This window comes from Tenacibaculum geojense (assembly GCF_042676005.1).
GTDB classification, from domain to species: domain Bacteria; phylum Bacteroidota; class Bacteroidia; order Flavobacteriales; family Flavobacteriaceae; genus Polaribacter; species Polaribacter geojense.
The window spans coordinates 1-57,671 of sequence record NZ_JBHTJR010000020.1 but is presented as its reverse complement, the minus strand read 5'-3'; the positions used below and the strand labels follow the sequence as shown (position 1 = coordinate 57,671).

Genomic DNA, 57,671 nt, shown 5'->3' with positions numbered 1-57,671 from the left:
CAAACTTTATTTAGGAAGTGCCATAATGTTTGAGCATGAATATGCTAAAATTGACAATCCTACAAACCATAATGACTTTAGAAATAGCTCTTATTTTTCATGCAGTTTATTTCCTAAAGAAAATGTTTCTTTGGTAAGTACCACCTACTTTCAACCTAGGTTAGATAAATTTTCAGATTTTAGAATTTCTAGCCAAACCTCTATTGCAGTAGAAGTGTTTAAAAACCTCTCATTTACTACAACATTTTCTTATCAGTATGACCAATTTCCTGTAATTGGTATTACCAATGAGCAGTATGTATTAAGTAATGGTTTAATGTATTCTTTTGATTAAAATTGATTGAAGTAACACGCGCCACCTACAGATCCTTTTTTTCTACTATTTCCGCCAAAACCTTTAACCTTTAAAGCAAAAACAATACCTAAGGTAACTTGTATATGTGATCGCATACTTTCATAAGATTCTAAAGAGTGTTTGTAGTACACTTGAGTATTAATACCAATAGCGTTAGTTACCCAATAGTTAGCACCAGCACCAATATTCATGGTTGGAGTCATTTTTCTTTCAGAATCTACTAAACTACCTCCAACAAAAGCATAGGGTAAAAAATCTTGAGTTACTCCTCTAAATACATACCTCAGCGAGCCATCCATAGAAAAATATTTGGCAGAATTACTAATAAAACCAACATCAAAAGTATTAAATGAAAGTGCACCATCTAAAATAAGTTTATCGGTTAACGGAGCAGAAACGTTTAATCTAGGTATTTGAAACATGTATTGATCACCAATATAGCTGGCATCTGCTTCGGGAAATTTTACTACACTTCCACTAATACCAAGTTGCCACTCGTTGTTTTTTGTTTGAGCTAAAGTACTTAAAGATAGTACTATAAAAGCAAAAAAAAGTTTTGTTTTTAAAAGCATAATGGGGGGGATATTTATGTTTGTATTAACTTAATTTTTGCAATTTTAGTATGTAAACACAGTTTTTAAACTGCGTTTACTTTTTTAATTGCATCAGTAAAGCTATCTAAATCATTATCATTCATAATCAAATGAATAGCTTCGTCACATACTTTTTCAGCATTATCTACTGGAAAGTTTAGAGCGATAGAAATTTTACGCATAAGCGCCATTTCTTCTTTACTCACATTGTTATCAGCTAAAATCATTTTTGCTAATCTGTATAAACGCTCAATACGCTCGTCATAACTAACAGGAGCATTTACCGGATACTTGTCTGGATTTTTTAAAATAGCTTTGTATTCTTCTTCGCCTATCTCAAGTATTTTAGCGGTTTTATCTAATAATTTTTGCTCACCTTCCTCTATAATACCATCCGTAATGGCAATTTTAACAACGCTTGCAAAATGACCAACGGCTTGTTTGTGTTGACCACTTGAGTATAAATCTGATATTGACATAGTTCTTTGTTTTTAGTTATAAATTTAAGATTTTTCTATGTATTTAGATGAAAATTTATGTAAAAAGTCACTTTTTAAAGTACATAGTTTTATTAAAATTAGTGATAAGATCATCCATAGTTCCAATGTCAGTTCGCGTGAATTTGTCAAATGAAAATGAGAGAAATTCGTATCGAGAACTAATACTTGGTACTTATCCACATCTCGATACAAAATTACGTTTCACTTCGTTGCTCGTAATTTCACTCGATGTGACAATTATGTTACTACTTAGATGTCATTCCCGCACAGGTGGGAATCTCACGTTAATATTAACAAAACAACTACCCTATTCTTTTTTCCATTGATGAAAAAAGAAACAAAAAAATCTAGTCTTCATAGTTTTTCACTCAAAAAATCACATCCTCGAAACGGAATGAAAAGAATTCATCCTCCTTACGTCAGATTCAAACAGCTTTTCATTCTTATTGTTTCTTGCTGTGGATTTTATGGCTAAATCTATAGATGACCTAATAAAAAAATATTTGTTTTTCTTTATAGTTCCAATGTCAGTTCGAGTAAATTTCACGAATGTAAATGAGAGAAATTTGTATCGAGAACTAATTCTTGGTACTTATCCACATCTCGATACAAAATTACGTTTCACGATGCTTCATATAATTTCACTCGATGTGACAATTATGTTACTACTTAGATGTCATTCCCGCGCAGGTGGGAATCTCACGTTAATATTAACAAAACAACTACCCTATTCTTTTTTCCATTGATGAAAAAAGAAGCAAAAAAATCTAGTCTTCATAGCTTTTCACTCAAAAAATCACATCCTCGAAACGGAACGAAAAGAACTCATCCTCCTTACGTCAGATTCAAACAGCTTTTCATTCTTATCGTTTCTTGTGGTGGATTTTATGGTTTAATCTATAGATGACCTAATAAAAAAATATTTATGTTTCTTTATAGTTCCAATGTCAGTTCGAGTGAATTTGTCGAATGAAAATGAGAGAAATTCGTATCGAGAACTAATACTTGGTACTTATCCACATTTCGATACAAAATTACGTTTCACTTCGTTGCTCGTAATTTCACTCGATGTGACAATTATGTTACTACTTAGATGTCATTCCCGCGCAGGTGGGAATCTCTCGTAAATATTAACAAAACAACTCTCCTATTCTTTTTTCCATTGATGAAAAAAGAAGCAAAAAAATCTAGTCTTCATAGCTTTTCACTCAAAAAATCACATCCTCGAAACGGAACGAAAAGAACTCATCCTCCTTACGTCAGATTCAAACAGTTTTCATTCTTATCGTTTCTTGCGGTGGATTTTATGGTTTAATCTATAGATGACGGTTATAAAACAACAGGGAAAATAAATGTTATTGCTTCATCCCGAAACTTCGGGATGAAGCAATCCGTTTTTTAAAGAACAGATTACTTCGTCATTCTTCTTCGTAATGACGAGTAAAACGAATACCGTCATTGCGAAAGAAATGCAATGCAGTGAAGCAATCTGCATTACTTTTTCATTCTATCTCGATATGACCACAATTTTAAATAGGAGTAATCCGACATCACCATAAAAATTTTGAAAATCTAGGCAGCAGTGTTGGACTAAAGATGAAAAGCTGTTTGAGCGTAGCGAGTTCTTTTCATCTGTGGAGGATGGTGCCGTAGTATTTTCTTATGTTTTTATGTGCAGTCTTGATCTTTGCTTCTTTGTATCAAGACAAAGAAAGAACATTACCCCACTATTGCACTGACACAAAATATTTTGTATGTTTAGAATCGAAAAAAGATAAAGAAATAGACCAGACCCCCTGTTCCTTTTTATTTTTCTCATGAAATTTTTTAACGAGAAGTGAGATATACATACAATATATTTAAGAATGAGATTTGTGTATATAGCTGTTGTTACCAATTCAAGAAGCGATAATCAAACATTTAAATCCTATATTTGCTGAGTGGGAAAAGGACCAAGAAATTATAGCCAACTGACAATTAAAAGACTTTATAGTTTATCAGGAAATCAATGCGCATTTCCAGGTTGTCCAACTACTTTTACAAATCCTAAAAATGATACAAACTTATCAAATATTTGTCATATTGCAGGAGCCGAAAAAGGAGGAGAAAGATATGACTCTAACATGACAGATAAGGAAAGAGCAAGTTACGACAATTTAATCTTGTTATGTGCAAATCATCATATCGAAACTAATGATATTTCAAAATATACAGTTTCATCTCTGAAACTAATGAAACAAAATCATGAAAAGGATATTTTAAAAAAAATTGGAACAACTGATATTTTAAATAAATACCCTTCTTCATTAGCGGTTGTGATTAATCATATCAGTTCAATAAGTCTAGAGAATGTTGAAATATTAACTTCAACAAAAACTTATAGTCCTGATAAAAAAATTGAATATAACAAAATTATAGTTTACAAGCCCATTCTTGAACAATATAAAGTTTATCATGGAAAATTGAATAAAATATATTCTGAAATAGAGAAACAAGGTTCTTTTAAGAAAGAATTACTTTTACAAAATATTAATAAACTTTATTTAAAAGCTAAGGGAGAAATTCTTGGAGAAGATTTAACTATTGAAAAAATTAGAGAGAATGCAGACAATTTAATTGAGCTTGTTGAAAACTATTTATGGGAACTATACGAGAAAAGTCCAAATGCAAAAGAAAATATTCCTTTTGAAGCTGTAAATATTGGAATGAAGATTATAATTGTTGATGCATTTGTTCGTTGTAAAATTTTAGAAGAGCCTAAATGATTTTAAATAAAGACATAAACCCTGAACATTCTTTATATTTTATAGGTTCATTAATACTTAATGAACTAATAAGTTCAAGGAATGAAAAATTTGATTATCTAGAGTTATATCGTGGAATTCAAAATAACCACGTGGTTTCAATGAATATATTTACTCTTAGTTTAGACTGGTTGTATTTAAATGGTGTTGTTGACATCGACAAAGGAAAAATTAAAAAATGTTTCTAAAACTTCTAAAAATAGAAAATGACAAAAACGTCATCAGAGAAATTCCTTTTCATAAAGGAATTAATTTAATAGTTGATGAAACTAATGCTGATAATGAGCAAGAATCTGGTAACAATGTTGGAAAAACAACTGCAATTCGTTTAATAGATTTTTGTTTAGGTGGTAAAGGAAAAAATATATATCAAGACCAAGAATTTAAAAATAAAGGAAATAATCTAATTGAAAGTTTTCTTAAAAACAATAATATAATTATTACCCTAATTCTAAAAGAAGATTTAGATGTTGTAAATTCAAGGGAAATTATTATACGTAGAAACTTTTTGAGTAGAAAAGATAAAATTCAAGAAATAAATGGAGAACAGTTTAATGATGAAAATTTTAAAATAAAGTTAAAAGAATTAATTTTTCACTCTGATAAGCTTAAGCCAACTTTTAGACAACTTATAGCAAAGAATATTAGAGATGAGAAAAATAGATTAGTAAATGCTGTAAAAGTTCTACATTTTAATACTACTGCAGATGAGTATGAACCTCTTTATCTTTTTTGGTTAGGTATAGACTTAGATGATGCTGACAAAAAACAGCGATTACTGACTCAAAAAAAGATTGAAGAAAATTTACAAAAAAGACTGAGAAAAGAAAGTAATCTTTCTCAAATTGAACAGTCTTTAACTGTAATAAATCGCACTATATCGGATTTAGAAATTACAAAAGAAAATTTCAATATTAATGAAAATTACGATGATGATTTGTCTTCTTTAAATTCAATTAAATCCAAAATCAATAAAATTTCTACCGAAATAAGCCAAATCGAAATACGAAAGGAACTTATTGAAGAAAGTAAAGTTGAACTTGAAAAAGAATACTCAAATATTGATGTATCTCAAATTCAACATTTATATAAAGAAGCAAAAATTCTAAATCCATCTATTCAAAAATCATTTGAAGAAACATTAAACTTTCATAATTCAATGCTTTCAGAAAAAATTAACTTTATAACAGAAGAACTACCTGTTTTAAATGACTCAATTATATTAAAAAGGAGAGAACTTAAAGAGCTATTGATTAATGAGGAAAAATTCACCACAAAATTGAAAAAATCTGGTGCTGTTTCAGAACTTCAAAAAATAATTACAAATCTGAATATTGCATATGAGAAAAAAGGAAATTTTGAAGAGTTGAAAAGGCTTTGGGAAAAATCTATGAATAAGTTAAATGATATTTCCAGAGATTTAAATGAAATTAATAAGTCGATAAATGATAAAGACAGTTTAATAAAAAGTAGGATAGAAGATTTTAATAGGTATTTTTCTTCAATTTCAAGTAAGTTATATGGGGAACAATTTGTTATGAGTTCTGAAAAATCAGAAAAAGGCTATGAACTAAATATTTCTAGCATAAGTGGAAATTTAGGGACTGGGAAAAAGAAAGGGCAGATTGCAGCCTTTGATTTAGCATATATTCAATTTGCCGATTCTTTAGACATTGAATCGTTACATTTCATCATTCATGACCAAATTGAGACAGTGCATGGTAACCAAATTTTAAATTTAATGACTACTATCATTAATGAAATAAACTGTCAATATATAGCACCTGTTCTTCGTGACAAACTTCCAACTGATATAGATACCAGTATTTATGAAGTATTGAAATTATCACAAGAAAGTAAATTATTTAAAATATAGAAAAACAGTGGGTTTGGTTGTAAAATAAAATTAAAAATAACAAAGAAAACTCAAAATTTAAATAAAAAGTTAGCGTGATAAATACGCTACTTTTCAAATACTGAAAAGTTAACAATAAGAAATCCCAAACCTACAATTTCCCCACAAAATATAATCCCCGTATCTTTGCAAAAATTTAGTACCGTTGAGTAAGCAAACTATTGTAAACTACTACCAAAACGCTTCAAAAGTAGCTTTGGTACAACAAGCGCTACAACAAGAGAAACACCATTTTCAACTTTCGAATTTGGTGGGGTCTTCGTTGTCTTTTGTCATATCTGAAACTTTTAAAACTGCCGATAAACCCTACTTGTTTATTTGTAATGATAAAGAAGAAGCGGCCTATTATTTAAACGATTTAGAGCAATTACTAGGTGAGAAAAACGTATTGTTTTATCCTGGTTCGTATCGTCGTCCGTATCAAATAGAAGAAACCGACAACGCCAATGTGTTGTTGCGTTCAGAAGTACTCAACCGTATTAACTCACGTAAAAAACCTGCGGTAATTGTTACCTACCCAACGGCACTTTTTGAAAAAGTAGTGACGAAAAAAGAGCTGGAAAAAAACACATTGAAGGTAACACGTGGTGAAAACCTATCACTCGATTTTATTAACGAAGTACTGTTTGAATATCATTTTAAACGTGTTGACTTTGTTACGGAGCCTGGAGAATTTTCGGTACGTGGAGGAATTGTAGATGTGTTTTCATTTTCTAACGATGAACCTTACCGAATTGAGTTTTTTGGTGATGAGGTAGATAGTATCCGAACCTTTGATGTAGAAACCCAACTTTCTAATGATAAACTTAAGAAAGTGAGCATTATGCCCAATGTAGAAAACAAAACCTTGCAAGAATCACGCGAGAGTTTTTTAAAATACATAGCGGCAAATACGGTGATGTTTGTTAAAAATAAAGATTTACTTACCGGAAATCTTGATAAGTTTTTTAGAAAAGCACAAGTAGAATTTGAAAAGTTATCTAAAGACGTTCAACACGCAAAACCAGAAGAATTATTTTGTAACGGCGCTGCTATCGAGAGTCAGTTAGCAGATTTTACCATTGGTTTTTTTGATAAAACAGCCTGCGATCAAAAAATTGAATTTTCAGTTCGCTCCCAACCTTCTTTTAACAAGCAATTTGATTTGTTAATTGAAGATTTAAACGTGCATCACAGCAAAGGATACACCAACTATATTTTCTGCGCCAACGAAAAACAAGCACAACGTTTCCACGATATTTTTGATGATGCCGATGAAGAAGTGCATTATGAAACGGTAGTTTTTCCAATTTACCAAGGTTTTATAGATGAAGATCAGAAAATTGTATGTTATACCGATCATCAAATTTTTGAACGTTATCATAAATTCAGATTAAAAAATGGATACGCCAAAAAGCAATCTATAACCCTTAAAGAATTAACCAATTTAGAAAAAGGAGATTATGTTACCCACATAGATCATGGTATTGGTCGTTTTGGAGGTTTGCAAAAAATAGATGTTGAAGGTAAAAAACAAGAAGCCATTAAATTAATATATGGCGATCGTGATATTTTGTATGTAAGTATTCACTCTTTACACAAAATATCCAAGTTTAACGGGAAAGATGGCAAACCACCCAAAATTTTTAAACTTGGTTCACAAGCTTGGAAAAAATTAAAGCAAAAAACCAAAACTCGAGTTAAAGAAATTGCTTTTAATTTAATTCAGTTGTATGCTAAAAGACGTGTTGAAAAAGGTTTTGCCTTTGGTCCAGATACACACATGCAACATGAGTTAGAAGCAAGTTTTTTATATGAAGATACTCCGGATCAGTTTACGGCAACGCAAGAGGTAAAAACCGACATGGAAAAAGATCAACCAATGGACAGATTGGTATGTGGTGATGTTGGTTTTGGTAAAACAGAAGTAGCTATTCGTGCCGCATTTAAAGCCGTAGATAACGGTAAACAAGTTGCTGTATTGGTACCAACAACTATTTTAGCTTTTCAGCATTTTAAAACGTTTTCTGAGCGTTTAAAAGATTTTCCGGTACAAATAGATTATTTAAACCGTTTTAGAACCGCAAAACAACGAAAAGGTGTATTAGAAGGCGTAGCAAATGGTAGTGTAGATATTGTAATTGGTACGCACCAATTAACAAACAAAGCAGTACAGTTTAAAGATTTAGGATTATTAATTATTGATGAAGAACAAAAGTTTGGAGTTGCTGTAAAAGATAAACTTAAAACTATTAAAGAAAACGTAGATACGTTAACGCTAACTGCAACACCAATACCACGTACGCTTCAGTTTAGTTTAATGGCAGCCAGAGATTTATCAGTTATAAAAACACCGCCACCAAACCGTCATCCTGTAGAAACAAATGTTATTCGTTTGTCTGAAGAAACCATACGTGATGCTATTTCTTATGAAATTTCTAGAGGCGGACAAGTATTTTTTATTCATAACAGAATAGAAAATATAAAAGAAGTTGCAGGAATGTTGCAACGCTTGGTTCCGTCTGCAAAAATTGGTATTGGTCACGGACAAATGGAAGGTAAAAAGCTAGAAGATTTAATGCTCGGTTTTATGAATGGTGATTTTGATGTATTGGTATCTACCACTATTATTGAAAGTGGTTTAGATGTACCAAATGCCAATACTATTTTTATAAACAATGCTAATAACTTCGGATTATCAGATTTACACCAAATGCGTGGACGTGTAGGTAGATCTAACAAAAAAGCGTTTTGTTATTTTATAACTCCACCTTATCATCACATGACAGAAGAAGCACGTAAACGTATTCAGGCGTTAGAAATGTTTTCTGATTTGGGTAGTGGTTTAAATATTGCCATGAAAGATCTAGAAATTCGTGGTGCTGGAGATTTATTAGGAGGCGAACAAAGCGGTTTTATAAATGATATTGGTTTTGATACGTATCAAAAAATATTACAAGAAGCTATTGAAGAGCTAAAAGAAAATGAGTTTAAAGATTTATATGCTGATGAACCTAATAAAAAGCCAAAAGAATACGTAAAAGACGTTCAAATTGATACGGATTTTGAAATATTATTTCCAGATGACTACATTAATTCAATAACAGAAAGACTTAGTCTTTATAAAGATTTATCTGAATTATCTTCAGAAGAAGAGTTACAACAATTTGAGAAAAATTTAGTAGATAGATTTGGTGAATTACCAGCTCAGGCTCAAGATTTATTAGATAGCGTAAGAATTAAAAAGCTTGCTAAAGATTTAGGGTTAGAAAAAATCATTTTAAAACAAAAAAGAATGATTGGTTACTTTGTTTCTGACCAACAAAGTGATTATTACCAAACCGAAGCGTTTACCAAAATGCTGCGTTTTGTACAGCAAAATCCAAAGCGTTGCGTAATGAAAGAAAAGCAAACCAAAAAGGGATTACGCTTGTTAATTACCTTTATAAAAATAGATACAGTTGGTAAAGCTTTAGAGGTTTTACAACAAATTTAAGTAAGGCATATACCACTTTTCAGACTTTATCGTTATAAAACCGTACATTTAAATGGTTAAAACAGAAAAGATAAAGAAATGAAAAAGTGGTTTTTTTGCTTATTACTACTTCAAGTATCATTAATTAACAGTCAAAAATTACAATTTAATATTGCTAATGATACTATTAACAACAAGTTACTAATTACCTCTGTAAATGATGAGGTTTTAGAAACAATAGTAATTAAAGAAGATAAATTTGAGGTAACTAGTTTAAACTTAGAATCTGGTTATTACTTGCTTAAAAAAAATGACAATCCTGTTGTTTTATATCTTAAAAAAGATGATGATTTAACTATTAGTTACGATGCAAGTAACTTTTACAAAAGCATCATTTTTACCGGAAAAGGTTCGGATAGAAACTCATATTTACTAAGTAAACAAACAGATTTACTAGACAGTAAAGGTAGGTTAACACATTTTTACAAGAAAAAATTTTATTCAGGTTCAGAACAAGATTATGTGAAACGTTTGGATGCTTATTACAAAGATCGTTTTGGGAGTTTATTTTCGAGCAGATTAGGTAAAGATTTTGAAAATGAAGAAATGAAAGACCTGCAATATGCTTACTCTTTAGATTTATTAAAATTTGCCGATGCAAAGAAAAAATATGATTTTTTAGATAGTGTAACACCCTCACGCTCATTAACAGAACCTTTAACCTATATTCATTTTGATAATCAACAATTGTATGACAAATACCCATCATACAAAGCTTTGAGTATTTTAAAATGGAAAAAAGACATAGAGAAAGAAGAATCTTACCTAATGATGGAAGATATTTTTGGAGGTATTAGAAATAAAAACTTGCAACAAGCTGTATTAGAAAGTTTATATGAATCATTATCGAAAGAAGATTTACAACAATCTAAAAAATACTACAAGCTTATAAAAAATAATGCTTCAACGTTAACACTACTGTCAAAAGCAAAAGCAAAATATGATGTAATTAGACAGGTAGAAGCTGAGAAAAACCTATCTAACTTTAAATACACAGATACAGATGGTTTATCAGTACAACTTTCTGAATATACAGGAAAGTATATTGTAGTTAACGTTTGGTCTACGATTTGTAAAAACTGTTCAAAAGACTTTGAAAAAATAGCAAAGTACAAAGACAAATACAAAGACTATAATATTGAATTTGTTAGTATTGCATTGGATAAAAAAGATAAATTTGATACTTGGTTATCTATTTTAAAAGAAAATAATATTGAAGAAAATCAATTGTTTTTTGATGGTTCTAAATCAAAATTCATCAATGCTTACGATGTAAAATCTATTCCCAGTTTTTTACTTATTTCTTTAAAGGGTGAGGTTATTAATGATGAAAAAACAAGATCATCTTTAAAGAAAACCATGAAGGTTTTAGACGGAATTATTAATGCTCTTTAAATCTTTTTCAGATCGTTGTTGAAGGTTTATAATACGTTTTGTACTAACATCTTCATAATTTCTTCTTACAAAAGTTAGGGTGTAATCTAGTATTTCACCCATAGTTTTACAATCTTTAAAGTTAATATCTTTGGTAAAATCGAAGATTTCTTTTTGCAAACGATCAATTTTTTCAGGTGTAGAAATATGATCATGTTTCATACATTTTAATAAATGCACTAAACGTTTTCTTGAACTTAAAATACGTTTTGCAATAATAGATCGCTCTTCAACTTTATATTGCTCAATAGAAGAGTCATTTAAACGTTCTCCTACCAATTTAACCATTGGGAAGTTTTCTTTAAAAAACTGAGGATAATATACCTTAAAACGCCCCTCATAGCATTGTTGATCAAAGTCAATAGGTCTAATTCGATAAATAACGTTTTCAAAATCATGTACAGGAACAATAACGTAGTTGTAAGAGCGCATATCACCTAACAAACGAATTAAACATCGTTCATTAAATTTTACAAATTCTTTAGCTATTTGTGATTTTTCTGATTTTGTACATTTTTCTAGGCGTTCTTTAATAAAAACATCTCCCGGAACACCTGCAATATGCTCTTCAATTAACGTGTCTTCATACACTAAGTAGTTTAGGTTATAGGGAGATAACATGTCTTCTAATTCTAAACCATAAATACGAGAAGCATCTGTTTTTTTTACATAAAAATAGGTGTAATTATCATTTAAAATATTTCTAACTTTAATTCTGAATGGTTTTGAATTACCAAATGTACAGAAGTCAATAGCATCAATATTTAAGTATTTTAAATTATCTTCTTGTCCGTTAGAAAGTAAAATATTATACACCTTTTTTAAGCTAGTATCTATTTCTTCACGTTCAAATTCAGAATAAAAAACACGAATCCACAAGGTATCATTATCATTTTTGTCATACACAGAAATTGCTCCTTGAAAACGCAACAAATCATCATAAAAAATAGGAATTTGTATCGTCCTTCCGTGTTTTTTTAAGTACCTATACAATACTTGATTAACTGGAAAAGCGGGTTTCTTTTTAGAAATTAATTTCTCTTTAGACATACATTGAAGATTATTTCTTCAAAAATACGGATTACACTTCAAACATTTTGCCTGGTAAGGGTTTTATAACGTTTTTTAATTCCATTTGTAATAATATTGATGATAGTTGATATACTGGAATTTCACACTCAAAAGCAATTACATCTAATAATTGTTTGCCATTTTTAAGCAAGTAATCATAAATTTTTTGTTCTTGATTATTAAGATTAACAAACAAGGCAGTTTGATGAGGTTTCGCATTTTTTTGATGTTCCCATTGCAGTAGGTTTATAATATCTTCGGCATTGGTAACCACATGTGCCTGATGATTTTTTAGTAAATTATTACAACCTGTACTGTATACATCTGTTGCTCTTCCGGGCAAAGCAAAAACATCTCTGTTGTAAGAATTGGCAATATCGGCGGTTACTAATGAGCCTCCTTTTTCTGCAGATTCTACAATTATTGTTGCTTTTGATATGCCAGCCACTACCCTATTTCTTTTTAAAAAGTTTTCACGTAAGGGTGTTTCATCATGCCAAAACTCCGTAATGAATCCTCCATTTTTAACAACATCTTTTATATACTTTTTATGTGTTTTAGGGTAAATTTGATCCAAACCATGTGCTAAACAAGCAATGGTTTGTAAGTTGTTTTCTATGGCAGCTTTGTGCGCACAAATATCTACTCCGTATGCAAAGCCACTAACAATTACAGGATTGTAAATTGCTAAATCTTTTATTAATTCTTTACAAAAATCTCTTCCGTAGTTGGTGATATTACGAGTTCCTACAACAGAAATTATTTTCTGATTTTCTAGGTTAATAGCACCATCATAAAAAAGAAATATGGGTGCATCTACGCAATTTTTAAGGTTTTGAGGATAATTTTTATCTAAAAAATATGCATATTTTGTATGAGTGTTCTCTATGTATTCAAACTCTTTAATTGCTTTTTCTTTGGTTGTATCATCACATAAGTTTTTAGCAAGTTGTAAGCCTATTCCGTCTATTTTTTGAAGCGATTTTAAATTTTCATTAAACACCTGCGCAGCACTTCCAGTAGTTTGAATTAATTTTTTAGCAATTATATCACCAACTTTATCGGTAGCCTGCAAACGTAGTACTGCAAGCAACTCTTCTTTTTCCATAGCAAACAATTTGAAAATCAATATACAAAAATATTTGTTGATAACTAATGCCGCCGTTATCTTGATTTAATGAACAAAAAAACTACTTTTGTTAGTATGAACGTAGCCAGTTATATTAACGATTTATTGTATAGATACGATTGTGTAATTGTACCTAATTTTGGAGGTTTTGTTACCAACAAAATTAGTGCTAGAGTGAATAATTTTACCCATACTTTTAATCCTCCAGCAAAACAAATTACATTCAATTCGCATTTAAAACATAATGACGGTTTACTGGCTAATTATATTGCCTCTTCTGAAAATATAACTTTTGAAGCTGCTGTGAAAAAAATAGAAGAAGCTGTTTTTTTATGGCAAGAAAGTTTACAAACTAATGCAGTAACGATAGATGCTGTTGGTACTTTAGCATTAAATGAAGAAAAGCAATTGGTTTTTGAGCCTAATAAAGCAACAAATTACTTAACAGAAGCTTTTGGCTTAAGTACCGTACAATCATCTGCAATAGAGCGTTATAAGCAAGAGGTTAAACCGCTTCCTGTAACTAATGATGAGGTTGTTACAAGTCCATCATCAGAAAAAAGAATTATTCCTGCTTTCATTAAATATGCAGCATCAGCTGCAATATTAGTTATATTAGGAACTGCTGGTTATAAAATGCACGTAACAAGTCAAGAAAAAGAAGCGTATTCTAAGCAGTTAGAAAAGGTAGATGAAAAAATACAATCTGCAACTTTTGTAATAGATCAACCGTTACCAGCAATTAATTTAACAGTTGAAAAGGCAATTACTAAAGAATTCCACTTAATAGCTGGTTCTTTCCAAAAAGCAGAAAATGCTGATAAAAAGTTACAACAATTAATTAATCAAGGTTATAATGCACGTATTTTAGGTGTAAATAAATGGGGATTAATTCAGGTTGCTTTTGATAGTTATGAAACTAAAGAAGAAGCAAAAAAAGAGTTGTACACGATTCAAAATCAAGTAAACCCAGATGCTTGGTTATTGGTTAAGAAATTCGATTAAATCCTAGTATTTTACTAACAAAGACTATCTGCTATTACTGGTGGATTGCCTATCTTTGCTCAAAATTTATTTGATGAGAGCAAAAACACCTAAAGAATCATTAACTGTTTTAACAGACTTAGTTTTACCAGGTGAAACCAATTATTTAGACAATCTTTTTGGAGGAGAACTTTTAGCAAGAATGGACAGAGCTTGTAGTATAGCTGCTCGTCGTCATTCTAGAAGAATAGTAGTAACAGCTTCTGTAAACCATGTAGCGTTTAGTAAATCTGTTCCTGTTGGTAGTGTAGTTACACTAGAAGCAAAGGTTTCAAGAGCATTTAAATCTTCTATGGAAGTTTTTGTTGACGTTTGGATAGAAGACCGTCAATCAGGTGAAAAAACAAAAGTTAACGAAGGTATTTACACTTTTGTAGCAGTGGATGAAATAGGTAAACCAACACCAATTCCTGCTATTGAGCCTGAAACAGAATTAGAAAAGGTTCGTTTTGATGGTGCTTTACGAAGAAAACAATTAAGTTTAGTATTAGCAGGTAAAATGAAAGCTTCAGAAGCTACTGAGCTTAAAGCTTTATTTACAGACTAATTTCTTTTTTTGGTGATATCTTCTACATCACCATTTTCAGATAACATAATAGCGATAGGTCGTGTTTTTTCAAACTGAGAAAACACGATTATCATTATTACTGTAATTGGTACCGATAAAATCATACCAGTTATTCCCCATATTTTTCCCCAAATAGCTAGTGCTAAAATTGTTACTAACGGACTTAAGTTTAATGATTTTCCAAAAACTTTTGGTTCTACAATATTTCCTACAACTACCTGTATAGCACCTACAGCAATTAAAACCACTAAAAAAGGAGTGTATTCACCAAACTGAATTAAACTAAAAATAGCAGGGAAAACGGTTCCTACTAAAGAGCCAATGGTTGGAATATAGTTTAATAAGAAGATTAAAAAGGCCCAAAATGGCGCACTATCTATTCCTACCATAATTAATATAATATAGCTTAAAACCCCTGTTAAAAGGCTTACGTAGGTTTTTAAACGAAGGTAATTAGTGATAGAAAACTCAATTTTTGATGTTAAATCTTGAATTTGATCGTATTTATCGGAATTTGCGAATATTTTATCAATCTTTTTCACAAAGCTACTTTCTTCAAGAAAAATAAAAAGTGCATAAATTACAATCATAAAGGTATCACCAAGCATCCCGCTTAAACCATTGGCAATATCACCTAAAACAGAGCCGTAATCAAAATCACCAATAACAGATTTCATAGATTTAATAACATCTACATGTAAATAATTATTTAAACCTTTTATAATTTTATCTACATTAGGTTCATATTGATCATAAGATGAGGTAACTTCGGTAATACTAACAGTTATAATCTCCGATATAAAACCAAAGGTTAATATTATTAACGTGAATACAAAAACATTACTTAACCAATTTGGAATAAACCTCTTAGCAAACGGTATTCTGTATATACTTTTTCTAATTTCCCTAGTTAAAAACCAAAAAATAAATGCAAAAACAAAAGGAATTAAGATACCTTTTCCTACTACTAACAACGTAATAATAGCAACTGTTACAATAATAAATTGTGTTGTGTTTTTCATTATTTATTTTCTATCCAGTGAGATGGGTTTAAACGTTTTATATTTTTAAATAACACAAAACCTAGATCCGTTTTTCCAGTAACTTTATCTGTAAAAATAGAACCTAACGCTTTTCCAGTAGTTATCTTCTGCCCTACTTTTACATATACATCTTTTAGGTTGTTGTAAGCCGTAATATAATCTCCATGTTGTATCATTACAGCTTTTCTACCTTTAGATAAGGTTTGAATAGATAATACCTTACCATTAAATACACTTTTTGCTTTATCTCCAGCTTTGGCTCTAATATGTAAACCAGTACTGTTTATAGTGATACCTTTAAATGTTGGATGTGGTTGCACACCAAAACGTCTGGTAATTACACCGTCTACTGGCCAAGGTAAGTTCCCTTTATTTTGTTCAAAACTGGCCTTGAGGGTTTTTTCTTCTGCAGAAAGAAGTAGCTCATTTTTCTTAGATTCTTTTTTACCACGGTTAGCTTTAGCAATAGCATCTTTAATTAATTTATCTATTTTTTTAGCTAAAGTTTTTTCTTCTTTTATTTTACGCTGTAACTCTCTTTTGTATTTTCCTTCTTGGTTTTTAATTTTACTAACAATGGTTTCTTGCTCTTTTTTATCTTCTTCAATAGCTTTTTTTTGTTTTTCTTCTGAAGAAATTAAAAGTTCTTTTGCCTTTTTTTGTTTTTTTAATGAATCGTTTACTGCAACAATATTATTAGAGGTTTCAGCAATAACAGCAGCTTGTTTTTTTCTGTAATCTTTATATTGTTCCATGTATTTTAATCGCTTGTAAGCTTGGTAAAAACTTTTTGACGATAGTAAAAACATGGTTTTACTTTGTTGTGATTTGCTTTTGTAAGATTTTACCACCATATCGGCGTAATCTTTTTTAAGCGTTGCTAATTCTGAGTTTAGTTGAGATAGTTTTTTTTCGTTTTCTGCAATTTCTTTTCCTAGTTCCTGAGTTTCTAGTTCAATTGTCTCAATTAAACGTTCTCGAACGGTTATTTTTTGATTAATATCTTTTAAATCATCCAAAGCACTTGTTTTTTCTTTTTTAGTTTTAAAAAGAAGGTTGTTAACTTTGGCAATCTCTTTATTTAGCTTTTTTCTACGGTTTTCTAGCTCTTTTCTAGATTGTGCTTGCAAAAGCATACAAGAAAAAAGAAGGCTTAAAAATGATATGTAAAAAAGCTTTTTGTTCATTATAGTTTAATTTCTTTATATCCTTTCGGAATTTTAAAAGACATGGCAACATTGGTATTTATCGCTACAGAACGTAAATCCATTTTTATTTGTGTTGTTTTACTGTTTTCTTTTGCTGAAATAAGTAGCTCTTTTGGTAAAAGCGTTCCTTTTTTACTTACGTAATTTTTGTAATTAACATCCAATCGTTGATTTTTTTCAATACTAACTAAAGATTGTTTGTTAAGCTTAAAATTTGTAGGATTTATCCAGTAAAAAATATCAAACAGCTCTGGTTGTTTTTTAGGTGATAATTGGTATGATTTATTAGCAATTATCATTTCTTGCTTACTTTTTTTAACATCTTCTATAGATTGACCTAATAACATGTTTTGCAATTGGTAAAAGTTAACTTCAGTACCTAATAATTCTTTTAGCATACTAAAATCACCTTCAAAATAATTCTTTTTGTAAGGTGAATAAAAACTAACTTTTGTTGGTGTTATTTTGGCTTTAAAAACAGTAATTAATTTGGTGCCTTTTATCCAAATTACTTCATCTTTTTTAAGACTCATTTTAACGCTAAAACCTATTGATTCATCATTGTCTTTGTAGGTAACTTTGTATTTAGCATCAATAGTTTTTTTATTAAAATTAGCTGCTACGTGTTTTTTTGCAACTTTTCTGGCAGACATTGATTTAATACCAGAAGCATCGGTAATATTTTTACTCGATTTACAGGAAATAAAAACAGCCAAGAGGCCTAAAAAAAGATAGTTTAAAAACTTCATAAAATTACTTTAGTTTTTTTTGATATTTAGTTGCGTTTTTAGTGTCACCCAATGCTTTGTAAGCTTTTACAAGTTGTGTGTAAAAACGGTTTTCTAATCGTTTATCATCTATAACAAAATCAATACCATTTTGTAAAGTTTCTACTGCTTTTTTATAAGCTTTCTTCTTTATAAATGCTTTTCCGTTCATTAAGTACACAAAAGGTTGTGCTGGATATAAAGCAATACCTTTTTCACTATACGTTAACAATTCAGGATTATTATCTTTATCTAGTTTATTTAACAGTTTTGTAAGAGTTTTATAAGAGTTTGTTTGGTTAAATGCTTCTTTTAAGTCTCCTTTTATTTCTTTTTTGGTAGTATTTTTAACTACTTTAGAAGGCTTTTTTTTGTCCAAGCGCTCTTTAATTTTACGTAATCTTGGACTTAACAACTTAGCATCTGCCAGCTCATTTAATACTGTTATGGCTTTTTTAGGTTTTCCGTTTAAAAGATGCAAATACACTAATTGCCTTTTTTTCTTCGGATATTTTTTAGCTATTAACAATTGGGTATCAATTGCATTATCAAAGTCTCGTCCTCTTTTGTATACAGCAACTAAGTGTTCAAGCAACCATAAGTTTTCGGGTTCTTGTTTTAATGCTTGTGAAACATATTCAATAGCTTCTGGAATTCTATTTAGAGCGAAATAATTTTTAGATAATTCAAATAATACAGACTTGTTATTTGGAATAAGCTCATTACAGGTTTCTAAATTTTCAATGGCTCTTTGCGGGTTATTTATAGCCTTTTCTGTAATAGCTTGAAAGAAATTTTCTTGAAATTCTATTAGTTTTTGCTCATCAATATCTGCATGCATAGGAATACTATCTTGTGCATGTGCAGATAAAGAGAAAAGAATCAAGAACAAGCAATTAAATGCAAATCTTGATTCTTTTATTTTTATAACGTTACGTATTTTATGTAAGTTCTGTATAATCACCTATGCTTACTGATGTAAAATTACCATCAAATTTAGCAAAATTACCAATCATTGCTTCATTTAAGGTTGCATTGGTAATAGTTACATTATTTTGAATTAAAGAGTTTTCTATGGTAGAATTTTCAACCACACTATTATGACCTATAGAAACATATGGTCCAATAGTGGTGTTTTTTAAAACCACGTTATTACCAACATAACAAGGTTGAATAATTTTAGCATTCTCTAATATCACATCATCGGCAACTAAATTATTACCATCTTGCTGTTCAAAAGTTAATGTTTGCTTGTTGGTATCTACTGTTGGGTTTTTCTTTCCACAATCCATCCAAGCATCTACAGTACCTGGAATAAATTTAGCTCCTTGCTCTTTTAATGATTCTAATACATTAGTTAATTGATATTCACCTCTTTCCTTAATATCATTATCAATTAAATATTGAATTTCGTTTTTAAGTTTGTCACCATCTTTAAAATAATAAATACCAATAATGGCTAAATCAGAAACAAAATGATCTGGTTTTTCAACAAAATCTGTTATATAGCCGTCTTTTAATTTAACTACTCCAAAAGCACTTGGGTCTTCTACCCTTTTTACCCAAATTGCTCCGTCTGCATTAGCATCTAATTTAAATTCTGCTTTAAAAAGAGTATCAGCAAACGCCACAACACAAGGTCCAGATAATGAGTTTTTTGCACAATAGATGGCATGTGCCGTTCCTAATGCTTCCTCTTGAACATATACAGAGCCTTTTGCACCTAAGCTTTCGGCTATACTTATTAATTTTTGAGAAGTATCGGCAGGAAAACCTTTAGCAGCAGGGCCAATAATAAATGCAATTTCTTCTATTTGCTCATTAACCACTTTGCTTATATCTTCAACTAATCTTTGTACAATGGTTTTACCAGCTATAACTGTTAATGGTTTAGGAGTGGTTAACGTATGCGGACGCAAGCGTGAACCTATTCCTGCCATGGGTACAATAATCTTCATAATTTTTACTTTTACGTTGCAATATAATACTAATTAAACGTTTGAAAAAGCTAAATACCCTTAGGGATAGCATTTATTAACGTTTTTGTATAGTTTGAATTAGGTTTTTGATAAATATCATCGGCATCACCAAGTTCTTCAATACGTCCTTTATTCATTACAACTAATTGATCTGCCATATATTTCACTACAGATAAATCATGAGAAATGAAAATGTAAGTAAAATTAAAGTCAATTTTTAAACTATTTAGCAAATTTAAAACTTGTGCTTGAACAGAAACATCTAAAGCAGATACAGATTCATCACAAATTATTAATTTTGGTTGTAAAGCAATGGTTCTGGCAATACCTATTCTTTGACGTTGACCTCCAGAAAATTCATGCGGGTATCTATCAAAATGTTCCGGCTCTAACCCTACTTTTTGTAGTAAACTAATTACAAACTCCTTTCGTTCTTTGTATGAGTTTAAAATCCTATGAACTTTCATTGGTTCTATAATTGCCTTACCTACGGTAATTCTTGGGTTTAAAGATGAAAACGGATCTTGAAAAATAATTTGAATGTCTTTTCTTAATCTCTTTAGTGTTTTAGAGTTTACTTTCGTAATGTCTTGATCTTTGTAGTAAATTTGTCCGGAAGTAGCCTTTTCTAACTGTAAAATTGTTCTACCTAGCGTAGTTTTTCCGCAACCAGATTCCCCTACTAAACCTAAGGTTTCTCCTTCATAAATTTTAAAAGAAACATCATTTACAGCTTTAACTATGTTGTTTTTTTGAAACCATCCACCTTCAGAAATAAATTCTTTGCTAAGGTTTTGAATTGTAAGTAATGGCGGTTTACTGTATATTTTTTGATGAAACTTTTTTCGTTCTTCTTTGGTATAAACACTTGTATCAACAGAATTATTTATAAAATTGGTAACTGTTGGTAATTTGTTTAAGCGAACCTCTAAGCTAGGTTTAGAGTTAATAAGTGCTTTTGTATAGTTTTTTTTAGGGTTTTTAAAAACTTCATTAGCAGTTCCTTGTTCTACAACTTTACCTTTGTAAAGAACTAAAACATCGTCAGCAATTTCGGAAACTAAACTTAAGTCATGGGTGATAAAAAGAATACTCATGTTCGTTTCTTGCTGAAGTTCTTTAAGTAATAAAATTATTTCTTTTTGTACGGTTACATCTAAAGCAGTAGTTGGTTCGTCAGCAATTAAAACTTTTGGTTTGCAGGCAATTGCCATTGCAATCATTACCCGTTGTTTTTGTCCGCCACTAATTTCATGAGGATATGCATTGTATATACTTGTAGCTCTTGGTAATTTTACTTTTTCAAATAATGAAATTACTTCTTCTTTAATTTCATTAGTAGTGAGATTTGTGTGTTGTTGAAGAATTTCTGCAACTTGAAATCCGCAAGTTAAACTTGGGTTTAAAGAGCTCATAGGTTCTTGAAAAATCATGGCAATTTCTTTTCCACGAATATTTCTAAAGTTCTTTTCTGATGTTTTAAGTAAATCTTGGTTATCAAAAATAATTTCCCCTGAAGTTTTAGCAGAATCAGAAAGTAAACCCATTAAGGCTAAAGAGGTTAATGATTTTCCACTTCCACTTTCACCAACAATTCCAAGAATTTTATTGGTTTCAATAGAAAAAGACACCTTATTCACTACGGTGTTTTCATGAAATTGGATAGATAAGTTTTTAACTGTAATCATAAGTTAGCTTCAAAAGTAATCAATATTTAATTCTAATAATAGTTGCGATTTTTTTAAAACTTAACTTTAAAAGTTAAAAAATTGTTAATCAATATTTTATATTTGTAATGGAATTAACAAAAAATTAAGATTTTTGATGAATATAACACTATTCATTCACCCCCGAAATTGTTAATCCAACAAGTAATTAGTAGTAACCTTAAATTTTTGTCAAATGAAAAAACAATTACGCAATGGTTTTTTCTTAAGTCTTATGCTATCAGTGGCAGTAACAACTGTAGCTCAAGATAAAAAGAAAGCACCTAAAATGGTAACTTTCCAAAAGTCTGAAAAAGTATCTAGTACTTCACAAGCTTTTCAGCGATTAGGTCTAAAATCCAATGATGAATTACGATTAAAAAGAACTAAAACAGATAAGTTAGGCTTTACACATCAAGAGTTTGAACAGTTTTACAAAGGAGTTAAAGTTGAATTTGCAACTTATAAAGCGCATAGTAAAAACGGAGAAATTACTTCAATGAATGGTGATTTTTTTAAACTGAATAATATTGCTACCAAAGCATCTTTATCAAAAGAGGTAGCCTTACAAAAAGCGTTATTAGATATTGGAGCATCAGAGTATTTATGGGATTATCCAGAACAAGCTAAAATTATGGATAATTATCAAAAACCAGCAGGTGAATTGGTGATACTTCCAGCTGATATTTCTAAAAAAGATAAGCCAGCATTAGCTTACAAGTTTGATATCTATGCAACCAAACCATTAAGTAGAAATCATGTTTATGTAGATGCTAAATCAGGTGAAATTTTATTTAAAAATCCTATAATTAAACACCTTGGTGAACATAGCCATGGAGCCAAAAGACATAAAGAAGTTGTAGATAAATTAGAAGATTACTTCATAACTGGTACGGCAGCAACAAGATATAGTGGAACTCGATCTATAGAAACCACACAAAGTGGTGGAAATTATATTCTAAGAGATAATACACGTGGAAACGGCGTAGAAACTTACGACATGAATATGGGTATAAGTTATAATAATGCTGTAGATTTTACTGACAATGATAACAACTGGACAGCAGCAGAGCATAATAACGCTCAAAAAGATAATGCTGCTCTAGATGCACATTGGGGAGCAGAAATGACTTATGATTATTTTTTACAAACCTACAATAGAAATAGCTTTAATGGTAATGGAGCGGTGATAAAAAGTTATGTTCATTTTGATTTGGTTGAGTACGGATATCCTAGTCAGGATAATGCTTTTTGGAATGGAAGTGTAATGACCTATGGTGATGGTACAAGTTTTTCTCCATTAACCTCTATAGATGTTACAGCTCATGAAATTGGACATGCAGTTTGTACTTATACAGCAAATCTTGTTTATTCATATGAATCTGGAGCCATGAATGAAGGTTTTTCAGATATATGGGCGGCAGCGGTAGAACATTTTGCAAAAGGAAATGGAAGTGAAACGGCACCTGATAATGCAATTTGGTTAATTGGAGATGAAATTGGAGGGCCTATAAGATCTATGTCTAACCCAAATGCACATGGTCAACCAGATACTTATCAAGGAACAAATTGGTATACAGGTTCTGGGGATAATGGAGGGGTTCATTATAATTCAGGAGTATTGAATCATTGGTTTTACTTATTAACTGTAGGTAAAACAGGAACGAATGATAATGGGGATTCTTATGATGTTTCAGGAATAGGTATTACAAAAGCAGCAGCTATAGCTTATAGAACTGAGAGTGTATATTTATCATCAAATTCACAATATGCAGATGCAAGAACAGCGGCAATTCAAGCGGCGGAAGATTTATATGGAGCAGATAGTCCAGAAGTAGAAGCTACTACCAATGCTTGGCATGCAGTTGGTGTTGGCGCGCCATTTAATGGTGGTGGAGGTAATCCAGATGTTTGCCAAGTCGGTTCAGTAGATTTATCAATTACTTTTGATAATTATCCAGAAGAAACTTCTTGGACTTTAAAAGATGCATCAGGAACAACTATAGAATCTGCAAGTTATTCAAGCTCAAATCCAGATGGGTCAACAGTTACTGTAAGTTTTGATAACTTATCAGAGGGCGAATATACTTTCACAATTAATGATTCTTACGGAGACGGAATTTGTTGTTCTTATGGTAATGGATCTTATACTTTATCAGGTTCTGAAGGGGTGATTGCAAATGGAGGTAATTTTGGATCATCTCAAAGTACTGTATTTTGTATTGAAGGAAGTTCAGGGCCAGATACAGAAGCACCATCTGCACCTTTAAATCTTCAAGCATCATCCATTTCTCAATCAGGAGCAACTCTTAACTGGGACGCTTCTACTGACAATATTGCTGTAGTAGGATATAATGTTTATCAAGGTACATCTTTAGTAGCCAATGTTTCTAATACATCATTTTCTATTTCAGGACTATCAGTTAATACTTCTTATACTTATAACGTGTCAGCTATAGACGCTGCAGGTAACGAATCAAACACAAGTTCAGTTTCTTTTACAACATTGGGTGGTTCTGTATCATATTGTAGTTCAAATGGAAATAATTCATCTTATGAATGGATAGATTATGTAGCTTTTGGAGGAATGACAAATAGTTCTGGTAATGATGGTGGTTATGCTGATTATACAAGTAGTGTAGCTACAGTAGCCGTAGGAAGTACTAATCAAATTACAATTAGTGCTGGCTTTAGAAGTTCTTCGTATACAGAATTTTGGGCAATTTGGATTGATTTTAATCAAGATGGAACTTTTGATGATACCGAAAAGGTGGTTTCAGGCTCGTCATCAAGTGCTAATAACTTAACAGCAAATTTAAACGTACCTTCAACAGCAACTGTAGGAAGTACCAGAATGCGTGTTTCTATGAAATATAATGCAGCACAAACAGCTTGTGAGTCATTTACTTATGGAGAAGTTGAAGATTATACTGTTACTATTACAAATAGTAGTGCATTTTCATCAACAGTTACTAACAAAGAGGTAACATTAGGTAATGAAAAGCCTTCAAGTATTTTGGCATATCCAAATCCGGCATCTAATTTTATTAAAGTTCAGTTATTAAGTAAAGATATAATCCAAGCTGATTATAAAATTACAAATTCAATAGGCCAAGTTGTATTAAAAGGTAAACTAGAAAATGGAGTTATTTCAACGAGTAATCTAGCTAAAGGTATGTATGTATTAGAAATTAATGATGGACAAAAAACATTAATAACTAAACTGATTAAACGTTAATATTATATTTTTGATAAGGTTTGATGTTAAAATCAAGCCTTATTTTTATTTTTTTAACATTTTAACTGCCATAAGTTGTTTAAAATAAATAAAATGTTTTGTAATTGTTAAATTAAATTTATATTTGTCGCCATATTAACAAAATTTTAAGAGTTTTTATGTGTTTATCTTTATAAAAAACTCCTGTCCCCACTAAAATTGTTAATATTAATTAGTATTAACCCAAATAAATCTAATTCATGAAAAAAATTACTCTAGCACTTTTGTGCTTATTTCTTGTTGTAGCTGTAAAAGCACAAGAAAGAAGAAATTGTCACTCTATGAATAATTTAGAGTATAGACAATCACTAGACCCCTCATTACAGCAAAGAATGGCTGAAATTGAAACATTTACTCAAAGAAAGATTGCAGAAATGCAAAATTTACAATCAAGAGTAGATGGTGAAATTATTACTATCCCTGTAGTAGTTCACGTAATTTATAGTAATTCACAAGAAAATATTAGTGTTGCACAAATACAATCTCAATTAGATGTTTTAAATGAAGATTTTAGAAGAACTAATTCAGATGCAAACAATAAATGGTCTCAAGCAGCAGATACTCAAATAGAGTTTCAGTTAGCAACTATAGACCCTAATGGAAATACAACAACTGGTATTACAAGAAAATCATCTACAAGAACTTCATGGGGAACTAATGACGCTATGAAAAGTTCTGCGCAAGGTGGTGTAGACCCATGGAATACTTCTGAGTATTTAAACATGTGGATTTGTAATATTGGTGGAGGAATTTTAGGATATGCTCAATTTCCAGGAGGTAGTGCATCTACAGATGGAGTAGTAATGAGTCCTCAATACTTTGGTAGTTCTGATAAAGGTTCTGGATTTTATCTATCAGCACCTTTTGATAAAGGAAGAACAACTACACACGAAGTTGGACATTTCTTAAATTTACGTCACATTTGGGGTGACGGTGCATGTGGAGCAGATGATTTTGTTTCAGATACACCAGCTTCTGATGCTGCAAACTATGGTTGTGCATCTGGTCACGTTTCTTGTGGTTCTGAAGACATGGTAGAAAATTACATGGACTATTCTGATGATTCTTGTATGAATTTATTTACAGTTGGACAAAAAAATAGAATGCGTGCTGTTTTAGAGCCAGGAGGTTCTCGTAGAAGCCTTGCATTGTCTGATAAATTTGATGGTGGTACACCGCCACCACCAGCAGGATGTACTACTGTTGTTAATTCTTTCCCTTATGGTGAAGGTTTTGAATCTGGTGATGGATGGACTCAAGTTTCAGGAGATGACGGAAATTGGGTAAGAAGAAGTGGAAGCACACCATCTTCAAACACGGGACCTAGTGCTGCTAATGAAGGTTCATTCTATTTATTCTTAGAAGCTTCTACAAATGGAAGTGCAGGTCAAATAGGATCTAACGGTACAGCTATTTTAGAAAGCGCTTGTTTTGACTTATCTGGAAAATCAGGAGCAACTTTTAGCTTTAAAAATCATATGTATGGTTCTAACGTAGGATCATTAAAAGTACAAGCACAGAAAGAAGGAGAATCTTCATGGGTTGATCTATGGAGTGATTCTGGAAACAAAGGAAACCAATGGAACTCAGAGTCTATTAACTTAAGTGCTTATTTAGGTAGTAAAGTTAAGTTAAGAATTGTAGGAACCACTGGTAACGGATGGTCTAGTGATATAGCTGTAGATGATTTATCAGTAACTACAGGAGGTGGATCTACACCAGATACACAAGCACCAACAACTCCAGGAAATGTATCTGCTTCAAATGTTACTCAAACAAGTGCAACTATTAGCTGGAATGCTTCTTCTGATAATGTAGCAGTAGTAGGATATGATGTTTACAGAGGTTCAACTTTAGTAAATAGTGTAACAACTACATCTGTAAATGTTTCAGGATTAACAGCAGCAACTAGTTATACTTATTCTGTTAGAGCGAAAGATGCCGCTGGAAATGTTTCTAATGCTGGTTCAGTTAGTTTTACTACTCAAAGTAATCAAGTTTCTTATTGTAGTTCTAACGGAAATAATTCATCTTATGAATGGATTGATTATGTTGCTTTTGGAGGTATTGTAAACAGTACTGGAAACAACGGAGGATATGCAGATTTTACTAGTCAAGTAGGAACTGTAGCAAGAGGATCTTCAAGTCAAATTACTATTAGTGCAGGATTTAGCAGTTCTTCATATACAGAATTTTGGGCTGTATGGATTGATTTTAACCAAGATGGTACATTTGCTGATAGCGAAAAAGTAGTATCAGGTTCATCATCTAGTGCTAATAATTTAACAGCAACTGTAAACGTGCCAGCATCTGCTAATTTAGGAGCTACAAGAATGCGTGTTTCTATGAAATATAATGCAGCTCAAACAGCTTGTGAATCGTTTACTTATGGTGAAGTAGAAGATTATACTGTAAACATTACTAATGGAGGCGTTAGAAATGCATATGCAGCAACTGGTGCAAGATTAGGTAATGAGCGTGTTGCAGACGTAATGGCTTATCCTAACCCAGCTACAAGTTTTGTACAAGTTAAATTAAATACTCGTGATTATTCTAACGCAACTTATAGAGTTGTAAATACATTAGGACAATCTGTATTATCTGGAAAATTAGATTCTGGTACTTTAAATGTATCAGCTTTAAATCAAGGATTATATATTTTAGAAGTAAATGACGGACAAAAATTATTAACTACTAAGTTAGTAAAGAAGTAAGTCTAGCTTTATAAAAACTATTAAACCCAAGCAATTTGCTTGGGTTTTTTGTTTCTTTGCACAAATTTATATTGATGAATTATTTAACTGTAGAAAATATCTCCAAAGCATATGGAGAACGTGTGTTGTTTGAAGACTTATCTTTTGGAATTAACAAAGACCAAAAAATAGCGTTTGTTGCTAAAAATGGTAGTGGTAAAACATCAATATTAAACATAATAGCAGGTAAAGACACCCCTGATTCTGGACAGGTAGTAAGTAGAAAAGGACTGCATATCGCATATCTTTCACAAGAACATGATTTTGATGTTACAAAAACAATTGAAGAAACTATTTTTTCTACAGAAAATACTATTCTTCCAATTATAAAGCAGTACGAAGCTGCTTTACAAAATCCTAATGATGCAGAAGCATATCAAAAAGCATTTGATTTAATGGATCAACACAATGCATGGGATTTTGAAACACAATACAAACAAATTTTATCTAAACTAAAGTTAGATAACCTACAACAAAAAGTAGGAGCTCTCTCTGGAGGACAACGTAAACGTTTAGCTTTAGCTATTATTTTAATTAATAAACCTGACTTATTAATTTTAGATGAGCCTACTAACCATTTAGATTTAGAAATGATAGAATGGTTAGAAGCCTTTTTCGCTAAAGAAAAAATAACATTGTTTATGGTAACGCATGATCGTTACTTTTTAGAGCGCGTTTGTAATGAAATTATAGAGTTAGATAACGGTCAATTATACAAATACAAAGGTAATTACTCATATTATCTTCAAAATAAAGAAGAAAGAAAAGCACTAGAGGCAGTTAATTTAAGCAAAGCCAAAAGTTTGTATAAAAAAGAGCTGGATTGGATGCGTCGTCAACCTAAAGCACGTACAACAAAATCTAAATCTAGAATTGATGATTTTTTTGAGATTAAGCAGAAAGCACATCAACGAAGAAAAGAACATGAAGTTCAATTAGAAATTAACATGGAACGTTTAGGAAGTAAAATAGTAGAACTTCATAAACTTAAGAAATCGTTTGGTGAAAAAGTAATTTTAGACGGCTTTGAATATGTTTTTAAAAGAGGTGAAAGAATAGGTATTATTGGTAAAAATGGAACCGGAAAATCATCATTTTTAAATATTTTAACTCAACAAATACCTTTAGATGGCGGAAAAATAGTTGTTGGTGAAACGGTAAAATTTGGATATTACACACAGAAAGGTATTGAAATAAAAGAAGGGCAAAAAGTAATTGAGGTAATTAAAGAGTTTGGTGAAGAGATTCCGTTAACGAAAGGAAGAAGAATTTCAGCAGCCCAATTACTAGAACGATTTTTGTTTGATAGAAAAAAACAATATGACTTTGTTGAAAAGTTAAGTGGAGGAGAGCAGAAGCGATTGTACTTATGTGCAGTGTTAATACAAAATCCAAATTTCTTGATTCTTGATGAGCCAACAAATGATTTAGATGTTGTAACATTAAATGTTTTAGAAAGCTTTTTATTAGATTATCCGGGTAACTTAATGGTAGTTTCGCACGATCGTTATTTCATGGATAAAATTGTAGATTCTTTATTTGTTTTTAGAGGAAAAGGAGTAGTGGAGAATTTTCCTGGAAATTATTCTGATTTTAGAGCTTATGAAGATTCTAAAGAACCAGAACCTAAAACTGATAAAAAAGAGGCTGTAAAACAAGAAAAAACACCTTCAAAGGGAAAGTTAAGCTACAATGAAAAGCGAGAATATGGAGTTTTAGAAATTGATATTGAAAAACTTCAAAAGAAAAAAGAGAAAATAGAAACTCTTTTTGCTAATGGAGAAATAGCTACAGATGATATTAATGAGAAGTCTTTAGAATTACAGCAAATCATAGAAGACATAGAAACCAAAGAAGAGCGTTGGTTTGAATTATCTATGAAATTAGAAGGGGAGTAATACTATACACTTACAATTTGATTTTGTTTTAGTATGGGTACATTATTAAACCTTAAATAAAGTTGAGCTACTGCTAAGGTATCATTTTCACAATAATTTACAATACGTTGTAGGTTTTGTTGTTTGTAATACACGTTAGCAACTTCACTACCATCAATATCTTGTTTAGGTGATGGTATGCCTAAAATATGAGTTAATAGTTTTAAGGATGTAAAGTGTTTATAATCACCAAATTTCCATAAATCCATAGTGTCTAAATGTTGTATTTCCCAAGGTTTTTTACCAAATAAATTAAGCTTTTTGGGTAAAGAAATGCTATTAATGATCATTCTTCTAGCAATGAAAGGAAAGTCAAACTCTTTACCATTATGGGCACATAATAAGTGTTTTTGAGTGCTAAAATGCTTGTTTAGTAATTGCTTAAAGTCTAGTAATAATTTTTTTTCATCATCTCCATAAAAAGAAGTTAGTCTAAATTGTTGTTCTTGGTCTTTATCAACAAAATAACCTACTGAAATACAGATTATTTTTCCAAACTCAGCCCAAATACCAGCTCTATGATAAAAATCTTCGGGTGTAAACTCATCTTTACGTTGGTATTGAGTTTTTTGTTCAAAAAGTTCTTGTGTTAAGTTGTCAACTTCGTTCCAGGATTCGTATTGAGGAACTGTTTCTATGTCTAAAAACAAAATATTTTTTATGTCGATATTTGTTATCATAGGTGAGCAATTTTATCAAATGTAACAAATAATTTTGCATAAAAAAACCAGTCTTATGACTGGTTCATTAAATCTTCTATTTCTTCTGCTTCAATAGGAATATTCCTCATTAAATTGAATGGCTCTCCTTTTTCCTGAATCACTACATCATCTTCCAAACGAATTCCAAAACCTTCATTAGGAATATAAATTCCTGGCTCAACAGTAAACACCATGTTGGCTTCCATTGGTAGGTGTAATAGCCCGTAATCATGCGTATCTAAACCAATATGATGTGAAGTTCCGTGCATAAAATATTTTTTATATGCTGGCCAATTAGGGTCTTCGTTTTGAACGTCAGCTTTGTCTAACAAACCTAAACCAAGTAGTTCAGAAGTCATTAATTTACCAACTTCTACATGGTAATCTGCCCAAATTGTACCGGGAACAAGCATTTTAGTAGCTTCTTTTTTAACATTATTTACGGCATTGTAAACTGCTTTTTGACGGTTAGTGAATTTTCCAGAAACGGGTACAGTTCTACTCATATCACTAGAATAATTTGCATACTCTGCACCTACATCAAATAATATTAAATCTCCATCTTTACATTGTTGATTATTTTCAATATAGTGTAAAACATTGGCATTGTTTCCACTAGCAATAATAGGAGTGTAGGCAAAACCTTTAGATCGATTGCGTAAAAACTCGTGAATAAACTCTGCTTCAATTTCATATTCCCAAACACCAGGCTGTACAAAGTTTAAAATTCTTCGGAATCCTTTTTCTGTGATATCACATGCTTTTTGCATTAAGTCTAACTCTGTGGTATCTTTAATAGCACGTAATCTTTGTAAAATAGGATTACTTTTAGCAACAGAATGTGCAGGATATTTATTTAATAACCATTTGGTGAAACGTGCTTCGCGTGTTTCTGTTTCAATTTTAGCACGGTAATGTTCGTTGGTATTAATGTAAACAGTATCTGCTAACGCCATCATTTCTGCTAATACTTTTTCTAAATCTTGTAACCAAAATACAGAGGAAATTCCACTGGTTTCAAAAGCCTTTTCTTTGGTTAACTTTTCTCCTTCCCAAACAGCAATATGTTCATTAGTTTCTCTAACAAATAATACTTCTCTTAAGTTTTCTTTAGGGCAATCTGGAAAAACAATTAAAATGCTTTCTTCTTGGTCAACACCGCTTAGGTAAAAAATATCTCTGTGTTGTTCAAAAGGTAAAGTACTATCAGCACTTACTGGATAAATATCATTAGAATTAAAAACCGCCAAACTATTAGGCTTCATTTGTGCCATAAAGTTTTTACGATTTTTAATAAATAAGTCTTTATTAATTGGCGTGTATTTCATTACAACAGTTTTTAGTGTTCATTCCCATCAAAAATAAATAAACTACTGCTGCTTAAAAAGGACAAATGGCGTTATTTTGTATTTTTTCGAATTCTACTCATATGTCTGGTAGAAATACCTAAAAATGAAGCTAAGTAATGTAACGGAACCTGTTGAAGCAATGTAGGTTCTGTTTCTAGTAGTTTTTGATAACGTTCTTCTGGAGATAGTGTTAATAAGTTAATTCTATAATCATCAATTAAAAAAATTTGTTGTTCAATTAAATTATAATAAAATTGATGAAAAGCAGTATTGTTGTTTTGTAAGTATTTAAAGTTTTCATGAGTTATCACCCATAAATTACAATTACTTAAAGCTTTTATGTTTTTTCTTGATGGAGATTTTTGTAGAAAACTTTTTAATGCTGAGGTACATGAGCTTTTTAAAGCTAAATATGTAGTTTTTTCTTCACCATTTACATTAATATTATGTTGTAAAATACCGCTCTCTATAAAGCAAAAATATTTACAAATAGTGTTTGTTTCAACCAATAATTCATTCTTTTGAAGTGTTTTATTTTCAAAAAAGGATAAAATTTCAGGTAAATCTTTGTGTAGATTAGGGTTATTAATTACTTTTTTAAAATAAGTCTCTAAACACATAATGTAAATTATAAGTTTTCGTTTACATTAAATTATTCTTTACTATCTTTTTTTGGGGCTTTTTTAAACCTTTTCTTATAATTGTTTCGCTTGTTTTTAGTTGATTTTGAGTTGTTTTCTTTAGTATCGTTTGATTTCTTTTTACGATTAAAACTTCTTTTAGGTTTATTATTTTGAGATGGTTTAGACTTTTTTGGTGAAGATTGTTTTGGTTTTGATTGCTCAGTAGGAGTAAGATCGAAACCTTCTAATTCAACAATTTTTAACTTCTGTTGTAGTAATTTCTCAATGTTTTTTACATACTCTAATTCTTCTTTTGCAACTAAAGAAATAGCTTCTCCGCTTGCCCCAGCTCTACCTGTTCTTCCTATTCTGTGAACATAATCTTCAGGAATATTAGGTAACTCATAATTAATTACGTGAGGTAATAATGGAATATCTAAACCACGTGCAGCAATATCTGTAGCTACTAATACACGAATAGTGTTTTCTTTAAATCCCTTTAAAGCTTTTGTTCTTGCCACTTGACTTTTATTTCCGTGAATTGCAGCAGAAGAAATACCTTTTTTCTGTAGTTTTTCGGATAACCTATTTGCACCATGCTTAGTTCTGGTGAAAATCAAGACCTGATCCCAGTTTCCTTCTGAAATTAGTTCAATAACCATAGCAGCTTTTCTACTTTTTGGAACACGATATATTTTTTGTGTTACCATTTCAGCTGTGGTATTTTCTGGAGCAGCTTCTACTAATGAAGGGTTTGTTAAAATACCTTGAGCTAATTTTTTGATTTCTTTTGAAAAAGTAGCTGAAAAAAGCAAGTTTTGTCTTTGATTTGGTAAATGAGCTATTATTTTTTTTATATCTCTAACAAATCCCATATCTAACATTCTATCTGCTTCATCAAGAATTAAAATATCAACTCTTTTTAAAGAGAGTGCCTTTTGATCATGCAAATCCAAAAGTCTACCAGGCGTAGCCACTAAAACATCAACTCCATTTCTTATGGTAGCAATTTGTTTTTGTGGTTTTACACCTCCAAATATTACAGTAGATTTTATATTTAGGTGTTTACTGTAATCTTTAACATTGTCATAGATTTGAGCAGCCAGTTCTCTTGTTGGAGTTAATATAAGCGCTCTAATTGGACGAAATTTCGGGTTTTTTGTATCTGTAATTATTTGTAAAATAGGTAGTGTAAATCCTGCTGTTTTACCGGTTCCCGTTTGTGCGGAAGCAAGAACATCTTTTCCTTTTAAAATTTCTGGTATTGCTTTTTCTTGTATTGGAGATGGTGTGGTATATCCTTTTTCTTCAATGGCTTTTAAAAGCTCTTTTTTTAGCCCTAACGATTCGAATGTCATAAATATGTGTATAGAAATAAATAAAGTTATATTTCTTTATAGATAACAAAGGTACATGTTATAGGTCTTGTAAATTAAAAAAAGCGTTAAAATTAGTTTTTTAACGCTTTTATTTTTTTTAAAAGTAAGATTTCTTTCTAAAACCTTTTAAATTGATAGTTATCAGGTGTCTTATGGTAATTTTCTTTTTTAATAGCCAAAATGATACAAAGCATCTCCCATATTAACAATTGGAAAATTGTTTTTAGCAATAATATAACCATCAAAAGGAGCTTTTACAGTAAAATTAGTTTCTCCATAAGTATCCATAATATGGCCTAAAATTTGCCCCTTTTTAACAGCAGTACCATTGTTTACAGTAGCGTTAAAAATACCTGCAACTTTTGCTCGTATCCATCTTCTAGAGTGAACTTTTATTGTTGGTTGATTTTCAGGAACACTAACATGTTCACTTATCATGTTAAAGTGTTTTAAAACTCTAAGTGTTCCATTTATACCTTCTTGAATAGCATGTTCATTTAAACGTAAAGATTCTCCACCTTCATAAACAATAATAGGAATATTGTGTTTATAACATTCGTTTCTAAACGATTTTGAAATTAGTTTAGACTCAAAAGTAATAGGAGCATTAAATATTTCGGCTAAGGTTTCTGCTTTTTCATCATTAGGAGTGTACCTAATTTGCGGATAATTACTTCGTTGTTCACCTCCTGTATGATAATCGATACCAAAGTTGATGTTTTCTGTTAATTCTTTCATAAGATAATAAGCCATTCTACTAGCTAAAGATCCTTTTTGAGAACCCGGAAAGCTTCTATTAACGTCTTTTCCATGCATATCTCTAGAAAGATTTAAAAAACCAAAAACATTTAGTAGCGGAACAACAATTACACAACCTCTATGTATTTTGTATGATTTGTCTATTAACATTCTTCTAACCAACTCTACGCTATTGGTTTCATCACCATGCAAACCACCTTGAAGCAAAATACTTGGTCCAGGTTCTTTACCATTAAAAACATATACTGGAATTTCTATTAATGTACCAGTTGGTAATCTATCAACTGGTATTTTTATAAGTTTAGTTTCATTTAAACCAACCCTTTGTCCACGTATAATTACTTCTTGATTTTTGTACTCTTTTTCGAACATGTAATTTCTAAATACTTTATAATTTCTTCTGCAACATTTATTTTGGTATACGCTTCAATACCTTGCAGTCCAGGTGTTGAGTTTACTTCTAAAATTAAAGGTCCTTTTTTAGATCGAATTAGGTCTACACCAGCAACAGTTAAACCTAAGCTATGAGCCGCTTTTACAGCAATATCTATTTCTTGAGGAGTTAACGTAACTTTTAAGCCTTTACCACCTCTATGGATATTAGATCTAAAATCATTTTTAGTGCCTTTTCTTTTCATGGCAGCTATAACTTTATCTCCCACAACAAATGCTCTAATATCTTCACTATTACTTTCTTTTACAAATTCTTGTAGCATAATACTTTTATTCATGCTATTAAAAGTATCAATAATAGAAATTGCTGACTTTTTACTTTCTGCTAACATAACACCCATACCTTGAGTTCCTTCTTGTAGTTTAATAATCACAGGCGCCTTACCTAACAAGGCAAGTTGTTCTTCCACGTTTTCTTTATTAATAGAGTAAACAGTATTTGGTATAGGTAAATTATGATTATTTAATAGTTGAAGCGAATTAATTTTACTGTGTGATGTGGTAATTCCTTTAGAACTCGCGGTAGTATATACACCATTCATTTCAAATTCTTTTACAATAGTAGTTCCGTGTTTATGAACAGAAGTACCTATTCTTGGGATAATAACATCAGGTTCATTAATGATATCATCACCATCAAAAAAAATTTGCTTTTTACCATTGTTTAAAAAAACAGAACATTTAGTATGGTCTATAATCGAAACATCGTGCCCTCTTTTTTCGGCCTCGTCAAAAAGTCTGCTCGTAGAGTAGATGTATCCACTTACAGAGAGGATAAAAACATGCATGGTGGTTTTTTTACAAAGCTAATTAAAAAATAAATCAAAAAGTATTTTTTATTTTTGATGAAAACATAATCAAAATCAATGAAAAAACTTTCTATACTACTTCTTTTAGCAAGTTCTGTAACTTTAGCCCAACAAAAGGTTACTTCAGCTACAGAAGTCCAAAATGCATTGAAACAAAAAGAGCAATTCGTAGCTCAGTCTTTAGTAAAAAATATCCCTTTTGAGAATATTGGTCCAACTGTAATGAGTGGAAGAGTGGTTGACGTGGATGTAAACCCCAATAACCCTGCTGAATTTTATGTTGGTTATGCCTCTGGTGGAGTTTGGCATACTGTTAATAACGGATCTACCTTTAGTCCTATTTTAGACAATTCTCCTACTCAAAATGTTGGAGATATTGCTGTAGATTGGAAAAATGGTACAATTTGGGTAGGAACAGGTGAAAAAAATTCATCAAGATCATCATATGCAGGTATTGGTGTTTTAAAGTCAGATGATAAAGGTAAAACCTGGAACAATGTTGGTTTGCCAGATTCTCATCATATCAGTAGAATATTAATTAATCCTAATAACCCAAATGAGGTTATTGTAGGTGTAATAGGTCACTTATATTCTTCAAATAACGAAAGAGGTTTATATAAAACCACGGATGGAGGTAAAACCTGGAAAAAAACTCTTTATATAGATGAAAATACTGGAATTATAGACGTTCAAGCATCGCCAAATAATTTTAATATTTTATATGCTGCCGCTTGGGAACGTGAGCGTAAAGCATGGAATTTTGATGGAGATGGTAAAAACTCTGCAATATATAAATCTACCAACGCAGGTGCTTCTTGGTCTAAAATTTCTGATAACAACGGATTTCCATCTGGAAATGGTGTAGGTAGGATTGGATTAGCAGTTTTTAATGATGATGTTGTATACGCTTTTCATGATAATCAGTTTAGAAGAACTGATGAAAATGATAAAAAAGAAGATGATTCAAATGCATTATCCAAAGATGATTTTAAAACCATGTCTGTTGATGCTTTTTTAAAGTTATCTGATAAAAAACTGAATTCATACTTAAAAATGAATGGTTTTCAAGAAAAATACAGAGCAGAAAATGTAAAACAAATGGTTCGAGTAGGTTCTGTAAAACCAATTGATTTAGCAAAGTATTTGGAAGATGCTAATTCATTATTATTTGACACACCTGTTATAGGTGCTGAGGTTTTTATAACAGAAAACGGAGGTAAATCATGGAAAAAAACACATGACGGATATTTAGATGATTTATATTATTCTTATGGATATTACTTTGGTGAAATTCGTGTGGATCCGCAAGATAAAAATGGAATTTATGTTTTAGGTGTTCCTATTTTAAAATCAAAAGATGGCGGTAAATCATTTACGTCTATTAGTAAAGAAAATGTTCATGCAGATCACCAAACATTATGGGTAAACCCAAAGCAAAAAGGTCACTTAATTGATGGTAATGACGGTGGTTTAAATATTTCTTATGACGATGGAGAAAGTTGGACAAAGTTAAATGTACCACCAGTAGGACAGTTTTACTCGGTTTATGCAGATAATCAAAAACCATATCGTGTATATGGAGGTTTACAAGACAATGGTGTTTGGGTAGCAAAACACAACGCAAGAATAGATAAGTCTTGGCAACAAACAGGTCAAAATCCATACGAATCAATAATGGGAGGTGATGGAATGCAAGTAGCAGTAGACAGCCGAGATCCAAATATTGTATACACGGGGTATCAATTCGGAAATTATTATAGAATTGATAGAGCTAAGGGGTCTCAAAAATATATTCAACCAAAACATCAATTAGGGGAAAGCCCATATAGGTTTAATTGGCAAACACCAATTCAACTTTCTGAACATAACCAAGATATTTTATATTTAGGCGGTAATAAATTACATAGATCTTTAAATAAAGGTAACACATGGGAAACCATTTCTGATGATTTAACTAATGGAGGAAAAAAAGGAAATGTAGCCTACGGTACATTAACCAGTATTAGTGAAAGTCCTTTTCAATTTGGTTTAATTTACACAGGTTCAGACGATGGATTGGTATATATCACTAAAAATAGTGGAGGTACATGGGAGAAAATATCTGACAATTTGCCTAAAAATTTATGGGTAAGTAGAGTAATTGCTTCTAAGCATAAAAAAGAACGTGTTTATGTTACTTTAAACGGATATCGTTTTGATGACTTTACTAGCTATGTATACAAATCTGAAGATTATGGTAAAACTTGGTCAAGTATTGCTAATAACATACCTGCTTCTCCAGTAAATGTAATTAAAGAAGATCCAGCAAATGAAAACGTTTTGTATTTGGGTACAGACAACGGAGCTTATGTTTCTTTGAATAAAGGAAAGAGTTGGGATATTTTCAATAAAAATTTACCTAATGTAGCTGTTCATGATTTGGTAATACAACCAGAAGCAAAACACTTAATTTTAGGAACTCATGGAAGAAGCTTGTATAAAGCCAATATAGCAGCAATTCAGAGTTTAACAGATGAGGTCAAAAATAAAGAGGTTCATATTTTTTCAATCAATTCTATAAGAAAAAGAGGTTCTTGGGGAAGCTCATGGAGTAAATGGTTATCACCAAATACCCCAGAAGTTTTCATTCCGTTTTATGTAAATTCGAACAAAAAAGTAAGTTTGCAATTTTATTTAGATGATGTTTTAGTAAATACTATTACTAAGGAAGCAGAAAAAGGATTTAACGAAGTTGTTTTTGATGTTTCTTTCAATAAAAAAGGAATAAAAGCATATAAAAATGCTAATAAAGAAGCTGTGTTAAAATCAGCTAAAAATGGTAAAACTTATTTACCTAAAGGAACTGTAACTGTTAAAATAGCTAACGAAAAACAAGAATTTACAATAAAGTAAGTTATTTTTACCAAAAAAAGTAAATGGGTACTATTAAAGTAAACAATATAAAAATATATACTAATCATGGGTGTTTAGAAGAAGAAGCTAAAATTGGATCTGAATACCGTGTTGATATAGAAATAAAAGCCGATTTGAATAAATCGGCTTTTTCAGACGAATTACAGGATACGGTTGATTACGTGCATTTAAATAAAATAGCAAAAGAAGAAATGGCTATTAGAGCTAAGTTATTAGAACATGTAGCACAACGTATTATTGATAGGATTTTTAATGAAATTCCTATGGTAAAAAAAGCAAAAGTAAGCGTAGCTAAAATTAATCCACCAATAGGAGGGAATGTTGGCGAAGTAGTTATTGTTTTAACAAAAACACGTAAAAACTAAAAAAAAGTTGCGCTAAACAATAAAAGTTGTATTTTTGCAGTCCTAATCAATAAAAGGTGCCGTGGCCGAGTGGCTAGGCAGTGGTCTGCAACACCATCTACAGCGGTTCGAATCCGCTCGGCACCTCAAAAGCTCAATGTACTATCATTGAGCTTTTTATTTAAATAAATGTTTTATATTTGCGCATCTTCCCCCAAAAACCATTCGGTTATAAAACAAATTATCAATTCAATTAAATCTAACATATAATGAAAAGGTTTTCCTTTTTAATCATTTTTATAGTAACAGTTTTTAGTCTTGTGTCATGGGTGAAAAAGATTGAAAATGATTCGTTATTTAAAAAGTCTACAATTGTCTTTCAAGATCAAATAGTATCAGGATCAAAAAAATCAGAATTTAAATACCAACCTATAAAACCAATAAATGGAAAATTAAAAGGTGTTGTAGAGTTAGGAGCTTCGGGGTTTAATTCTTTTATAATAAATGTTGATGCAGATAAAAATTGGGAGATTAAACATAAAGAATATGGAAATAGCTTTGTAGCTGAATCTGCTACAAACGCATTAGAAATTCAAAATAAATTAAAAAAATATATCCAAAATATTATTGATTTTGGAGTAGAGGCAGATCAAATTCACTTTGTAATCAGTTCAGGAGCAGCAAAGGTAAATATCACAAAAAATATAAAAGCGGCATTAAATAAAATGGGGTATGTTGTAAATGATGTTACAGCAGAACAAGAAGCGCAGTATGCTTTAAAAGCAGTATTACCTCAAAAATATGAACAAACCGCTTTTGTGATAGACATAGGATCTGGAAATACAAAAATTTCATACGTTAATGAGGATAAAATTATAGGTTTAGAAACTTATGGAGCAAAGTATTTTTTAAAAAACATTGAAGATAAAATTGTTTATGATGATGTTTATACTAGAACTAAAACATTACCCAAACAACGTTTAATTCAGAGTTTTATAATTGGAGGTGTTCCATATCAAATGGCTAAGTCTTTAAGAAAAGGAAACGAAAGATATACTGTTTTAAATAAGGATATTTCAACTTATGAAGAGGTTGTGGGTAAGAAAGGAAAAAAAGTAGCATGTGGATTAAATATTTTTAAAGCTATTAATGAAGCTTCTCAAACTAATACCGTTGTTTTTGATTGGGATGCTAATTTTACAATTGGTTTTTTGTTGGAACAACCATATTAAAACCTACACCATTATTTATTTTATTTAATATACATTATAGCGTTTACTAAACTTAAGTTTATATATTTACGCTTGAATAACTTAATTTATACTACTATTAACCCTACACATAATTAAGTTTAATGAAACAAACAGTACAATTTAGTATGCTTTTGTTATGCTTTTTAGGTATGTTTTCTTGTAAACAAAAAACACATTCAAAAAAGCAACAGACAACCTTTATATATACTCCAACAAAACCTGTACAAGGTAAGTTAAAAGGAGTTGTAGAATTAGGTACGTCTGGTTTTAATTCATTTGTTATAGAAGTTGATAAAAATAAAAATTGGATTTTAAAAGATAGAGAATACGGAGTTAGTTTGATTTCTGAGGGAATGACAAATACCCATGTAATTAATCAAAAATTACAAGATTATATCCAAAAATTACTTCATAAAGGTTTAGATTCATCAGCAATACATTTTGTAGTTAGTTCAGGAGCTATTAAAGAAGATTTAACAAAATTAATGGTTAATGAACTTAAAAATATTGGTCATGAAGTAAAAGTAGTTTCACCTCATGAAGAAGCTAAATTTGCACTAAAATCAGCATTACCAAAAGGATATCATGAAAACTCGTTTGTTGTGGACCTAGGTTCAGGAAATACAAAAATTTCATTTTTAAAAGATTCTATTGTAATAGGTTTAGAAACTCACGGATCTAAATACCATCAAAAAGGAGCTTATGATGAAGAAGTTTATGAAGAGGTTTCTAAAATTGCATCTAAGGTGCCAAAACATAAAAGTAAGTATTGTTTTATTTTAGGAGGTGTTCCGTATCAAATGGCCTCACCAGATTTAAATCAAAAAAAATCGTACATACCATTAAGTAATAATGCTAATCACTACAATAATTTAGCTGCAATTAAAGGTAAAAAGGTGCAATCGGGCTTAAATATTTACAAAGCAATAGTAGAGACTACTAAATGTGAGGAGGTTATCTTTTTTAATGATGGTAATTTTACTATTGGATTTTTATTAGAGCAACCTTTTTAGTTTCAAAACAACGTTACTAAATCGTTGTATTTTTTAATTTTATTAACAAAAGATATCATAAAAAAAATGCATCTTTGTTAATTATGCGTATATATCCTATTGAAACCGGAAATTTTAAGTTAGATGGTGGTGCAATGTTTGGTGTTGTGCCTAAATCATTATGGCAAAGAACGAACCCTGCAGATGCTAACAATATGATTGAAATGACCATGCGTTGTATGCTTATTGAAGATGGCGACAGGTTGACTTTAATTGATACAGGTATTGGAAACAAACAAACAGACAAGTTTTTTGGTTATTACTATTTGTATGGAGATGCTACTTTAGATAGCTCATTGGCAAAATACGGTTTTCACAGAGATGATATTACAGATGTATTTTTAACACACTTACATTTTGATCATTGCGGAGGAGCAATTCAATGGAATAAAGAAAGAACAGGTTATGAACCAGCTTTTAAAAATGCTCGTTTTTGGAGTAATCAACGCCATTGGGATTGGGCAGTGAATCCTAATGCAAGAGAAAAAGCCTCTTTCTTATCAGAAAACATTTTACCAATCCAAGAAAGTGGACAGCTTAATTTTTTACACTTAAATGCAAAAGATTATGTAGGTTTTGATGTATTGTTTAAAGATGGTCACACAGAAAAGCAAATGTTACCAAAACTACAATACCAAGATAAAACCATAGTTTTTATGGCAGATTTATTGCCAACAGCAGGTCATGTTCCACTTCCGTATGTAATGGGATATGATACTAGGCCATTACTTACCTTAAAAGAAAAAGAAGCCTTTTTAAAAGAAGCTGCAGACAATAATTTTTATTTGTTTTTAGAGCATGATGCTCAAAATGAACTAATAACAGTACAACACACAGAAAAAGGAGTAAGAGTAAAACAAACACACAAATTTACCGATATATTTAATTAAGAGACAGATTATGAGAATTTTAAAACCTGTTTTTTATTCAACAGTAGCAATGGCAATGTTAGCTAGTTGTAAAACTGTGAGTAAAATACCAGTACCGCAAGGTTCTAACGTAGCTATTAACATTCCTGCTAAAAAAGCCGAGTTAACAGATACAGAAAAAAATAACTGGATGCATTTAGATTTAGCTACTGATACCATTCCTGGTATGAGTGTTAATAAAGCCTATGAATTTTTAAAAGGAAAAACCGGAGTAGAAGTAGTAGTTGGAGTAGTAGATAGCGGAACCGACTTAAAGCATGAAGATTTAAAAGCAAATGCTTGGGTTAATACTGATGAAGTTCCAGGAAATAATATTGACGATGACAAAAATGGTTATGTAGATGATATTAACGGTTGGAACTTTTTAGGAAAAATATACAAAGAGAATTTAGAGTACGAACGTATTTTAAAAGACCCTTCTATTGCAGATGCTGCTACAGTAGCTGAAGTAAAAGAGTTTTATAAAAAAGAAGTAGATAAAGCTAAAACAAATAAATCTCGTTACGGTACTATTTTAGGAGGAGTAACCAAAGCAGATAATATTTTACAAAAATATTTTGACAAAGCAGATTATACTAATCAAGAAGTAGCTGCTATTAATACTTCAGATGCTGAGTTAAATTTAGCAAAACAAACAGCTTTACAAATGTTTTCTTACGGATTACCATCTTTAGCAGCTGCTAAAGAAGAGTTAACTAAACTTGTTGATTCAGCTGAGAAAACAATAAGCGGAGAAAGCTTAAAAACAGACTACAGAAGCGTTCTTGGTGACAACCCAAATGACATTAATGATAGCCCTGGTTACGGAGATAATAATACAGGTCATACGAAAAAAGGAGAATCTCATGGTACTCACGTATCAGGGATTATTGGTGCTGTTAGAAATAACGGAGTTGGTATGAATGGTGTAGCATCAAATGTTAAAATTATGGCTGTTCGTGCTGTGCCAGACGGTGATGAGTATGACAAAGATGTTGCTTTAGGTATACGCTATGCAGTTGATAATGGTGCCAAGGTTATTAACACAAGTTTTGGTAAAGGATATTCACCACAAAAAGAATGGGTTTACGATGCAATTAAGTATGCAGCAAAACATGATGTTTTAATAGTAAATGCAGCAGGTAACTCAGGTGAAAATATTGATGTTGAAAAAACATATCCAAATGATGCTCCAGATTTATTAAATGAAGTATCAGATAATTTTTTAACCGTTGGAGCTATGAGTTCTAATTTTTCAAAAAATTTACCAGCAAGCTTCTCTAATTATGGTAAAAAGAATGTAGATGTTTTTGCTCCTGGAGTTCAAATTTATGCAACATTCCCAGATAATGATTATCAAAGTATAAGTGGTACTTCTATGGCGTCTCCAGCTACTGCAGGTGTAGCTGCTTTAGTAAGGTCTTATTATCCAGAATTAACAGCTTCACAAGTAAAAAGAATTTTAATGAATTCTGGTATAAAAATAGACTTAAATGTAGTAAAACCAGGTTCACAATCTAGAGAGAATCCAGAAGGCGAACTAGTACCTTTTTCAAGTTTATCAGTTTCTGGTCGTGTAGTAAATGCATATAACGCATTACGTATGGCTGACAGAATGGTTAACGGAAGATAAACCACATTCAAATTATAAGAAAGAGCATTGTAAAATGCTCTTTTTTCTTTTTTAAAACTAACAATTTATGAGAAAAATTATTTATTCAATTTCTTTAATATTGATGTTTGCTTGTGTCGCAACAGCTCAAGAAACCTCTCATAACAATAACGGGTATTGGCAACAAAAAGCTGATTATACCATGGATATTGATATGGATGTTAAAAAGTTTCAGTATAGAGGAAAACAAAAGTTAAATTATACAAACAACTCTCCAGACGATTTAGATAAGGTTTTTTACCATCTTTATTTCAATGCGTTTCAACCAAACTCACAAATGGATGCGCGTTTACAAGATATTGCAGATCCAGATGGTAGAATGGTAAATAATTTAGGTTCTAAACAAGCACCTAAGTATGAAAGTAGAATAGCTAAACTTAGTCCTAATGAAATAGGATATATTAAAGTTAATTCATTAAGTCAAAATGGAAAGCCAGTTACTTATGAAACTGTAGGGACTATTTTAGAGGTAACGTTAAACTCGCCAATTAAATCAGGAGAAACGGTAACTTTTGAAATGGAATTTGACGGCCAAGTACCATTACAAATTAGAAGATCTGGAAGAAATAGTAAAGAAGGTGTAGCGTTATCAATGACGCAATGGTATCCTAAAATGGCGGAATATGATTTTGAAGGATGGCATACTCCACCATATATTGCAAGAGAATTTCATGGTGTTTGGGGAAATTTTGATGTTACATTACATATAGATAAAAACTACGTTGTAGGTGCTACAGGTACACTTCAAAACCCTCAAGAAGTAGGTCATGGTTATGAAGATGCTTCTAAAAAATTAAAATTACCAAAAGGAAAAAAGCTAACTTGGAAGTTTAAAGGAAATAATATTCACGATTTTACTTGGGCAGCAGATCCAGAATATCAGCATGATATTTTTACTACAGAAAATAATGTAAAGCTTCATTTTTTGTACAAAAAAACATTAGAAAAAAAATACAAAGAAAACTGGAAGAAATTACAACCTAAAACAGCAGAGTTGTTAAAGTATTTTAGTGATCATATTGGTCCATATCCATATAAACAATACTCCGTAATTCAAGGAGGAGATGGTGGTATGGAATACGCACAATGCACCCTAATTACTGGAAAAAGAAGTTGGGGGAGCTTGTTTGGAGTTACTGCTCATGAGTTAGCACATACATGGTTTCAGTTTTTATTAGCAACTAATGAAAGCAAGCATCCTTGGATGGACGAAGGGTTTACTACTTATATTTCTAATAAGGCAGAAAATGATATTTTAGGTAAGAATAAAGCGAATCCACATTTAGGCTCTTACCAAGGTTACGAATACTTAATAAAAACAGGTAAAGAAAAGCCTTTAACAACACATGCAGATAGATATGAGACTAATTTAGCATACGGTATAGCAAGTTACAGTAAAGGGAATATTTTCTTAAGTCAGTTAGAGTATATTATTGGAGAAGAGAACGTAGCAAAAACATTAAAAAAATACTTTAATGACTTTTCTTTTAAACATCCAACGCCAAACGATATCAAAAGAACTGCAGAAAAAGTATCAGGTATACATTTAGATTGGTATTTAAATGAATGGACACAAACAACCAATACCATAGATTACGGTGTAAAGCTGGTTAATAATAAACAAATAACTTTAGAACGCGTTGGAGCTATGCCAATGCCTTTAGATGTTCAGGTAACTTATACTGATGGTACAGCAGAATTATTTAATATTCCATTAGAAATGATGAGAGGATGCAAACCAGGTGAAGTAACTACGTTAAAAGATTGGGGATGGGCGTATCCAACATATACGTTTAATGTTAGTAAAGAAGTAAAATCTGTAGTTATAGATCCAAAAGGGTTTATGGCAGATGTTAATAGATTAAACAATACATTTTCTAAGTAATTTTAGAATATCAACAATATAAAAGAGCAGTGGTAAATCACTGCTCTTTTACGTTATCAAACAAACTAAAGTGGGGAAAACAGCTATTATATTAGGCGGAACAGGGTTAGTTGGAGGTTTATTATTAAATAAGCTTTTATTAGACGATTCATATTCAACAATAAAATTATTTTCTAGAAGCTCGGCGAAATTATCAAATCCTAAAATTGAAGAGCATTTAGGAGATATTATTCATCTTGAAGATTTTAAAAACAGGTTTCATGCTGATGAGGTTTTTTGTTGCATAGGAACCACCAAAGCTAAAACTAATGATGAAGTATTATACAAGCAAATAGATTATGGAATACCAACCAAAGCAGCTGCATTGTGTAAAGAAAATAACATCCCGTTTTTTGCGGTAGTTTCTGCATTAGGAGCTAATAAAAACAGTACTATTTTTTACAATAAAACAAAGGGAGAGATGGAAGAAGAAGTACTCCGTTATCAAGTAAAAAACACTTATATACTTAGACCTTCATTAATTTCTGGTAACCGACAAGAAAAAAGGTTTTTAGAAGATCTTAGTAATGTTTTTATGAAATTAGTTAATCCATTGTTAGTTGGATCAATAAAAAAATACAGATCCATCCCTGCTAAAACCATTGCAGAATGCATGTATAAATTGGCATCAGAAAAACCACAAATTACCATACTTTCCTCAGAAGAAATTAAAGCGATAGTAAAAAGAGCATAAAACCAATGGTAAAACCCATAAAATAGTAGTTGATAGCATTGTAATTTTAATTAATTTTGTTGATTCAATTAACAAAGAAGATGTCAGAAGAAAAAAAATCATTAAACTTCATAGAACAAATTATTGAAGAAGATTTAGCTAACGGAATGCCAAAAGAAAATTTACGTTTTCGATTTCCGCCAGAACCTAATGGTTACCTTCATATAGGTCATACAAAAGCTATAGGAATTAGTTTTGGTTTAGGAGAAAAATATAACGCACCTGTAAACCTTCGTTTTGACGATACTAACCCAGCAAAAGAAGAGCAAGCTTACGTAGATGCTATAAAAAAAGATGTTGCATGGTTAGGTTACCAATGGGATAAAGAGTGTTATTCTTCTGATTATTTTCAACAATTATATGATTGGGCAGTTCAATTAATTAAAGATGATAAAGCTTATGTAGATAGCCAATCATCTGAAGAAATGGCAAGCCAAAAAGGCACACCTACAGAACCAGGAACAAACAGTCCGTTTAGAGACCGATCTGTTGAAGAAAACCTTAATCTTTTTGAAAAAATGAAAAAAGGTGAGTTCGAAGAAGGTACTCATGTTTTACGTGCTAAAATAGATATGGCTTCACCAAACATGTTATTGCGTGATCCTATTATGTATAGAATTTTACATAAAGCACATCATAGAACAGGAAATGATTGGGTTATTTATCCTATGTACGATTGGACACATGGAGAGAGTGATTATATTGAACAAGTATCTCATTCATTATGTTCTTTAGAGTTTAAACCTCACAGAGATTTATACAATTGGTTTAGAGATAATGTTTACAATTACAGTAAAGAAGCATTTCCATTAACACCTAAACAACGTGAATTTTCACGTTTAAACTTAAGCTATACTATTATGAGTAAGCGTAAGTTGTTAAAATTAGTAGAAGAAGGTATTGTTTCTGGCTGGGATGATCCAAGAATGCCAACAATTTCTGGTTTGAGAAGAAGAGGGTATACACCTGCAGCTATTAGGAATTTTGTTGAAACGGTTGGAGTTTCTAAAAGAGAAAATTTAATTGATGTTGCATTATTAGAGTTTAAAATTCGTGAAGATTTAAACAAAACGGCTAATCGTGTAATGGCAGTACTAGATCCTGTTAAATTAGTAATTACCAACTACCCAGAAGGTCAAGAAGAGATTTTAATTGCTGAAAACAATCCGGAAATGGATGCTGGAACCAGAGAAGTGCCATTTTCTCGTGAGCTGTACATAGAAAGAAACGATTTTAAAGAAGAAGCAAATAGAAAGTATTTCAGACTAAGTATTGGTAAAGAAGTACGTTTAAAAAACGCTTATATTATTAAGGGAGAAAGTTGTGTAAAAGATGAAAACGGTAATATTACCGAAATTCATTGTACTTACGATCCTTTAAGTAAATCAGGAAGCGGTACTGAAGAAAGTCAACGTAAGGTTAAAGGAACTTTACATTGGGTATCTAAACAACATGCAGTTCCAGCAGAAGTTAGAGTTTATGACAGATTATTTTCTGATGAAGCACCAGATGGACATAAAGACAAAGATTTTATGGAGTTTTTAAATCCTGAATCTTTACAGGTAATTACTGCATATGTTGAACCTAGTTTACAAACAGCTGCTATTGGAGATCGATTCCAGTTTCAACGTTTAGGTTACTTTAATGTAGATGATGATAGTACTCCAGAGAAACTAGTTTTTAATAAAACAGTTGGATTACGAGATACGTGGTCTAAAAAAAATAACTAATAAAAAAGTCCGAAGTTCAACTTCGGACTTTTTTTATTCAATTATAAAATTCTCATTTATGGACCAATTGGCTCTAACTTGTGGTTGTTTATCGAAGTAAATTATTTTTTCAGGCTGTGTCTTGTTTAAAAAGTTACCTGTATCCCATTGGTTATTTCCATTAGCGTCTATAATTGCTCTAATAGTGTACTCTTTAGGCTCTAAAAGATCAAAAGTTACTATTTGGCTATTTTTGATATAACTAGTTTTTACAACTTTATCTTTTATTAATAGTTCTATTATCACAGGGCTTTCTACTTTTTTATCTACTGTTAAAGTAATACTTCCATAATCTTCGGTATCTTTAGTTCCAAATTTATAGTTTAAGCTATCATTTGCAACCTCAAATAAATCAGTAATTGCTTTTGGTAACACGTCTAACGTGTACCTGTTTTTTGGTTTTGCTTCAAAAAGAACCGCTATTTTATTAATTGATTTTTGTTTGATTTGATGAGTTACTGAAACAGTGTCTTTATCAACTAAAGAAAACTTAGTAGTATCTATTTTAGTAATAGGAGTGTTGGTTGTTAAAAATAAGGTGTCATTTAAATGCAACACATTGCTTACATTAGAATTAACGGCTAATGAATCAATTTTTTCTTTACGTAAAAAAACAGTCACTGTATCTAAAAAAGCGTTGTTTTTAACCTCAAACAATAAAGAGTCAGCTTCAATTGGAGTATGCCAGTAGTTTAAAGTGTCTTTATCTTGTTGAAGCTGTGTGAAGGCTTTAAAGGTATCAGGTACTTTAGATAGTAATTTAACATTAAAATCGGTTTGTTTTCCTTCAAATCCAAACTCTATTCTTCCCTTAACAGCTTCTTTTCCTCTCTTAAAGTTAAATTTTTGTTCTTCTTTAAATACGGTTAATGGTTTTTTAATAATTGAATCTTTAGGAAGGTTAATAGTATCAATTATAAAACCAATTTTATCTGTTTTAGGATTAAAAATATAATCTGTTGAAGTTTCATCTAATCCAACAACATAATACTTTCCTTGTTTTAAATTAGTGAATTTGTAATTTAAAGAATCAGCAGTATTTGCAACATAACTTGGTTTTTGTTTGTATACTATAGAGTCTGTATAAGTACTATCTATTTCGTACAATAAAACACTAATGTTTTTTTTAAGTTTCGGAGATATTGCATCAGCAACAGTTCCTTGAGTAGTTAAGGAGTCAATATAATTTCCGGTAGAAAATACGTACTTAAAATTTTCTAACTTATTATTCTCATTGTTATCTTGTACTGCACTACCAAAGTTAAATGTATACGTAGTATTGGGCTTAAGTGTATCAAGTAGTTTAATACTAATAAATTTACTTGGAGTTCCTTGTGGAGTTATTAAAGGCGGATTTTTTAGAGGTGGTGAAATTACTAATTGTTTATTTAAGTCTTTTAAAACAATATATTCATCAAAATAAATTTTGATGGTTTTTTCTTCAAAGTTAGTTGTTTCATGTGGTGGTTTTGCAATAACCATTATTGGAGCAGTTTCATCTTTAGGTCCACCTTGTGGTCTACCTTTTCTTGCACAACTACTTACAATACCAATAAAACCAACAATAATTAATAATTGATTAGATAACTTCACGGGTGTGTTTTTAGTTAAAGTTCAAAAGTAAGTAAAAAACTACTATGATTTTTCTGTAAAAGCCATGGTTGCTATGCTTATAGTAATATTTTTAGTTTTTAACAGTTCGTTGCAACAAGCTTCAAGAGTTGCACCTGTTGTAATTACATCATCAACCAGTAAAACATGCTTGTTTATTAAAGTGTTAGTATCGGTGATTTCAAATGTTGTGTTGGTATCAGAAAAACGTTCAAAACGGTTTTTAAATGTTTGCGACGTATTTTTATTTACTCGTTTTAAAACTTGAGTATTCACTTTTGTATTAAGTTCGTTAGCTATTGTGTTTGCAAAAGTTGTTACCTGATTGTAACCTCTTTGCTGTAATTTTTTGACATGTAAGGGAACAGGAATTATATAATCTATGTTAGAAAATTTTGTACTTTCTTTTAACTGTTTACCTAGTAAGTAACCCAAAAAATTACCAACCTCTTGATTGTTTTTATATTTTAAATCATGAATAATTTGCTGTGTACTGTTCTCTTTTTTAAAAGCCAATAAAGATGCTCCAAGTTTAACAGGAATTTTTCCATAGAAACACTGTGTAACAAAATTGTTACTATAATCGTTTATAATTAATAGTGGTAAATTAAAATTACAACTGGTACAAAGTATTAATTCATTGTCATAAAGATTATTATTACAATTCACACATAATTCAGGATAAAACAGTCGTGTAATGTCTTTTAAAAATTGCATATTTGCTGTAATATTCTATGAATATACAAAAAAGAAAGGTTATTAATTTTGAGTAGAAAATTTAATTTTTTTAAAGAAGCTTTAAAAAACTACAAAACATCTGGCACTGTTACACCCAGCTCACGTTTTTTAGCTAATGAATTACTAGAGCCCGTAAATTTTAGTGATACTAAGTTAATTGTAGAGTTAGGCCCAGGTAATGGAGCTATTACAAAGCACATTTTAAAAAAAATTAAACCAAATACACATTTAGTTTGTTTTGAAATAAACGATTCTTTTTACAAAGAGCTTCAAAAAATAGCGCATCCACAATTAACCGTATTAAATGTTTCTGCAGAAGATATTGAGGAAGAAATACATAAACTAGGCTTTAAACAAGCAGATTATGTAGTTTCAAGTTTACCTCTTACTATTATACCTAAAGAAATTTCGAGTACTATTTTAAAAGCTTCCTATAAAATTTTGAAGCAAAAAGGATACTTCACCCAGTTTCAATACAGCCTTTCATACTATGGAAAACTTAAAGAGATTTTTGGTAATAACGTAAGTTTAAGCTTTGAGTTATTAAATTTTCCACCAGCTTTTATATACAAATGTGCTAAAAAATAGTATTTTAGCTGCCAGTATACGGAACTACCACATTAATTATCCCCAAAAATGAGCTCAAAAAATAAAAACAGAGGCATCATTATATTATTGTTGGTTTTAATTTTAGCTATTGGTTTTTTATCGTATTTAAATGCAACTGATTACCACAAACTACAAGAAGCATTTAATGACGAAAAAAAAGAGCTTGAATTAGAACTTAATAAAATTATTACTGACTATGACGAGGTTATTAGTCAGAAAATAGAAGTATCTTCAAGTTTAAGAGAAAAACGTACAATTATTGTGAACCTTAAAGACTCTGTAAAAAACCTTTCAGAAGAAAATTATGGTTTGATTAGAGGTTTCAGAAAGCGAATCTCGACTTTAGAGAAAGAAAATAGATTATTATTTGCACAAGTAGATTCATTAAACCAGGTTAATGGTTTGTTGCAAGTAGAAAACATTAGTGTGCGTCAGGAATTAAATAAACAAACAAACATCAATAAGAAAATTGCCAAAAGATATGTTAACTTAAAACATACTAATAAGGAACTTGAAAGTACAATTGATAAAGTATCTACTGTTGAAATTGATGGTTTGGAAATTATAGCAATGAAAAGAAAGAGTGGTGGAAAATATACCACAACATCCCGTTCTAAACGTACAGACGCTTTTAAAATTAATCTTACTTTTTTAGCCAATGAGTATGCTAAATCTGAAGTTAAAAAACTGTATGTGAGTATAATAGATGAAAACAAAAATGTAATTTCTGCTGATGGTAATACAATATTAAAGAATGGAAAGCGTTTGTTGTATAGTGATGTATTTAATGTGAACTACGATAAAAAAGAAATTTCTTTTGTGTCCCTTGCAGAAGTTGATAGTAAAATTATTCATGAAGGAAAATATACAGTAAATGTATATCTAGATGGAGTATTAATTGGAAATAGAGTTTTAGAACTCAAATAAAATTGCTATTTTGAGCCCAAATTAATTGTTTATGTAAAAAGTATTTGAATTAACATATGATATATTAACCCCCTAATCGTAAACATAATGAATCAATCCCCCGACAAAAACAACAAGTTATTGTATTTTTTAATACTAATACTATTTGGCTTGTCTTTGTTTAGTTACAAAAAACACTCAGACTATCAACGTTTAAATAAAGCGTTTATTGACGAAAAAGTCGCACTTCAAGAAGAATTAGACGAAATTATCGCAGATTACAAAGATTTATCTGTTAAAAAGAAAGAATTATCTAAAAGATTAATTAGAGAAGTAAACAAAATTATTGCTTTACGTGATTCTGTCAAAAAGTTAGAAACTAACAACTTCGATTTAATTAGAAAGTATCGACGCCAAGTTGCTACTTTAGAACGACAAAACAGAATTTTATTTAACAAAGTTGATTCATTAAATATGTTAAATAAAGAATTAGAAGAAGCTAAACTAGCTGTAACTAGAGAGCTTAGTTTACAAGATTCTATTTCTAAACAATTAGCAACTCGCAACGATTCTTTATTAAAGTATGCTGAAGGATTACAAGCTAAGATTAACTATGCTGGTGCTTTAAAAGCAGAAAATATTGTTGTTACAGCATTAAAGGAAAGAAGCAGTGGTCGTTTAACATCAACTACAAGATCTAGTAGAACAGATGCCTTTAGAGTAAACTTTAAGTTACCAGAAAATGAGTTCACTATCCCAGGAAGTAAAACAATTCATGTTCAAATTCACGATTTGGATAAAAATGTGATAGCAGCAGAAGATGTTACCAAGTTAGAAAATGGTTTAGAAATTGAATATAGTGATGAAATTAAAGCTAATTATGACAATAATGAATTAAATGTTATGTCACTTACTCTAGTAAATAGAGATGCTATAAAAAGTGGTGAGTACATTGTAAATGTATTTGTAGATGGAGTTTTTTCAGGAAACACATCTGTTAAACTAAAATAATGATACACATAATAAACCAAAAAAAAGAGGAAGTTTAAACTTCCTCTTTTTTTGGTTTTAAACGTTGTATAAATGTTTCTTTAGACCTTTCAGAAAATAGTAAGTAAGGTGCTATTAATGATGTAGAAATAAAGACTTTTAGGAGTGAATTTATATTTTCAGTATCAAAAACATTTATGTCATTTACACTGTTTGCTATTAGTAAATCAAAAAATACAAATAGTAAATTTCCAACTAAAAAGATTGAGTATATTTTAGGAAAACTACTTCTCTTCTTAAAAAATAAGATAATCGCTAATGGATAAAACACTATAATAAATGTATTAAATAAAAGCTCAAAGAAAAGTAACATTGAAAGTGTACTATTGCTATCGCCACCTAAAATTATCCAGTCACCGGTCATATAAATAGGATTGTTTATCAAATCAACCATAACCCTTAAAGGGGAAATACATAACCCTAAACCTATTAATCCAAGCCATCCACCTATTTGTTTGTTTTTTTCAAAATAAGATTCAACTGTAGGTATAGGGTCATATTGATATATTTTAACAGCTATAAAAACATAAATAATTAGTAAGATTATAAAAAGTATAGGTCCAAATATAGATGCCCATTTAACTGAAGAATTTGTGCCATTACCGTACATCCATAAACTATAACCTATTGAATTATCTATTTTTTTTAATCCTTGATTAAATTTTTCAAACTCATTAACACTAACATGATCTTTTAATGTTTTAAATGTTGTCTCTAGGGTTATTATATAATTATAAGGGTCGTAGTTAACGGTTTGATTAAAAGTAAGGTTATTATTATCAATATTAACCTCAGAATTCTCAACTTCCCAATGTCCAGGCATTTTTATAATTGTAGTATGTTTTCTTTTTGTTGGGTATGTTAAGTAATAAGGAGTTGTTCTTTCATCCTCATTGGGCATACTTAACATGTCTAGAATAGAATACGGATAAAAATCTGCTGTTAATTGTTTTTCTTCATACTGAGAGGGTTTCCAAATACTATCAATTTGGTAAGATTCTATAACAGTAATGGTATTGTTTTCAATATTGTCTAAAAACTCTGGTGTTTCTCTACTTTTGATACCAGAATAATACTTAGCATAATAACTTTCATATTCTTTTTTTATAGATGTTTTACTGTTGTTTTTATAATACTCTCTTATGCCGTCAGCTTCACTATCGTAATAAACTGTAGTTACGTTTAGTATAGCACTTTGAGTCTCTTTATTAATAAGAAAATTATCTGTTACTTCTACTAAATTTTCTTGCGTGGCTGTAATTTCATCAAGCTTTGTATTCCCTTTTTTTAATACCAAACCGTATTTGTAATTAGGAAAAGTTATGTTTTTATAAGTACCACCCTGATTTGATATAGTAGGATCGTAATACAGTTCATTTTTCTCACTATCAATCACTTTAACTACACAATGGTCAAATACTTGAGCAGATGGTAACAAATCATTAATAGTAGTTTTTAAATAAGTATTTACTAACATTGGGTAAGCTTCAATCCCCATTTTGTTCAGCATAGTTGCTACAAGTAAACTTTTATCTTTACAATCTCCATAGCGTTGTGCAAATACTTTGTTAGGGTGAAAGGGCTTATAAGCACCAATTCCACTTTCTAAGCCTAAATAACGAATGTCATTTTGAACAAAATCTATAACTTTTTTAATTTTATTGCCTTCAAATTCCTCATTATTATCAATCTGATTTATTTTCTTTTTTAATGATGCTGATAAGTTTTTGTTGTCTTTAAATACGGTTACTCCCCAATCAACAACATCTTTCCAATTATTATAGTTCGAAATATCCAGTAAGCCAGCACTTATATGCCAAGATGGTGTGTTGTCTTCATATTCAAATGCAGGAATGTTATTTTTCACATAAGAATACGTAAAGCCTCTATTGTTTTTATTTACTTTAAGCTTTTCTTCAGAATTAAAAAGTTTTGTTTTTAAAGGTTTTTTACTGTGTAAAATAACACTCATTTTACCAACAGGCTGAGAAGTTTCTAAGCTAAAACTTGTAGAAAACTTGCCTTTATGTATTGGATTAAATCCTTTTATTGTATAACTGTATTCAATAACATCTCCAACTCTAACATCAGAAATATTTGTCATAGCAGATAAAGAGCCGTCATAAATATAGTTTTCTGCATTTAATTCTCTTCTAATTACATTGAAATCAGTGGTTTTAAGTTTGTCAATTTTTTCACCATTTCTAATGATGTTTAAAGAATTTACTTCAAGAGTTTGATAATTTGGATCATATGATATATTTAATGCTGATGAAGATTGAACACCAACATTTTCGGTAATCTTAATTGCTTTTTAAAATAGCTTTCTTGTTTATCAATATCAATTTGTTCATCATACAATAAAATTAAACTTCCACCAGCAATATCTTCCTCGTTTACCTTAGGATTTACATCATAATTTGTTAATTGAATCCATGATGCAGCAGGTGTTTTAGTAACCTGAGCTTTAATACAGTATTGAAAAACAAAAAATAAATAGAAAATAAAGTACTTTTTTTTCATAGTCTTAATAAAAACAGTTAATTAGCAATTGTTCACAAATGTATGTTTTTGAATGTAAATATTTAGGTAATTAATTTATTTTTGCACTATGGCAAAACAAGAAGATCAATTTAAAAAGGTAATATCACACGCTAAAGAATACGGTTATATTTTTCAATCATCAGAAATTTATGACGGTTTAAGTGCGGTATATGATTATGCACAAAATGGTGTAGAATTAAAAAAGAATATTAGAGAGTACTGGTGGAAAGCCATGGTACAAATGCATGAAAATATTGTAGGTTTAGATGCTTCAATTTTAATGCATCCTACTACATGGAAAGCTTCTGGTCACGTAGATGCTTTTAATGACCCTTTAATTGATAACAAAGACAGTAAAAAAAGATATAGAGCAGATGTTTTAGTAGAAGATTATTGTGCTAAAATTGAAGCTAAAATTGAAAAAGAAGTTAAAAAAGCTGAAAAACGCTTTGGAGACGCCTTTAACAAAGAAGAATTTGTTTCTACGAATGGTAGAGTATTAGGATATCAAGAAAAAATAAATACTATTTTATCTAGATTAGCAAAGTCTTTAGAAAATGAAGATTTAGCAGATGTAAAGTTATTAATAGAAGAATTAGAGATTGCATGTCCATTATCTGGAAGTAAAAACTGGACGGATGTTAAGCAATTTAATTTAATGTTTGGAACTCAATTAGGAGCTTCTGCAGACAGTTCTATGCAAGTTTATTTACGTCCTGAAACAGCACAAGGTATTTTTGTAAACTTTTTAAATGTGCAAAAAACTGGAAGAATGAAAATTCCTTTTGGAATCGCACAAACAGGAAAAGCTTTCCGTAATGAAATTGTTGCACGTCAGTTTATTTTTAGAATGCGTGAATTTGAACAAATGGAAATGCAATTTTTTGTAAAGCCAGGTACACAAAAAGATTGGTACGAACAATGGAAAGAAACACGATTAAAGTGGCACTTATCATTAGGTATGGGAGCAGATAAATATCGTTTTCATGACCATGAAAAATTAGCTCATTATGCAGATGCTGCTGCAGATATAGAGTTTAAGTTTCCTTTTGGATTTAAAGAGTTAGAAGGAATCCATTCACGTACAGATTTCGATTTAAAACAACATGAGGAATTTTCAGGGAAGAAATTACAGTACTTCGATCATGAAGACAATAAAAATTATGTGCCTTATGTAGTTGAAACTTCCATAGGTTTAGATAGAATGTTTTTGGCTGTTTTCTCAAATTCATTAGTAGAAGAAGAGCTAGAAAACAATACAACAAGAACAGTATTAAAATTACCAGCCGTATTGGCGCCTACAAAAGCAGCAATTTTACCATTAGTTAAAAAAGACGGATTACCAGAGGTAGCACGTAAAATTATGGAAGATTTAAAATGGGATTTTAATGTTTCTTATGATGAAAAAGATGCAGTAGGACGAAGATACCGCCGACAAGATGCTAACGGAACACCATTTTGTATCACAGTAGATCATGATACATTACAAGATAACACGGTAACCATTAGACATAGAGATACTATGGAACAAAAGCGTGTGAAAATAGACGAACTAAGATCAATTATTAAACAAGAAGTTGATATGCGATCTTGGTTAATGAAAATGTAATTTTCTATTATAAAAACTATAGAAAACCCTCAAAATAGCTTTGAGGGTTTTTTATTTAACTTTGCAATAAATTTTTTTAATATGAAATACGTTGTTTTAGCGCTTTTTATAGTTTTTTTAATATGGATGGCTATAGGAACATATTTATTACAAACAGAACATGTTAAAGCTCCAATAGTAATGGGTTTAGGTGTAATGTTTATGGCATTTATATTAATGCCCGTGTTTATTTATCACAGATATAAAGACGGTAAGTACAAAAAGTATGTTATTGATGATGCTAAATTAGAAGAATGGTGAGTCGTCCTAAAATAGGTTGACAGTTTTAAAAAATATATTTAAACCAGAGAAGCTAGCTTCTCTGGT

General features: G+C 30.7%; 45 protein-coding genes and 1 tRNA gene (1 of these 46 running past the window's edge). 26 read left to right on the top strand and 20 right to left on the bottom strand.

Annotated elements, in window-relative coordinates:
• A protein-coding gene (locus tag ACFQ1U_RS03470) for a DUF481 domain-containing protein (protein WP_386105352.1) crosses the window boundary here: on the top strand, positions 1 to 334 show its end. Its footprint begins 389 nt before the window's first position; 334 of the gene's 723 nt are visible here — the last part of the coding sequence; its start codon lies beyond the left edge, outside the window; the stop codon is at positions 332 to 334.
• On the opposite strand, the gene ACFQ1U_RS03465 is transcribed toward ACFQ1U_RS03470, so the two are convergent.
• Positions 331 to 927, bottom strand: a complete 597-nt coding sequence (locus ACFQ1U_RS03465) for a hypothetical protein (protein ID WP_386105350.1) — start codon at positions 925 to 927, stop codon at positions 331 to 333. The two genes, ACFQ1U_RS03470 and ACFQ1U_RS03465, sit on opposite strands and share 4 nt — an antisense overlap.
• A gap of 65 nt (positions 928 to 992) precedes the next feature.
• Entirely contained in the window at positions 993 to 1,427 is a 435-nt protein-coding gene (locus ACFQ1U_RS03460) for a TerB family tellurite resistance protein (protein ID WP_386105348.1), read from the bottom strand.
• A 1,961-nt stretch (positions 1,428 to 3,388) separates the two neighbouring features.
• Here ACFQ1U_RS03460 and ACFQ1U_RS03455 point away from each other — a divergent pair.
• The 5 genes from ACFQ1U_RS03455 (at position 3,389) to ACFQ1U_RS03435 (ending at position 11,076) form a co-directional block, all read left to right on the top strand.
• Complete coding sequence (locus ACFQ1U_RS03455; RefSeq protein WP_386105346.1) at positions 3,389 to 4,213, top strand: ABC-three component system protein; 825 nt, start codon at positions 3,389 to 3,391, stop codon at positions 4,211 to 4,213.
• A complete protein-coding gene (locus ACFQ1U_RS03450; RefSeq protein ID WP_386105344.1) occupies positions 4,210 to 4,440 on the top strand; it encodes an ABC-three component system middle component 6 in 231 nt (76 codons plus the stop codon). Before ACFQ1U_RS03455 ends, ACFQ1U_RS03450 begins: the two co-directional genes overlap by 4 nt.
• Positions 4,431 to 6,128, top strand: coding sequence for a DUF2326 domain-containing protein (locus ACFQ1U_RS03445; RefSeq protein WP_386105342.1), 1,698 nt, complete (start codon positions 4,431 to 4,433; stop codon positions 6,126 to 6,128). Before ACFQ1U_RS03450 ends, ACFQ1U_RS03445 begins: the two co-directional genes overlap by 10 nt.
• Before the next feature lie 184 nt (positions 6,129 to 6,312).
• Positions 6,313 to 9,642, top strand: a complete 3,330-nt coding sequence (gene mfd / locus ACFQ1U_RS03440) for a transcription-repair coupling factor (protein WP_386105340.1) — start codon at positions 6,313 to 6,315, stop codon at positions 9,640 to 9,642.
• Between the two features lie 78 nt (positions 9,643 to 9,720).
• Positions 9,721 to 11,076, top strand: coding sequence for a TlpA family protein disulfide reductase (locus ACFQ1U_RS03435; RefSeq protein ID WP_386105338.1), 1,356 nt, complete (start codon positions 9,721 to 9,723; stop codon positions 11,074 to 11,076).
• Here ACFQ1U_RS03435 and ACFQ1U_RS03430 read toward each other — a convergent pair.
• On the bottom strand, positions 11,050 to 12,165 hold the full coding sequence (locus ACFQ1U_RS03430; protein WP_386105336.1) for a hypothetical protein: 1,116 nt from the start codon (positions 12,163 to 12,165) through the stop codon (positions 11,050 to 11,052). The two genes, ACFQ1U_RS03435 and ACFQ1U_RS03430, sit on opposite strands and share 27 nt — an antisense overlap.
• A 31-nt stretch (positions 12,166 to 12,196) precedes the next feature.
• The gene (gene dprA, locus ACFQ1U_RS03425) at positions 12,197 to 13,294 is read right to left on the bottom strand and encodes a DNA-processing protein DprA (protein ID WP_386105334.1); all 1,098 of its coding nucleotides are present in this window, start codon (positions 13,292 to 13,294) and stop codon (positions 12,197 to 12,199) included.
• Positions 13,295 to 13,363: 69 nt separating this feature from the next.
• Between dprA and ACFQ1U_RS03420 the strand changes: the two genes are divergently transcribed.
• Together ACFQ1U_RS03420 and ACFQ1U_RS03415 are read left to right on the top strand one after the other, a co-directional pair.
• Positions 13,364 to 14,320 (top strand): HU domain-containing protein, encoded by a 957-nt coding sequence (locus tag ACFQ1U_RS03420; RefSeq protein ID WP_386105332.1) that lies wholly within the window; start codon positions 13,364 to 13,366, stop codon positions 14,318 to 14,320.
• 73 nt (positions 14,321 to 14,393) lie between these two features.
• Positions 14,394 to 14,906, top strand: coding sequence for an acyl-CoA thioesterase (locus tag ACFQ1U_RS03415; protein WP_386105330.1), 513 nt, complete (start codon positions 14,394 to 14,396; stop codon positions 14,904 to 14,906).
• Here the strand turns inward: ACFQ1U_RS03415 and ACFQ1U_RS03410 are convergent.
• Genes ACFQ1U_RS03410 through ACFQ1U_RS03385 form a run of 6 tightly spaced genes read right to left on the bottom strand, consistent with a single transcriptional unit; the run spans position 14,903 to position 21,612 of the window.
• Positions 14,903 to 15,949, bottom strand: coding sequence for an AI-2E family transporter (locus tag ACFQ1U_RS03410; RefSeq protein WP_386105328.1), 1,047 nt, complete (start codon positions 15,947 to 15,949; stop codon positions 14,903 to 14,905). The genes ACFQ1U_RS03415 and ACFQ1U_RS03410 overlap by 4 nt on opposite strands.
• Positions 15,949 to 17,157 (bottom strand): murein hydrolase activator EnvC family protein, encoded by a 1,209-nt coding sequence (locus ACFQ1U_RS03405; protein ID WP_386105326.1) that lies wholly within the window; start codon positions 17,155 to 17,157, stop codon positions 15,949 to 15,951. Before ACFQ1U_RS03405 ends, ACFQ1U_RS03410 begins: the two co-directional genes overlap by 1 nt.
• On the bottom strand, positions 17,157 to 17,927 hold the full coding sequence (locus ACFQ1U_RS03400; RefSeq protein ID WP_386105324.1) for a DUF4292 domain-containing protein: 771 nt from the start codon (positions 17,925 to 17,927) through the stop codon (positions 17,157 to 17,159). The genes ACFQ1U_RS03405 and ACFQ1U_RS03400 overlap by 1 nt, the downstream gene beginning before the upstream one ends.
• 4 nt (positions 17,928 to 17,931) lie before the next feature.
• The gene (locus ACFQ1U_RS03395) at positions 17,932 to 18,831 is read right to left on the bottom strand and encodes a tetratricopeptide repeat protein (protein WP_386105322.1); all 900 of its coding nucleotides are present in this window, start codon (positions 18,829 to 18,831) and stop codon (positions 17,932 to 17,934) included.
• Positions 18,832 to 18,886: 55 nt separating this feature from the next.
• Positions 18,887 to 19,903 carry a sugar phosphate nucleotidyltransferase gene (locus ACFQ1U_RS03390; RefSeq protein WP_386105320.1) on the bottom strand — a complete coding sequence of 339 codons (1,017 nt, stop codon included), beginning with the start codon at positions 19,901 to 19,903 and terminating at the stop codon, positions 18,887 to 18,889.
• A 50-nt stretch (positions 19,904 to 19,953) separates the two neighbouring features.
• Positions 19,954 to 21,612 (bottom strand): ABC transporter ATP-binding protein, encoded by a 1,659-nt coding sequence (locus tag ACFQ1U_RS03385; protein WP_386105318.1) that lies wholly within the window; start codon positions 21,610 to 21,612, stop codon positions 19,954 to 19,956.
• Between the two features lie 214 nt (positions 21,613 to 21,826).
• Here ACFQ1U_RS03385 and ACFQ1U_RS03380 point away from each other — a divergent pair, with 214 nt between their 5' ends.
• The 3 genes from ACFQ1U_RS03380 (at position 21,827) to ACFQ1U_RS03370 (ending at position 29,558) form a co-directional block, all read left to right on the top strand.
• Entirely contained in the window at positions 21,827 to 24,868 is a 3,042-nt protein-coding gene (locus tag ACFQ1U_RS03380) for a M4 family metallopeptidase (RefSeq protein ID WP_386105316.1), read from the top strand.
• 239 nt (positions 24,869 to 25,107) lie between these two features.
• Entirely contained in the window at positions 25,108 to 27,621 is a 2,514-nt protein-coding gene (locus ACFQ1U_RS03375; RefSeq protein WP_386105314.1) for a GEVED domain-containing protein, read from the top strand.
• Between the two features lie 74 nt (positions 27,622 to 27,695).
• Entirely contained in the window at positions 27,696 to 29,558 is a 1,863-nt protein-coding gene (locus tag ACFQ1U_RS03370; RefSeq protein ID WP_386105312.1) for an ABC-F family ATP-binding cassette domain-containing protein, read from the top strand.
• 2 nt (positions 29,559 to 29,560) lie between these two features.
• Here ACFQ1U_RS03370 and ACFQ1U_RS03365 read toward each other — a convergent pair whose 3' ends face one another.
• The 6 genes from ACFQ1U_RS03365 to ACFQ1U_RS03340 form a co-directional block, all read right to left on the bottom strand.
• A complete protein-coding gene (locus ACFQ1U_RS03365; RefSeq protein ID WP_386105310.1) occupies positions 29,561 to 30,277 on the bottom strand; it encodes a 3'-5' exonuclease in 717 nt (238 codons plus the stop codon).
• Between the two features lie 53 nt (positions 30,278 to 30,330).
• Complete coding sequence (locus tag ACFQ1U_RS03360; protein ID WP_386105308.1) at positions 30,331 to 31,626, bottom strand: aminopeptidase P family protein; 1,296 nt, start codon at positions 31,624 to 31,626, stop codon at positions 30,331 to 30,333.
• Positions 31,627 to 31,697: 71 nt separating this feature from the next.
• Complete coding sequence (locus ACFQ1U_RS03355) at positions 31,698 to 32,267, bottom strand: Crp/Fnr family transcriptional regulator (RefSeq protein ID WP_386105305.1); 570 nt, start codon at positions 32,265 to 32,267, stop codon at positions 31,698 to 31,700.
• A gap of 32 nt (positions 32,268 to 32,299) precedes the next feature.
• On the bottom strand, positions 32,300 to 33,628 hold the full coding sequence (locus ACFQ1U_RS03350; RefSeq protein WP_386105303.1) for a DEAD/DEAH box helicase: 1,329 nt from the start codon (positions 33,626 to 33,628) through the stop codon (positions 32,300 to 32,302).
• Positions 33,629 to 33,817: 189 nt separating this feature from the next.
• On the bottom strand, positions 33,818 to 34,780 hold the full coding sequence (locus ACFQ1U_RS03345; protein WP_386105301.1) for a succinylglutamate desuccinylase/aspartoacylase family protein: 963 nt from the start codon (positions 34,778 to 34,780) through the stop codon (positions 33,818 to 33,820).
• A complete protein-coding gene (locus ACFQ1U_RS03340; RefSeq protein WP_386105299.1) occupies positions 34,747 to 35,649 on the bottom strand; it encodes an ATP-grasp domain-containing protein in 903 nt (300 codons plus the stop codon). Before ACFQ1U_RS03340 ends, ACFQ1U_RS03345 begins: the two co-directional genes overlap by 34 nt.
• Positions 35,650 to 35,727: 78 nt before the next feature.
• Between ACFQ1U_RS03340 and ACFQ1U_RS03335 the strand changes: the two genes are divergently transcribed.
• From ACFQ1U_RS03335 to ACFQ1U_RS03290, 10 genes are all read left to right on the top strand, one after another.
• A complete protein-coding gene (locus ACFQ1U_RS03335; protein WP_386105297.1) occupies positions 35,728 to 38,562 on the top strand; it encodes a WD40/YVTN/BNR-like repeat-containing protein in 2,835 nt (944 codons plus the stop codon).
• A gap of 23 nt (positions 38,563 to 38,585) precedes the next feature.
• Positions 38,586 to 38,948, top strand: a complete 363-nt coding sequence (folB, locus tag ACFQ1U_RS03330; RefSeq protein WP_386105295.1) for a dihydroneopterin aldolase — start codon at positions 38,586 to 38,588, stop codon at positions 38,946 to 38,948.
• Between the two features lie 55 nt (positions 38,949 to 39,003).
• Positions 39,004 to 39,074: transfer RNA gene (locus ACFQ1U_RS03325), tRNA-Cys, on the top strand.
• A 122-nt stretch (positions 39,075 to 39,196) separates the two neighbouring features.
• Entirely contained in the window at positions 39,197 to 40,159 is a 963-nt protein-coding gene (locus tag ACFQ1U_RS03320; protein ID WP_386105293.1) for a hypothetical protein, read from the top strand.
• Positions 40,160 to 40,281: 122 nt separating this feature from the next.
• Positions 40,282 to 41,193, top strand: coding sequence for a hypothetical protein (locus tag ACFQ1U_RS03315; RefSeq protein ID WP_386105291.1), 912 nt, complete (start codon positions 40,282 to 40,284; stop codon positions 41,191 to 41,193).
• A gap of 83 nt (positions 41,194 to 41,276) precedes the next feature.
• Positions 41,277 to 42,122 carry an MBL fold metallo-hydrolase gene (locus tag ACFQ1U_RS03310; RefSeq protein ID WP_386105289.1) on the top strand — a complete coding sequence of 282 codons (846 nt, stop codon included), beginning with the start codon at positions 41,277 to 41,279 and terminating at the stop codon, positions 42,120 to 42,122.
• 10 nt (positions 42,123 to 42,132) lie between these two features.
• Positions 42,133 to 43,773 (top strand): S8 family peptidase, encoded by a 1,641-nt coding sequence (locus ACFQ1U_RS03305; protein WP_386105287.1) that lies wholly within the window; start codon positions 42,133 to 42,135, stop codon positions 43,771 to 43,773.
• A gap of 67 nt (positions 43,774 to 43,840) precedes the next feature.
• Positions 43,841 to 45,697, top strand: a complete 1,857-nt coding sequence (locus ACFQ1U_RS03300) for a M1 family metallopeptidase (RefSeq protein WP_386105285.1) — start codon at positions 43,841 to 43,843, stop codon at positions 45,695 to 45,697.
• A 70-nt stretch (positions 45,698 to 45,767) separates the two neighbouring features.
• Complete coding sequence (locus ACFQ1U_RS03295) at positions 45,768 to 46,430, top strand: NAD(P)H-binding protein (RefSeq protein ID WP_386105283.1); 663 nt, start codon at positions 45,768 to 45,770, stop codon at positions 46,428 to 46,430.
• Positions 46,431 to 46,510: 80 nt separating this feature from the next.
• The gene (locus ACFQ1U_RS03290) at positions 46,511 to 48,199 is read left to right on the top strand and encodes a glutamine--tRNA ligase/YqeY domain fusion protein (RefSeq protein ID WP_386105281.1); all 1,689 of its coding nucleotides are present in this window, start codon (positions 46,511 to 46,513) and stop codon (positions 48,197 to 48,199) included.
• Positions 48,200 to 48,232: 33 nt separating this feature from the next.
• Here ACFQ1U_RS03290 and ACFQ1U_RS03285 read toward each other — a convergent pair whose 3' ends face one another.
• On the bottom strand, positions 48,233 to 49,831 hold the full coding sequence (locus ACFQ1U_RS03285; protein ID WP_386105279.1) for an Ig-like domain-containing protein: 1,599 nt from the start codon (positions 49,829 to 49,831) through the stop codon (positions 48,233 to 48,235).
• Between the two features lie 42 nt (positions 49,832 to 49,873).
• The gene (locus ACFQ1U_RS03280) at positions 49,874 to 50,566 is read right to left on the bottom strand and encodes a ComF family protein (protein WP_386105277.1); all 693 of its coding nucleotides are present in this window, start codon (positions 50,564 to 50,566) and stop codon (positions 49,874 to 49,876) included.
• A 48-nt stretch (positions 50,567 to 50,614) separates the two neighbouring features.
• On the opposite strand from ACFQ1U_RS03280, the gene ACFQ1U_RS03275 reads away from it, so the two are divergent.
• The 3 genes from ACFQ1U_RS03275 (at position 50,615) to ACFQ1U_RS03265 (ending at position 53,113) form a co-directional block, all read left to right on the top strand.
• Complete coding sequence (locus ACFQ1U_RS03275; RefSeq protein WP_386105275.1) at positions 50,615 to 51,175, top strand: class I SAM-dependent methyltransferase; 561 nt, start codon at positions 50,615 to 50,617, stop codon at positions 51,173 to 51,175.
• A gap of 48 nt (positions 51,176 to 51,223) precedes the next feature.
• On the top strand, positions 51,224 to 52,123 hold the full coding sequence (locus ACFQ1U_RS03270) for a hypothetical protein (protein WP_386105273.1): 900 nt from the start codon (positions 51,224 to 51,226) through the stop codon (positions 52,121 to 52,123).
• Between the two features lie 87 nt (positions 52,124 to 52,210).
• Positions 52,211 to 53,113, top strand: coding sequence for a hypothetical protein (locus tag ACFQ1U_RS03265; protein ID WP_386105272.1), 903 nt, complete (start codon positions 52,211 to 52,213; stop codon positions 53,111 to 53,113).
• A 34-nt stretch (positions 53,114 to 53,147) separates the two neighbouring features.
• Here ACFQ1U_RS03265 and ACFQ1U_RS03260 read toward each other — a convergent pair whose 3' ends face one another.
• Both ACFQ1U_RS03260 and ACFQ1U_RS03255 read right to left on the bottom strand, forming a co-directional pair.
• Positions 53,148 to 55,412, bottom strand: a complete 2,265-nt coding sequence (locus tag ACFQ1U_RS03260) for a DUF2569 family protein (RefSeq protein ID WP_386105425.1) — start codon at positions 55,410 to 55,412, stop codon at positions 53,148 to 53,150.
• A gap of 2 nt (positions 55,413 to 55,414) precedes the next feature.
• Complete coding sequence (locus tag ACFQ1U_RS03255) at positions 55,415 to 55,675, bottom strand: hypothetical protein (RefSeq protein ID WP_386105270.1); 261 nt, start codon at positions 55,673 to 55,675, stop codon at positions 55,415 to 55,417.
• An 88-nt stretch (positions 55,676 to 55,763) separates the two neighbouring features.
• Here ACFQ1U_RS03255 and ACFQ1U_RS03250 point away from each other — a divergent pair, with 88 nt between their 5' ends.
• Both ACFQ1U_RS03250 and ACFQ1U_RS03245 read left to right on the top strand, forming a co-directional pair.
• Entirely contained in the window at positions 55,764 to 57,305 is a 1,542-nt protein-coding gene (locus tag ACFQ1U_RS03250) for a glycine--tRNA ligase (RefSeq protein ID WP_386105268.1), read from the top strand.
• Positions 57,306 to 57,386: 81 nt separating this feature from the next.
• A complete protein-coding gene (locus tag ACFQ1U_RS03245; protein WP_386105266.1) occupies positions 57,387 to 57,605 on the top strand; it encodes a hypothetical protein in 219 nt (72 codons plus the stop codon).
• Positions 57,606 to 57,671: the final 66 nt, after the last annotated feature.

What these genes read in the sequence shown, in the direction of transcription:
- ACFQ1U_RS03465 (WP_386105350.1), bottom strand. Translation starts at nt 927, where the DNA reads ATGCTTTTAAAAACAAAACTTTTTTTTGCTTTTATAGTACTATCTTTA.
- ACFQ1U_RS03460 (WP_386105348.1), bottom strand. Translation starts at nt 1,427, where the DNA reads ATGTCAATATCAGATTTATACTCAAGTGGTCAACACAAACAAGCCGTT.
- ACFQ1U_RS03450 (WP_386105344.1), top strand. Translation starts at nt 4,210, where the DNA reads ATGATTTTAAATAAAGACATAAACCCTGAACATTCTTTATATTTTATA.
- ACFQ1U_RS03445 (WP_386105342.1), top strand. Translation starts at nt 4,431, where the DNA reads ATGTTTCTAAAACTTCTAAAAATAGAAAATGACAAAAACGTCATCAGA.
- ACFQ1U_RS03435 (WP_386105338.1), top strand. Translation starts at nt 9,721, where the DNA reads ATGAAAAAGTGGTTTTTTTGCTTATTACTACTTCAAGTATCATTAATT.
- ACFQ1U_RS03430 (WP_386105336.1), bottom strand. Translation starts at nt 12,165, where the DNA reads ATGTCTAAAGAGAAATTAATTTCTAAAAAGAAACCCGCTTTTCCAGTT.
- dprA (WP_386105334.1), bottom strand. Translation starts at nt 13,294, where the DNA reads ATGGAAAAAGAAGAGTTGCTTGCAGTACTACGTTTGCAGGCTACCGAT.
- ACFQ1U_RS03420 (WP_386105332.1), top strand. Translation starts at nt 13,364, where the DNA reads ATGAACAAAAAAACTACTTTTGTTAGTATGAACGTAGCCAGTTATATT.
- ACFQ1U_RS03415 (WP_386105330.1), top strand. Translation starts at nt 14,394, where the DNA reads ATGAGAGCAAAAACACCTAAAGAATCATTAACTGTTTTAACAGACTTA.
- ACFQ1U_RS03410 (WP_386105328.1), bottom strand. Translation starts at nt 15,949, where the DNA reads ATGAAAAACACAACACAATTTATTATTGTAACAGTTGCTATTATTACG.
- ACFQ1U_RS03405 (WP_386105326.1), bottom strand. Translation starts at nt 17,157, where the DNA reads ATGAACAAAAAGCTTTTTTACATATCATTTTTAAGCCTTCTTTTTTCT.
- ACFQ1U_RS03400 (WP_386105324.1), bottom strand. Translation starts at nt 17,927, where the DNA reads ATGAAGTTTTTAAACTATCTTTTTTTAGGCCTCTTGGCTGTTTTTATT.
- ACFQ1U_RS03390 (WP_386105320.1), bottom strand. Translation starts at nt 19,903, where the DNA reads ATGAAGATTATTGTACCCATGGCAGGAATAGGTTCACGCTTGCGTCCG.
- ACFQ1U_RS03385 (WP_386105318.1), bottom strand. Translation starts at nt 21,612, where the DNA reads ATGATTACAGTTAAAAACTTATCTATCCAATTTCATGAAAACACCGTA.
- ACFQ1U_RS03380 (WP_386105316.1), top strand. Translation starts at nt 21,827, where the DNA reads ATGAAAAAACAATTACGCAATGGTTTTTTCTTAAGTCTTATGCTATCA.
- ACFQ1U_RS03375 (WP_386105314.1), top strand. Translation starts at nt 25,108, where the DNA reads ATGAAAAAAATTACTCTAGCACTTTTGTGCTTATTTCTTGTTGTAGCT.
- ACFQ1U_RS03370 (WP_386105312.1), top strand. Translation starts at nt 27,696, where the DNA reads ATGAATTATTTAACTGTAGAAAATATCTCCAAAGCATATGGAGAACGT.
- ACFQ1U_RS03365 (WP_386105310.1), bottom strand. Translation starts at nt 30,277, where the DNA reads ATGATAACAAATATCGACATAAAAAATATTTTGTTTTTAGACATAGAA.
- ACFQ1U_RS03360 (WP_386105308.1), bottom strand. Translation starts at nt 31,626, where the DNA reads ATGAAATACACGCCAATTAATAAAGACTTATTTATTAAAAATCGTAAA.
- ACFQ1U_RS03355 (WP_386105305.1), bottom strand. Translation starts at nt 32,267, where the DNA reads ATGTGTTTAGAGACTTATTTTAAAAAAGTAATTAATAACCCTAATCTA.
- ACFQ1U_RS03350 (WP_386105303.1), bottom strand. Translation starts at nt 33,628, where the DNA reads ATGACATTCGAATCGTTAGGGCTAAAAAAAGAGCTTTTAAAAGCCATT.
- ACFQ1U_RS03345 (WP_386105301.1), bottom strand. Translation starts at nt 34,780, where the DNA reads ATGTTCGAAAAAGAGTACAAAAATCAAGAAGTAATTATACGTGGACAA.
- ACFQ1U_RS03340 (WP_386105299.1), bottom strand. Translation starts at nt 35,649, where the DNA reads ATGCATGTTTTTATCCTCTCTGTAAGTGGATACATCTACTCTACGAGC.
- ACFQ1U_RS03335 (WP_386105297.1), top strand. Translation starts at nt 35,728, where the DNA reads ATGAAAAAACTTTCTATACTACTTCTTTTAGCAAGTTCTGTAACTTTA.
- folB (WP_386105295.1), top strand. Translation starts at nt 38,586, where the DNA reads ATGGGTACTATTAAAGTAAACAATATAAAAATATATACTAATCATGGG.
- ACFQ1U_RS03320 (WP_386105293.1), top strand. Translation starts at nt 39,197, where the DNA reads ATGAAAAGGTTTTCCTTTTTAATCATTTTTATAGTAACAGTTTTTAGT.
- ACFQ1U_RS03315 (WP_386105291.1), top strand. Translation starts at nt 40,282, where the DNA reads ATGAAACAAACAGTACAATTTAGTATGCTTTTGTTATGCTTTTTAGGT.
- ACFQ1U_RS03310 (WP_386105289.1), top strand. Translation starts at nt 41,277, where the DNA reads ATGCGTATATATCCTATTGAAACCGGAAATTTTAAGTTAGATGGTGGT.
- ACFQ1U_RS03305 (WP_386105287.1), top strand. Translation starts at nt 42,133, where the DNA reads ATGAGAATTTTAAAACCTGTTTTTTATTCAACAGTAGCAATGGCAATG.
- ACFQ1U_RS03300 (WP_386105285.1), top strand. Translation starts at nt 43,841, where the DNA reads ATGAGAAAAATTATTTATTCAATTTCTTTAATATTGATGTTTGCTTGT.
- ACFQ1U_RS03290 (WP_386105281.1), top strand. Translation starts at nt 46,511, where the DNA reads ATGTCAGAAGAAAAAAAATCATTAAACTTCATAGAACAAATTATTGAA.
- ACFQ1U_RS03280 (WP_386105277.1), bottom strand. Translation starts at nt 50,566, where the DNA reads ATGCAATTTTTAAAAGACATTACACGACTGTTTTATCCTGAATTATGT.
- ACFQ1U_RS03270 (WP_386105273.1), top strand. Translation starts at nt 51,224, where the DNA reads ATGAGCTCAAAAAATAAAAACAGAGGCATCATTATATTATTGTTGGTT.
- ACFQ1U_RS03265 (WP_386105272.1), top strand. Translation starts at nt 52,211, where the DNA reads ATGAATCAATCCCCCGACAAAAACAACAAGTTATTGTATTTTTTAATA.
- ACFQ1U_RS03255 (WP_386105270.1), bottom strand. Translation starts at nt 55,675, where the DNA reads ATGAAAAAAAAGTACTTTATTTTCTATTTATTTTTTGTTTTTCAATAC.
- ACFQ1U_RS03250 (WP_386105268.1), top strand. Translation starts at nt 55,764, where the DNA reads ATGGCAAAACAAGAAGATCAATTTAAAAAGGTAATATCACACGCTAAA.
- ACFQ1U_RS03245 (WP_386105266.1), top strand. Translation starts at nt 57,387, where the DNA reads ATGAAATACGTTGTTTTAGCGCTTTTTATAGTTTTTTTAATATGGATG.